44 protein-coding genes and 5 pseudogenes are annotated in these 51,392 nt (G+C 42.3%); 21 read left to right on the top strand and 28 right to left on the bottom strand.

Annotated features, from left to right (window positions below; all coding sequences use genetic code 11):
• The first annotated feature begins 132 nt into the window (after nucleotides 1–132).
• The 5 genes from recJ to AC5590_RS19970 all read left to right on the top strand — a co-directional run bounded on the left by recJ (nucleotide 133) and on the right by AC5590_RS19970 (nucleotide 6,601).
• Complete coding sequence (gene recJ / locus AC5590_RS19990; RefSeq protein ID WP_169265214.1) at nucleotides 133–2,460, top strand: single-stranded-DNA-specific exonuclease RecJ; 2,328 nt, start codon at nucleotides 133–135, stop codon at nucleotides 2,458–2,460.
• Nucleotides 2,461–2,556: 96 nt separating this feature from the next.
• A complete protein-coding gene (locus tag AC5590_RS19985; protein ID WP_169265213.1) occupies nucleotides 2,557–2,859 on the top strand; it encodes a hypothetical protein in 303 nt (100 codons plus the stop codon).
• A 452-nt stretch (nucleotides 2,860–3,311) separates the two neighbouring features.
• Nucleotides 3,312–4,352, top strand: coding sequence for a guanitoxin biosynthesis L-enduracididine beta-hydroxylase GntD (gntD, locus tag AC5590_RS19980; protein WP_169265212.1), 1,041 nt, complete (start codon nucleotides 3,312–3,314; stop codon nucleotides 4,350–4,352).
• Nucleotides 4,353–4,494: 142 nt separating this feature from the next.
• Nucleotides 4,495–5,403 (top strand): DMT family transporter, encoded by a 909-nt coding sequence (locus AC5590_RS19975; RefSeq protein WP_169265211.1) that lies wholly within the window; start codon nucleotides 4,495–4,497, stop codon nucleotides 5,401–5,403.
• A gap of 274 nt (nucleotides 5,404–5,677) precedes the next feature.
• Nucleotides 5,678–6,601: a hypothetical protein gene (locus AC5590_RS19970; protein ID WP_169265210.1), complete on the top strand. Its 924-nt coding sequence runs from the start codon at nucleotides 5,678–5,680 to the stop codon at nucleotides 6,599–6,601.
• Nucleotides 6,602–6,994: 393 nt separating this feature from the next.
• On the opposite strand, the gene AC5590_RS19965 is transcribed toward AC5590_RS19970, so the two are convergent.
• The gene (locus AC5590_RS19965) at nucleotides 6,995–7,687 is read right to left on the bottom strand and encodes a YdcF family protein (protein ID WP_169265218.1); all 693 of its coding nucleotides are present in this window, start codon (nucleotides 7,685–7,687) and stop codon (nucleotides 6,995–6,997) included.
• A 503-nt stretch (nucleotides 7,688–8,190) separates the two neighbouring features.
• Here AC5590_RS19965 and ctpB point away from each other — a divergent pair.
• The 8 genes from ctpB to AC5590_RS19925 all read left to right on the top strand — a co-directional run bounded on the left by ctpB (nucleotide 8,191) and on the right by AC5590_RS19925 (nucleotide 16,158).
• Nucleotides 8,191–9,537 carry a carboxyl-terminal processing protease CtpB gene (gene ctpB, locus AC5590_RS19960; protein WP_169265209.1) on the top strand — a complete coding sequence of 449 codons (1,347 nt, stop codon included), beginning with the start codon at nucleotides 8,191–8,193 and terminating at the stop codon, nucleotides 9,535–9,537.
• A gap of 124 nt (nucleotides 9,538–9,661) precedes the next feature.
• Nucleotides 9,662–10,627, top strand: coding sequence for a glycosyltransferase family 2 protein (locus AC5590_RS19955; protein WP_169265208.1), 966 nt, complete (start codon nucleotides 9,662–9,664; stop codon nucleotides 10,625–10,627).
• Between the two features lie 109 nt (nucleotides 10,628–10,736).
• The gene (locus tag AC5590_RS19950) at nucleotides 10,737–11,984 is read left to right on the top strand and encodes a hypothetical protein (protein WP_169265207.1); all 1,248 of its coding nucleotides are present in this window, start codon (nucleotides 10,737–10,739) and stop codon (nucleotides 11,982–11,984) included.
• A gap of 29 nt (nucleotides 11,985–12,013) precedes the next feature.
• Nucleotides 12,014–12,691 (top strand): methyltransferase domain-containing protein, encoded by a 678-nt coding sequence (locus tag AC5590_RS19945; RefSeq protein ID WP_169265206.1) that lies wholly within the window; start codon nucleotides 12,014–12,016, stop codon nucleotides 12,689–12,691.
• A gap of 307 nt (nucleotides 12,692–12,998) precedes the next feature.
• Complete coding sequence (locus AC5590_RS19940) at nucleotides 12,999–13,730, top strand: glycosyltransferase (RefSeq protein WP_169265205.1); 732 nt, start codon at nucleotides 12,999–13,001, stop codon at nucleotides 13,728–13,730.
• Complete coding sequence (locus AC5590_RS19935) at nucleotides 13,723–14,496, top strand: polysaccharide deacetylase family protein (RefSeq protein WP_169265204.1); 774 nt, start codon at nucleotides 13,723–13,725, stop codon at nucleotides 14,494–14,496. The genes AC5590_RS19940 and AC5590_RS19935 overlap by 8 nt, the downstream gene beginning before the upstream one ends.
• Nucleotides 14,477–15,217: a class I SAM-dependent methyltransferase gene (locus tag AC5590_RS19930; RefSeq protein ID WP_169265203.1), complete on the top strand. Its 741-nt coding sequence runs from the start codon at nucleotides 14,477–14,479 to the stop codon at nucleotides 15,215–15,217. The genes AC5590_RS19935 and AC5590_RS19930 overlap by 20 nt, the downstream gene beginning before the upstream one ends.
• A gap of 245 nt (nucleotides 15,218–15,462) precedes the next feature.
• Complete coding sequence (locus AC5590_RS19925) at nucleotides 15,463–16,158, top strand: response regulator transcription factor (RefSeq protein ID WP_169265202.1); 696 nt, start codon at nucleotides 15,463–15,465, stop codon at nucleotides 16,156–16,158.
• Between the two features lie 795 nt (nucleotides 16,159–16,953).
• Here the strand turns inward: AC5590_RS19925 and AC5590_RS19920 are convergent.
• Nucleotides 16,954–17,232: an Npun_R1517 family heterocyst differentiation transcriptional regulator gene (locus AC5590_RS19920; protein WP_048869887.1), complete on the bottom strand. Its 279-nt coding sequence runs from the start codon at nucleotides 17,230–17,232 to the stop codon at nucleotides 16,954–16,956.
• Between the two features lie 473 nt (nucleotides 17,233–17,705).
• Here AC5590_RS19920 and AC5590_RS19915 point away from each other — a divergent pair, with 473 nt between their 5' ends.
• Nucleotides 17,706–18,251 (top strand): LeuD/DmdB family oxidoreductase small subunit, encoded by a 546-nt coding sequence (locus AC5590_RS19915; RefSeq protein ID WP_169265201.1) that lies wholly within the window; start codon nucleotides 17,706–17,708, stop codon nucleotides 18,249–18,251.
• A gap of 52 nt (nucleotides 18,252–18,303) precedes the next feature.
• A complete protein-coding gene (locus AC5590_RS19910; protein ID WP_169265200.1) occupies nucleotides 18,304–18,678 on the top strand; it encodes an NAD(P)H-quinone oxidoreductase subunit M in 375 nt (124 codons plus the stop codon).
• A gap of 561 nt (nucleotides 18,679–19,239) precedes the next feature.
• On the opposite strand, the gene AC5590_RS19905 is transcribed toward AC5590_RS19910, so the two are convergent.
• Nucleotides 19,240–19,509: a hypothetical protein gene (locus tag AC5590_RS19905; RefSeq protein WP_169265217.1), complete on the bottom strand. Its 270-nt coding sequence runs from the start codon at nucleotides 19,507–19,509 to the stop codon at nucleotides 19,240–19,242.
• A gap of 858 nt (nucleotides 19,510–20,367) precedes the next feature.
• On the opposite strand from AC5590_RS19905, the gene AC5590_RS19900 reads away from it, so the two are divergent.
• From AC5590_RS19900 to AC5590_RS19890, 3 genes are all read left to right on the top strand, one after another.
• Entirely contained in the window at nucleotides 20,368–22,656 is a 2,289-nt protein-coding gene (locus tag AC5590_RS19900; RefSeq protein ID WP_169265199.1) for a PP2C family protein-serine/threonine phosphatase, read from the top strand.
• Between the two features lie 271 nt (nucleotides 22,657–22,927).
• Nucleotides 22,928–24,517 carry a CHAT domain-containing protein gene (locus AC5590_RS19895; protein ID WP_169265198.1) on the top strand — a complete coding sequence of 530 codons (1,590 nt, stop codon included), beginning with the start codon at nucleotides 22,928–22,930 and terminating at the stop codon, nucleotides 24,515–24,517.
• 147 nt (nucleotides 24,518–24,664) lie between these two features.
• On the top strand, nucleotides 24,665–25,312 hold the full coding sequence (locus AC5590_RS19890) for a hypothetical protein (protein WP_169265197.1): 648 nt from the start codon (nucleotides 24,665–24,667) through the stop codon (nucleotides 25,310–25,312).
• Between the two features lie 274 nt (nucleotides 25,313–25,586).
• Here AC5590_RS19890 and AC5590_RS19885 read toward each other — a convergent pair whose 3' ends face one another.
• From AC5590_RS19885 to AC5590_RS19830, 12 genes and pseudogenes are all read right to left on the bottom strand, one after another.
• Nucleotides 25,587–26,987 carry a PrsW family glutamic-type intramembrane protease gene (locus AC5590_RS19885; RefSeq protein ID WP_169265196.1) on the bottom strand — a complete coding sequence of 467 codons (1,401 nt, stop codon included), beginning with the start codon at nucleotides 26,985–26,987 and terminating at the stop codon, nucleotides 25,587–25,589.
• 435 nt (nucleotides 26,988–27,422) lie between these two features.
• Nucleotides 27,423–27,738: pseudogene (locus tag AC5590_RS19880) on the bottom strand (zinc ribbon domain-containing protein); the annotation flags it as partial.
• 63 nt (nucleotides 27,739–27,801) lie between these two features.
• Nucleotides 27,802–28,401 carry a DJ-1/PfpI family protein gene (locus tag AC5590_RS19875; RefSeq protein WP_169265195.1) on the bottom strand — a complete coding sequence of 200 codons (600 nt, stop codon included), beginning with the start codon at nucleotides 28,399–28,401 and terminating at the stop codon, nucleotides 27,802–27,804.
• A 203-nt stretch (nucleotides 28,402–28,604) separates the two neighbouring features.
• Entirely contained in the window at nucleotides 28,605–29,057 is a 453-nt protein-coding gene (locus AC5590_RS19870) for a nitrate reductase associated protein (RefSeq protein ID WP_169265194.1), read from the bottom strand.
• A 19-nt stretch (nucleotides 29,058–29,076) separates the two neighbouring features.
• On the bottom strand, nucleotides 29,077–29,532 hold the full coding sequence (locus tag AC5590_RS19865) for a phosphate-starvation-inducible PsiE family protein (protein ID WP_169265216.1): 456 nt from the start codon (nucleotides 29,530–29,532) through the stop codon (nucleotides 29,077–29,079).
• A gap of 407 nt (nucleotides 29,533–29,939) precedes the next feature.
• Nucleotides 29,940–30,630: pseudogene (locus AC5590_RS19860) on the bottom strand (molybdopterin oxidoreductase family protein); the annotation flags it as partial.
• 188 nt (nucleotides 30,631–30,818) lie between these two features.
• Nucleotides 30,819–31,733 carry a bestrophin family protein gene (locus AC5590_RS19855; protein WP_169265193.1) on the bottom strand — a complete coding sequence of 305 codons (915 nt, stop codon included), beginning with the start codon at nucleotides 31,731–31,733 and terminating at the stop codon, nucleotides 30,819–30,821.
• Between the two features lie 291 nt (nucleotides 31,734–32,024).
• Nucleotides 32,025–32,294: pseudogene (locus AC5590_RS19850) on the bottom strand (nitric oxide synthase oxygenase).
• Between the two features lie 37 nt (nucleotides 32,295–32,331).
• Nucleotides 32,332–32,778, bottom strand: a pseudogene (locus tag AC5590_RS19845) (molybdopterin dinucleotide binding domain-containing protein); the annotation flags it as partial.
• Between the two features lie 71 nt (nucleotides 32,779–32,849).
• Nucleotides 32,850–33,190, bottom strand: a pseudogene (locus AC5590_RS19840) (IS4 family transposase); the annotation flags it as partial.
• A gap of 140 nt (nucleotides 33,191–33,330) precedes the next feature.
• Nucleotides 33,331–34,965, bottom strand: a complete 1,635-nt coding sequence (locus tag AC5590_RS19835) for an alpha-D-glucose phosphate-specific phosphoglucomutase (RefSeq protein ID WP_169265192.1) — start codon at nucleotides 34,963–34,965, stop codon at nucleotides 33,331–33,333.
• 115 nt (nucleotides 34,966–35,080) lie between these two features.
• Nucleotides 35,081–36,526, bottom strand: a complete 1,446-nt coding sequence (locus tag AC5590_RS19830; protein ID WP_169265191.1) for an MATE family efflux transporter — start codon at nucleotides 36,524–36,526, stop codon at nucleotides 35,081–35,083.
• A gap of 225 nt (nucleotides 36,527–36,751) precedes the next feature.
• Between AC5590_RS19830 and AC5590_RS19825 the strand changes: the two genes are divergently transcribed.
• Entirely contained in the window at nucleotides 36,752–36,985 is a 234-nt protein-coding gene (locus tag AC5590_RS19825) for an NAD-dependent epimerase/dehydratase family protein (RefSeq protein ID WP_211178448.1), read from the top strand.
• Nucleotides 36,986–37,041: 56 nt separating this feature from the next.
• Here the strand turns inward: AC5590_RS19825 and AC5590_RS19820 are convergent, their stop codons facing one another.
• The 6 genes from AC5590_RS19820 to AC5590_RS19795 form a co-directional block, all read right to left on the bottom strand.
• Nucleotides 37,042–38,139 carry a glycosyltransferase family 4 protein gene (locus AC5590_RS19820; RefSeq protein ID WP_169265190.1) on the bottom strand — a complete coding sequence of 366 codons (1,098 nt, stop codon included), beginning with the start codon at nucleotides 38,137–38,139 and terminating at the stop codon, nucleotides 37,042–37,044.
• Entirely contained in the window at nucleotides 38,136–38,855 is a 720-nt protein-coding gene (locus AC5590_RS19815) for a PIG-L deacetylase family protein (protein WP_169265189.1), read from the bottom strand. Before AC5590_RS19815 ends, AC5590_RS19820 begins: the two co-directional genes overlap by 4 nt.
• A gap of 27 nt (nucleotides 38,856–38,882) precedes the next feature.
• On the bottom strand, nucleotides 38,883–39,707 hold the full coding sequence (locus AC5590_RS19810) for a class I SAM-dependent methyltransferase (RefSeq protein ID WP_169265188.1): 825 nt from the start codon (nucleotides 39,705–39,707) through the stop codon (nucleotides 38,883–38,885).
• Between the two features lie 22 nt (nucleotides 39,708–39,729).
• Nucleotides 39,730–40,794 carry a radical SAM protein gene (locus AC5590_RS19805; protein WP_169265187.1) on the bottom strand — a complete coding sequence of 355 codons (1,065 nt, stop codon included), beginning with the start codon at nucleotides 40,792–40,794 and terminating at the stop codon, nucleotides 39,730–39,732.
• Nucleotides 40,795–40,892: 98 nt separating this feature from the next.
• Nucleotides 40,893–42,074: a DegT/DnrJ/EryC1/StrS family aminotransferase gene (locus AC5590_RS19800; protein WP_211178447.1), complete on the bottom strand. Its 1,182-nt coding sequence runs from the start codon at nucleotides 42,072–42,074 to the stop codon at nucleotides 40,893–40,895.
• Nucleotides 42,067–42,810: a sugar phosphate nucleotidyltransferase gene (locus tag AC5590_RS19795; protein WP_211178446.1), complete on the bottom strand. Its 744-nt coding sequence runs from the start codon at nucleotides 42,808–42,810 to the stop codon at nucleotides 42,067–42,069. Before AC5590_RS19795 ends, AC5590_RS19800 begins: the two co-directional genes overlap by 8 nt.
• A 481-nt stretch (nucleotides 42,811–43,291) precedes the next feature.
• On the opposite strand from AC5590_RS19795, the gene AC5590_RS19790 reads away from it, so the two are divergent.
• The gene (locus AC5590_RS19790) at nucleotides 43,292–44,245 is read left to right on the top strand and encodes an NAD-dependent epimerase/dehydratase family protein (RefSeq protein WP_169265184.1); all 954 of its coding nucleotides are present in this window, start codon (nucleotides 43,292–43,294) and stop codon (nucleotides 44,243–44,245) included.
• Nucleotides 44,242–44,577 (top strand): site-specific integrase, encoded by a 336-nt coding sequence (locus AC5590_RS19785; protein ID WP_211178445.1) that lies wholly within the window; start codon nucleotides 44,242–44,244, stop codon nucleotides 44,575–44,577. The genes AC5590_RS19790 and AC5590_RS19785 overlap by 4 nt, the downstream gene beginning before the upstream one ends.
• Before the next feature lie 97 nt (nucleotides 44,578–44,674).
• On the opposite strand, the gene AC5590_RS19780 is transcribed toward AC5590_RS19785, so the two are convergent.
• The 7 genes from AC5590_RS19780 to AC5590_RS19750 form a co-directional block, all read right to left on the bottom strand.
• On the bottom strand, nucleotides 44,675–45,652 hold the full coding sequence (locus AC5590_RS19780; RefSeq protein WP_211178444.1) for an SDR family NAD(P)-dependent oxidoreductase: 978 nt from the start codon (nucleotides 45,650–45,652) through the stop codon (nucleotides 44,675–44,677).
• Nucleotides 45,653–45,777: 125 nt separating this feature from the next.
• Nucleotides 45,778–46,362: a D-glycero-alpha-D-manno-heptose-1,7-bisphosphate 7-phosphatase gene (locus tag AC5590_RS19775; RefSeq protein ID WP_169265183.1), complete on the bottom strand. Its 585-nt coding sequence runs from the start codon at nucleotides 46,360–46,362 to the stop codon at nucleotides 45,778–45,780.
• Between the two features lie 7 nt (nucleotides 46,363–46,369).
• Nucleotides 46,370–46,999 carry an SIS domain-containing protein gene (locus tag AC5590_RS19770; protein WP_169265182.1) on the bottom strand — a complete coding sequence of 210 codons (630 nt, stop codon included), beginning with the start codon at nucleotides 46,997–46,999 and terminating at the stop codon, nucleotides 46,370–46,372.
• Nucleotides 46,996–47,739, bottom strand: coding sequence for a sugar phosphate nucleotidyltransferase (locus AC5590_RS19765; RefSeq protein WP_169265181.1), 744 nt, complete (start codon nucleotides 47,737–47,739; stop codon nucleotides 46,996–46,998). Before AC5590_RS19765 ends, AC5590_RS19770 begins: the two co-directional genes overlap by 4 nt.
• Nucleotides 47,739–48,968 carry a 3-dehydroquinate synthase family protein gene (locus AC5590_RS19760; RefSeq protein WP_169265180.1) on the bottom strand — a complete coding sequence of 410 codons (1,230 nt, stop codon included), beginning with the start codon at nucleotides 48,966–48,968 and terminating at the stop codon, nucleotides 47,739–47,741. The genes AC5590_RS19765 and AC5590_RS19760 overlap by 1 nt, the downstream gene beginning before the upstream one ends.
• Entirely contained in the window at nucleotides 48,965–50,269 is a 1,305-nt protein-coding gene (locus AC5590_RS19755; RefSeq protein WP_169265179.1) for a DegT/DnrJ/EryC1/StrS family aminotransferase, read from the bottom strand. The genes AC5590_RS19760 and AC5590_RS19755 overlap by 4 nt, the downstream gene beginning before the upstream one ends.
• On the bottom strand, nucleotides 50,247–51,014 hold the full coding sequence (locus AC5590_RS19750) for a glycosyltransferase family A protein (RefSeq protein WP_169265178.1): 768 nt from the start codon (nucleotides 51,012–51,014) through the stop codon (nucleotides 50,247–50,249). The genes AC5590_RS19755 and AC5590_RS19750 overlap by 23 nt, the downstream gene beginning before the upstream one ends.
• Between the last annotated feature and the right edge of the window lie 378 nt (nucleotides 51,015–51,392).

Below are 51,392 nucleotides of genomic sequence, written 5' to 3'. Positions count from 1 at the left end.
GTCGGGAAACCCTCATCAAGCACTGGTCTGACCAAATCAAACCGGATTCCTATATCAGTTAAAAGTGTGGCTTTGATCCGCACAAATCAACAACAGTCTATAATCCCCGTTTCATTGGCGGGGAGAATTCAAATGCCAGAACAACAGTGGATTCTTGCGACAACTGAACAACCCCCCGAATGGTTTATCCAAGCGGTGAAGCAATATGCACCTGCATCGAGTGGACATTTTGCCGCACAGTTGTTGTGGCAACGAGGAATACGAAAGAACGCACAATTAGCAGCTTTTGTCAATTCACAAGCTTATCAAGCCGCGAGTCCATTTGAGTTTGGGCAAGAGATGCATCTGGCGGTGGAACGGTTGCAACAAGCACGACATGCTGGGGAAAAAGTTGCTATTTGGGGAGACTTTGACGCGGACGGTATCACGTCTACGGCTGTTCTGTGGGATGGTTTGGGACAATTTTTCGCTCAAAATACGCAGCTTGTTTATTACATTCCTAATCGTTTAACGGAATCTCACGGTTTGAACTGCCAAGGAATTGAGAAGCTTGCAAAAGAAGACTTTAAATTGATTGTCACTTGTGACACTGGCAGTACAAATATTAGTGAAATTATTTATGCTAAGCAGTTAGGTGTAGATGTTATAGTCACAGACCATCACACTTTACCTGTGGAACGTCCCCCTGTGACGGCAATTATTAACCCTCGCTATTTGAGCCAAACACATCAACTGTTTCATCTTTCTGGGGTGGCGGTGGCTTACAAGTTGGTGGAAGCTTTTTATCAAACTCTGCCAAATGTCGGGCAACAACCGCTAGAAGATTTGTTGGATTTAGTTGCAGTTGGACTGATTGCTGATTTGGTGCAGTTGAGTGGAGATTGTCGCTACTTGGCACAGTTGGGAATTGGGCGACTGCAAGACGATTTTAAGAAAACACCAGATAAGAGGCGGCGTCCAGGTGTCGGGCGGCTGTTGGAATTATGCCAGAAAAGTGGCGATCGCCCCACAGATATCTCCTTTGGTTTAGGTCCCCGAATTAACGCTGTCAGCCGCATTCAAGGCGATGCTTCTTTTTGCGTGGAATTATTGACAAGCCGCGATCAAAAGCGTGTGAATGAACTTGCAGAAGTCACAGAATTAGCGAACAGCCGTCGCAAGTCTTTGCAGAAAGATGTTGCTGGGCAAGTCGCGCTGAAGCTTTCCAAAATGGACTTATCAACCACCAGCGTTATTGTCTTGGAAGATCCTCAATGGGCTGTTGGCGTTTTGGGGTTAGTTGCAGGACAAGTCGCACAGGAGACAGGACGCCCGACGATTCTTTTGAGTACGGAGGTAGCCGGGGAGCAGGGGAGCAATCTTTCTCCTGTTCTTCTGGCGCGGGGTTCGGCGCGTTCTATTAATTCGGTTGATTTATACCAATTGGTAAAAGACCAAGCACATTTGTTGCATCGATTTGGCGGACATCCTTATGCAGCAGGGTTAAGTCTTCGAGTAGAGAACATACCTTTATTTACACAAGCAATTAACCAGAGGTTACGTCAATCGTTGGGAGGAACAACCCTAACACCAACTGTTCAAGCGGACTTGGCTGTAACGGTAGCAGATTTGGGGAAAGATTTATTTTTAGAACTGAAGCTGCTAGAACCTTGTGGAATGGGGAACCCAGTTCCGAAACTTTTGATTGAAAATTGCTGGTTTGAAAATGCTTGGCATCGCAATCAGCAAGATTCGCAGGGGAAAAAGGTACAGTACATAAAAGCCGAGTTTGATATTCGAGATGACTCCACGAGAAATCCTTTTCCTGGCGTGTGGTGGGGACACTATAAAGATGAATTACCTCCCGGACGATGTGACTGTATCGCGGAACTGGACTACAACACCTTTAAAAAACGCTATGAAATCCGACTGATAGCTGTTCGTTCCCGCACAAACTCAGCATTGAGTACCCAGCATGCGAAACTCATTTTAGATTTACGCAACTTACCATTAGAAAAAGAGTTAGCACTAACCACTCATCATTCAGGACTCATACTGCAAGAGTGTCCGACAAGTTGGGACGATTTACGTGCGCATTTGAGGCGATCGCTCCACAACCAAGAACCCCTCGTGCTTGCTTGGTTAAAACCAAATTCCCAACCACCAGAACAAACCTGGCTTACGCTTGTAGGAATTGCCAAATATCTGGGCCGCACAAATCAACCTGTTACCCGTATCCAGTTATTAGAAAAACTTGGTATTAACGACCAAACCTTACTTTTTGGGTTAAGAAGTTTGAGATACTTAGGTTTTAATATCTCACGTCAAGACCGTATGTTGGTTTTCACTCAGCACTCTACCATTGAAACAACTCAAGCAGAAGCTGCGGTGGAAAAATTTTTAGCTGCCGTTCGGGAAGAACAATTTCAGCGACAGTATTTTGCGGAAGTTCCGTTATCTGTAATTGAGGCGATCGCATAAGGGAGATCCATAGTGCGACTCGTTCTAGACTAAATTCAGGTAGTGATGCATAGTAATGATTTAAGCTTTTACTCTCAAATGGTGGGGTAAGCGTCGATGGTGAACCAGCGCGGTGGACGGGTTCCCCGGCATAAAGCGACTGGCGAACCCGAAGGGCAGGTTGAAGGATGGTTTAAAACTGCCAAGCATCGCTTGGGTTTACATCGTTTTGGTGAGTCAGCGCGAATGACGGCTTTCCCGACAGAGGCGACTGCGTTCGCCCTCTGGGCGTGCGCTCTGCGCATACCCGAAGGGGCAAGGGACTCTGCTTGGTATGTATCGCTGGCTCATCCTTTCTCTAACTGCTTACCTCATAACCCATTGGAGTTATCTGCATATTCAGGGAGCATCACCACCTGATTGAGGTCAGGCTGCACAAACAGCCAGAGAATTTAATTTATTCTCAAATAGTCGTGTCTCTTCTTTTACTTGACATTGAACGCCTAGCTCCCCCTTACACGTAGTTGTGTTTTTGACATTCATATTTCCAGGTGCAAGATGTGAGAAGCGGGTTTCCCTGCCTAATAACTAAGACCTTAGCTCATATCTTGCCTATATCCCTATAAAGCAGCATAATAGAATAAAGTGATTAAAGCTACATGTATTTAGTAACTTTTCTCGCTACATAAACAGTCCTGGCTTCATACCGAGTGATAATTATGCGCTATTTTTCCAGGTGCAAGATCTGAGCATTTCTATCTCAAAAGAGCATAAGTTGACTTTGCTTGCACTTAAAGAAGGAAAGAAAGCAAATAAGTCTGAATTACATAATCAGATTTTCGTCAATGCGTAAGTTTTAATAAGGAAAAAATATGATATTAACGCCCCAAAAAAGCTTAAATAGCTCTGTCTCTCAAATTCATCTAACAAAACAAGAAATTGATTCTATTCAACATCTTGTTAAAGAAATTACCTCTAAATATAGTTCAGTAGAAGATGAAAATTTTTTGATAAATGCTAGAGTTTTTGCTCATGATTTACCAAAAAGATTGTGTTATTTTATTAACGAATTCCGCTTAAAGGAAGTGAATGCAGTATGTCTAATATCCGGCAATTGCATTAATGAGAAGAGAATTTGTAAAACACCGATACATTGGAAAACATCTGAGAATAATTCTACTTTATTAGAAGAAGTGCTTTTTATCTTATATGGTTCCTTGTTAGGAGAAGTGTTTACGTGGGGTACACATCTAGAAGAGAGACAAATAATCCATAACATTCTTCCTGTTGAAGGTTATGAAAATGAACAACTAAGTTGTAGTAGTGAGACAGATCTTTTGTGGCACACTGAGGATGCTTTTCATCCCCATAGAGCTGATTATCTTGGGCTAATGTGCTTACGTAACCCAGATAAAGTAGAAACAACTTTCGCATCCATAGATATGGTTAATTTAGCTTCAGAACATATTAAAGTTTTGTTTGAGCCACGATTTTGCATACGTCCAGATAAATCTCATACAAAACCTCAAACATTTAGCGCTATTTCAGGTTCAGTTGTTTCATGGTTTGAGGACATACAAAATAATCAGAAAAAAGTACCAGTTTTGTTTGGCGACCCCAAGTCACCTTATATGTGTTTAGATCCATTATTTATGCATCCTTTAAAAGATGATGAAGAAGCCATAATTGCTTTTAATGAATTAATTAAAGCGATAGACTACAACTTGAAAAGTATAGTTTTGCAACCAGGAGACATTTGTTTGATTGATAACTATAGGTCTGTTCACGGTAGGAAAGCTTTTTACGCAAGGAATGATGGAAATGATAGATGGCTAAAAAGAATTTTTCTGACAAGTAGTTTGCGAAAATCACGACAATTTCGCGCTTCAGCTTCGTCTAGAATTCTATTTTAACGGGTCGCGCCCTAACATCCCCTCATAAGAGCGTAGCAAGTCGGGGACGCACAAATCCGCGAAATCTCCCGGATAGAAGATTCTGTCCGGGGAGCTTCGTAAAAATTAGGAGTTCTATAACTAAAGTTCGGATTAGCTTGTCATGAAAAAATCTTATTTAGCTGACCTCGTACTCCTTGGGGTAACCTTTACGTGGGGTGCTACTTTTGTTCTGATCAAAGACGCAATTAAAATCATACCCCCATTCAGTTTTGTAAGTGCCCGTTTTTTAATAGCTGCCTTGGTACTTGCTCTATTCGTGATCGCCTTTTATCCCCAAATGCTAAGACAACTATGGAAAAAAGAAATTTGGCTGCCTGGAATTTGGTTGGGCTTCTGGCTATTTGCAGGATATGCCTTTCAAACTTTCGGACTACAGTACACCACCGCATCAAAAGCAGGATTTATCACTGGACTTTCTGTCGTAATAGTGCCGTTCTTCTCACTCTGGTTGCTTCGTCATTCACTGAAAAGAAACACAATGCTTGGTGTATCCGTAGCTATGCTTGGTCTTATATTGCTTTCCCACAATCGAGAACTTAGTGCAAACATTGGAGATATTCTTGTTTTTTTCTGTGCAATTTCTTACGCTTTTCAGATAACGCTTGTAGGTCGCTATACTCAAAGATTTCCTGCTTTATTATTAGCGTTGATTCAAATATTTACTTGCGGGTGTTTCAGTTTTATATGTGCTGTTCTATTTGAAAATTACCAAATAGTTTTCTTGCCAAAAGTTTTTCTTAATGAACAGGTGTTTTCAGCACTGATTATTTGCTCGGTGATTGCGACTGCTTTTGCGTATGCTGCCCAAAATCAATTTCAGAAGTTTACCACACCTACTCGTACTGCATTAATCTTTGCTACAGAGCCTGTATTTGCAGCATTGATAGGTTATTGGTATGTAAGAGAGCATCTTTCTACAATGCAAATAAGTGGCTGTCTGCTAATGTTGGGTGGTACGTTAATTTCTGAATTCGGTGGACTACCCCTGTTAAGGGATACTAAAAAATGAACCAAGTAGCTCGACTTTATCCATTTAGGCAGCATAGCCCAAGGTATCCATTAAACACACACATTTAAATAGCTATAGAGACCTAAAGTTTTGTGGTAGTCTAAATCGGTAATAATGCATCGTAGTGTATATAGACTTCTAGATTGACCCAACATAGTTTTTCAGCTTCATTAGAAGAGATAATGTGTTTGTGATAAATATGGTAATTTTTAGAGCATAGTACTATTAAATTCTCGATGTAACAGGTTCTTCCAATATCTTTGCTAACAGCTTTATGCCCCTTACTACAAAAGTAATGTTTCAAACAGGAATCCAAGCAAGCACAAAAATTGACTTCCCCTCTGGAATTACCCTCAGCCATTCAAAAGTTATTTTTATTACTGAATTTGATAAAGATACACGTACATGGGTAGTTGTGACTGAAAATACACCATTTCATCCCGTTAACTATAAATGGTCTGATCAACCTGGTGACACTGGTACTGTTACTATAGATGGTCATAAATTCGATGTGCTCAACACATTAACCTGTGGATTTGAGTTGGCTTCTCATACATTTTATCTAGACACTCAAATACCCGTTCGTAAAGGTGAAAACGGATGGTTTTTTGTAGTCGCACATATAGTCAAATTTCCATCAGACTACTCTTCTACGTGTTTAACTGGCAAGACAGTAATTTTAGAAGTCAATGCTGAGCGCCGCGAACAACTTAGCATAGCACATTCATCGTGTCATCTTTCGGCTCTTGCGCTTAACAAGTGTACTTCAAAATTTTGGAGCAAAGAATGTCAGAAGGATTCTCTTGCTAATTATAACTTAGACCAACTCGCTATTCAAAAATCTCAGATCAAACTGGAGGAGAGTAATGACTTCTATCGTCTCGGAAAATCTCTGAAGAAGAAAGGCTTTGATACAGTAGCTTTTTTTAGTCAAATATTGGACATAGAAATTTGTATAAATAAGCAACTTGCCGAGTGGCTTAAATTAGATTCTCCGATCAAAATCGAGCCTCAGGAAGCCAAAATTGATGATCACAGAGTATGGACTTGTCAATTGCAGGATGGGTTAGCAAAAATACCTTGTGGTGGTACTCATGTCAAGCATTTAAAACAGATATTGTCCATTAACGTGAGCTTAGAGGTTATGTCTAATGAACCAGAGTTTGTAATGTATACAACGGTAAAACCAAGAAGCTGAAATTATTTAATTAAATGATATTTTATAACTCTTGAAATTCCATCCTGATGCTAATCTCAGTAATAGCGATAGCAAAGCGCTGCTGCTTTGCTACAGATTGCCATCTTTGTGATCTCAGGTCTTGCACCAAGACAACACATGTAATTTTAACACTCAATACTAAGCCAAAAACCCTTGTTTAGCGATAAAAGCCAATAAATATGATGTAATTTTCTTGCATTGCTTTTGAGTAACCCCAGGCTTATACGGATAGGTGCAAGATTTGAGGGGATTTCCAGATATATTTCCCAGATTTCAAAAACTCTTTCATAAAAAAGGGATTGCCCTGTGTTTTTTGCCCAACCAACTCGGCTAATTTTTGGGTAGGAACGCATTGAGTATCTAGAATTTATCCTAACGCAGGTTGACATCCTGCTGTCGTTCACATTGAAAACCCCTAGACCTCCAAAAGTCAATACTTACGTCTGCTAATTTCATAACATAAAAACATTTTGGTTGAATAATCCGGCTTAACCCCGCCCATAACAAGCTACGCGTGACATCTAGTCCTGTTTTTGACCAAGATTCTTGGTTACCTGGCACACCTTGTTCTGGAACAATGTCTGTTTCTACCCAAATACCGTGAACACCAAAAAGAATTTGTGCCATCCATTTTGCACGCGGGAAGTGTGTTTGAGAACTAATCAGCTTCACCTTGTGGACTCCCCAACGACGCAGGATGGGAATGGAATAGTAAAAATTACCAAACGTAGAATCCGCACACTTTTCCAACCAAACGTTTTGCAGTCTCTGGGGCGCTAGGCGTTGAAAAACAAGCAAAATACACGGATCGGGAGAACCCCGAGAAATTAAAATTGGGGTTTGTGGATATTGTTGTGCTAACTCAGCAACATAAATTTCCCGACGAATACTGCCACCCAGTACAAAAAAGGCATCTACTTGCCTAGAAGATGCAGAAATAATGGTTACAGTGTTAAAAACTACCCAGCTAAGCAATACGAGACACAATCCCAAAGCGAGTCTTCGCAAAAATTGTCGTTTTTTGTGGAACCGCTCTGAGACTGAATTAGGTTGGCTGTTTGTCACTTTAGGTTTGTGATCGGTACTCAATACAAGCTTTTTTGTATAATCTGTAACACTATTTTCAGGAGCGAAGTAGACATTTCCATAAGAAGAGTTGACTGCTCTGTTAATGGTGAGGGTACTATAGGACTCCTCCAAAGATTTTTGCGAAGCTTCGTACACCTTTATTATTACTTCATACTTAAGCGTTAAGAGTTAAGCGTTAAGCGTTCCCTATTGCCTGTTAAGCGTTAAGCGTTAAGAGTTAAGCGTTCCCCTGACCATAAGTGCTATTTTAAGCAATTTTGCCGGATTGGATCGCACTGCTGATGAAACCATCATATGGTGGCACTTAGCTGGCAGAAAAAGTAAGCTAAAGTAAAGAAGCTGTTTGAACAATATGTAGTTTTCTCAAAAAACATCAAGGAAAAGTGATGAACAAAGCATAATTAGGAAGAAAAACTTATAAATTCCTGCAAAGTCAGATTGCTACACTGTCAACAATACAATTATTCTAGTCAAGATACATGAATCGATCTGCGAAACGTTACTCGCCGCTCCAATTAGCTTTTATTAGCGGAGCAATCGCCTCAACCGCTACGTTGTCCGCTTTTGGTCCAGTTTGGTGTCGTTCTGTGCGTGCAGCTTTGCAAGATAGCCCAAAAGCAGTAGTCGATAACGTCTGGCAATTAGTGAATCGCGAATATGTTGATGGCTCATTTAATAAACAAAATTGGATAGCAGTCAGACAGACTCTGCTGAGTAAAGACTATACCAACCGTCAAGAAGCATACACTGCCATCCGTCAAGCATTAGAAAAGTTGGGTGATCCTTACACTCGATTTATGGATCCCCAACAGTATGAAGCTTTAACCAACCAAACATCTGGGGAAGTCTCTGGAATTGGCATTCGGATGGAATTGAACGAGAAAACCAAGAAGCTCACCGTTATCGAAGCCATAGAAAATTCTCCCGCACTGAAAGCAGGTATTAAAGCTGGGGACGAAATTGTGGCAATTGACGGCAAACCCACAAGTCAAATGAAAGTGGAAGATGCCTCAAAGCTCATTCGTGGCAAAGCAGGGAGTAAGTTGAGTTTGCGGCTAGCTAGAGTTGGGCAAAGTACTTTTGATGTGAATTTGACACGGGCAAGTATTGAAGTACCGACAGTACGTTACACCTTAAAGCAAGAAGGCGATCGCCGCATTGGCTATATCCGTCTGCGTGAGTTCAGTGCCCATGCCTCAACTCAGATGCGACGAGCCATCCGCGATTTAAATACCAAGCAAGTCGATGGCTTTGTCTTGGATCTACGTGGAAACCCTGGCGGTTTATTGCAAGCAAGTATTGAAATTGCCCGGATGTGGATGGACAGCGGTGCAATTGTCAAGACAGTGGATCGTGTCGGAGGCAGTGACGAAATGAAGGCAAATCGTACTGCCATCACAAAACGCCCTCTAGCGATACTCGTGGATGGCAATTCAGCCAGTGCTAGTGAAATCCTGACAGGCGCACTCAAGGATAATAACCGAGCAGTAATTGTTGGCGGTCAAACCTTTGGTAAAGCCTTAGTACAGTCAGTTCATGAACTCCCAGATGGTTCTGGTGTAGCTATTACCATAGCTCATTATTACACTCCCAAAGGGACAGATATCAACCACAAGGGAATCGCGCCAGATATCAAATTAGATCTGACAGAGGCACAACAGCGTCAACTCGCAGCAAATCCGGATTTGATCGGAACTAAGAGCGATCCTCAATACGCGCGTGCGCTAGCAGCTTTGTCTAGTAACAACTTTGCTCAACCCACACAACAAAACCGACAGTCGCAGCAACAACCAATGACTAATAGCGCGGTAGACTTGAAACTTTAGCTAAAGTTAAGTGATTTTGGATTGGAAATATTGGATAAAGGACTAGTTAGTAAGTAGTGGTGAGTGCTTAGCTGTTAATAAAATAACCCACAGTCCTCAATTCTTAATCCAAAATCTCAAAACCATGAATCATGAACCAGTTGAAACAACCACTAATACCTTCTTGCCAAAGGTATCGGTGGTTATACCTATTTATAACGGTGAGCCAGATTTACCAGAGTTGCTGTGTTGTCTATCGGCTCAAACTTACCCAAAACACCAGGTAGAGTATTTGCTGGTAGATAATAACAGTGGCGATCGCACTTTTGCCTTACTTCAACAAGGGAGTGAAAATACCCAAATCACAATTCGTCCCAAAAGCGAGAACCACATCCAAAGTTCCTACGCCGCCCGTAACGTTGGCATTCGTGCCGCAACTGGTGAGATACTTGCTTTTACCGATGCAGATTGTCGTCCAGAACCAGAATGGTTAAATGCATTAATTGCTCCTTTTGTCAACCAAGATATTGTCCTTGTCGCCGGTGAGATTTTGGCGCTACCAGGAAAAACCCTGTTAGAACAGCATGCAGAACGCCAAGAAACCCTGTCACAAAAGCACACTCTTGCTCATCCCTTCTGTCCCTACGGTCAAACAGCAAATTTAGCAATTCGACGCCAAGCTTTGCAACAAGTGGGTTTGTTTCGTCCCTACCTAACCAGTGGTGGTGATGCTGATATGTGTTGGCGAATTTTGCAACAAAAAATTGGACGTTTGGAATTTGCCCCCAATGCCATTGTGAAGCACCGCCACCGCGCGACACTTAAGGAACTAGAAAGTCAATGGCGGCGCTACGGACGCTCAAATCGCTATTTGCATGAACTTCACGGCGTAGATTTAATGCGGGATATCACACTCAGCGAATCCTTCTATCTTTTAGGACGTTGGTTGTTGAAGGAACTACCAAAAGACAGCGTGAAAGCTTTAGCAGGAAAAGGTAGCCTTGTAGATTTAGTGAGTACTCCTATTGGATTGTACACGGCTCGCGCACGTGCGGCTGGGCAAACAGAAGCGAAGTTGCCGGAGAATGCCAAGATAATTGAGCGGTTGTAGAGATTTGAGATTTTGGATTGACACCACAGGTGTCTACTGTAGAAACTATACTACCAAGCCAAATGGTAAAATCCCGAACAGCTTAGTACAACGAATCGACTAACAACAAATGAAGCTGCATGCTGGCTGGCGTCTTCAAGTTTTGATCTTTATAACTGCTTTTGCTATTCTGGTTTCCAGAAGACCAGATGCACTTTTCAATGCACAATTTTGGGCTGAAGATGGCAAGTGTTGGTATGCTGAAGCTTACAATCTCGGGATAATCCAATCCCTGGTTTTGCCTAAGGGTGGCTACTTCCAAACTATTTCCAGGCTGACGGCTGCTTTTGTGCAATTTTTCCCACTGCTATGGGCACCGTTGATTTTCAATGTAACTGCAATTGTTATTCAGATTCTGCCAGTTTATCTTATTGCTTCGGTGCGCTTCTCGCAGTTAATCCCAAACCTTCGGACTAGGTTGTTTTTGGGACTTCTGTATTTAGCTTTACCCAACTCTTTTGAAACTCATGCCAACATCACTAATTCACACTGGCACTTAGCAATACTAGCCTGCATGGTCGTGTTAGCAACACCCAGCCGCCTTCTTGTATGGCAAGTTTTTGACATCGCAGTCATCCTGTTGTCAGGATTAAGTGGACCATTTTCGGTTTTGCTGGCACCTATTGCTGCAATCATTTGGTGGTTACGTCGTCAAAGATGGTCATTTATTTTACTTTTAGGTTTAACTGCAGGTGCTGTCGTTCAGGGCATAGCTATTCTATTAACTGGACATTCTAGCCGCGTTCATACTTCTTTAGGGGCAACACCAGACCTATTTACCAAAATTCTTGCGAGTCAAGTTTTCTTAGCTGCTTTGATAGGACAAAAAGGCAGTAAATTGATCAGCTCTATTTCTTTTGGGTATAGTATCATAGCAATTTTAATCGCTGTCGCAGGAACCGCCCTATTCCTTTACTGTCTTCTGAAAGCGCCTTTAGAACTTCGACTTTTCTCTATCTTTGCTGCTGGAGTTTTCGGTATGTCGCTTTTGTCTCCAGTAGTCAGCGAAACTGTACCTCAGTGGTGGCTTTTATGGCGTCCTGGAACAGGTGTTAGGTACTGGTTTATACCCATGCTTGTATTCGTGACAATATTAACTTGGCTATTGGGTGCAACAAGACCGCGTCGGCTACAGTTAACCGCTAGAATTGCTCTGGTGATTATGCTTGCTGGTATTGTAGTAGACTGGCGTTATCCTACATTTGCTGACTTAAAATTCAAGAACTATTCAAAGCAGTTTATTGAAGCACCAACAGGAACTAAGGTAACAATTCCTATTAATCCACCCGGTTGGTTTATGGAACTTATTAAGCATTAAGGACATCACTACAAGCAAGGAATCTTGCCGTGACTGACAATATTTTGCGCACACTAGTAGCACTGTATGATCCATTGCCATTGAGCGATCGCTTTTTTGTCCGCACTCGCCTGTTTTTGAGTAATTTATATCAGTTAGAGTCTTACGTACCAAAGGAGGGTAGAATTCTTGATATAGGTTGTGGTCACGGTTTACTGAGTAACTTACTAGCCATCACCAGTCCCCAGCGACAGGTACTTGGCATTGACATTGACGCGAAAAAAATTGCCGCTGCACAAAGTACTCTTAACAACAGAAGTAACATCCAATTTAAAGTTGGTGACGCCGCTGTTTTGCCAGATACTTCTTTCCACGCTGTCACCATTGCCGATGTTATGTACCTGATTCCCCCTGACATCCAACGTGCAATTCTGACAAGTATCGCTTGTGCTTTGGAACCAAACGGTGTGCTGATTTGGAAAACCCACAGTCATCGTCCCCAGTGGAAATATACTATAACCTATGCCCAAGAATGGCTGATGACTAAGCTTGGTCCGACTAAAGGTGCTGGTATATTTTTTATGGATAGCGAAGAATCGCTCCAAGCTATTCGTAATGCTGGGTTAGATCCAACTGTCGTGCCTATGCCTTCACGCCGTCCTTACAGTGATATTCTTTTCCTTGGGTGCAAGTCGAATAAGAATTCTCCAAGCCAGTATGAATCCTGATTTGTGAGTTCTTTATGAGTCGTACATCCAAAAAAGGAGTATTTTGTAGTCGCCACGACGACATTTTTTTCTAAAATTTGATTATTTTAACCTATTAACTAACCCAAACAAGGTTGGTATGCTAGGTAGAAATAAGTATATCCCTAGTCGCATAACCATACATAGATATGGTCATGCGTTAATTAGCTGTTGATTTTTTTCCCGCTAGAATGCCCTAGTGTCAGGAATCCAACGCACAAAAAGTGTAATTTAAATGCCCGACAGCTGAGTTGGATGTATTTAATAGTGTGAGGAGTGCTTGAAAATAATGAACACAGTTTCCATAATTGTGCCCGTTTATAACGAGGCACAATGTATAGTTGCGACTTTTTCTTCAGTTCTTAAATTTGTTGTCAATAAACCTTGGTATGATTTTATTTTTGTTGACGATGGCTCAACTGATCAAACTAGAGAAATATTAGAAAGTCAAATCCAATTGTTCAATAGTAAGCAGATTTCATTACTTTCTTATAAAGCTCATCGTGGCAAAGGATATGCCGTAAAAACCGGAGCTTTATATGCAGATGGCGATTATATTTGCTTTTTAGATGGAGATTTAGCTTACTCTTTAGACTACCTTGATTTGATGGTAGCAAAACTAGCAGATTTTGATATTGTCATTGGCTGTAGAAATCTCACCCCAGAAAAAAACAACGGGTTTAATTTTCGGAGAATACTGGCTGGTCGAATATTTAATTTCATATCGAGAAGTCTTTTAAAATTAAATTTTACCGATATGCAAGCCGGAATCAAAGGATTTGACAAATATGCAGCCAAAGATCTATTTAAAACTCAAATTATCCCTGGATTTGCCTTTGATGTAGAATTGCTATACTTAGCAAAAAAGAAAAGATATACTATTGGGGAAATTGCAGTTGTCGTTTCCAAAAAACATTTATACAAAAAATCACAAGTCAAATTATTTAAGCATTCAATAGAAATGTTATTTGATTTGTTGCAAATCGTCTACCATGATTTCATACTAAAAAAATATGAATAGCATTATTTTACTCAGCTTTGATTTAGAAGAATTCGATATTCCAGAGGAATACGGTGAAAAAATTGAAGATACAGTAAAAATGGAAATTTCTTACAAAGGATTAAAAGAAATTCTTCAAGTTTTGGCAAGATTAAATATCAAAGCCACGTTTTTTGTCACAGCCAGATTTGCTATCTATTACAAACCCCTCATTCAAGAAATTTCCCAAAAACATGAAATAGCTTCTCATGGTTTCGAGCATTGCAATTTTAGATTAGAAGATTTAAAGAAGTCACGGCAAACCTTGGAAGAAATAACCAGCCAGAAAGTTCTTGGTTTCAGGATGCCGAGACTTCAAAAAGTAGATGATACAGAAATAGCAAAAGCAGGATACAAGTATAACTCGTCTATGAATCCTACTTACATCCCAGGAAGATACAATAACTTTTTCAAACCGAGAACAGCCTATTACTCAAATAACTTAGTTAATATTCCAGTTTCAGTTACACCGCTGATTAAATTTCCCTTGTTCTGGTTAAGCTTTAAGAATTTTCCCTTACCGTTAATAAAATTAGCTTCTCAACTGACTCTCAAAAACGACCATTACATAAGCCTTTATTTTCATCCGTGGGAATTTACTGATATTACCCACTTTCACCTACCTAATTATATCACTAAATACTCCGGAAAAAAAATGGTTGAGCGTCTGGAAAAATATTTAATTTGGCTGCAAACCCAAGGCGAATTTGTTTACTTTTCGGAGTTTTATGAAACCATCAGAAGATAGAAATTACAAACTGGCTGATTATTTAGCTCGTTCTAGCGATCGCTATTCTCTAACCAAGTACAAAATTTTAATGAACTGGTTACCTCAAACACAAAAAATGCGGGTATTAAATGCCGGATGTGGTTCTGGAGAAATGAACATCTTGCTATCGCAAAACTTAACTTGGCAAGTAGATGCTTTGGATATCGACATAGAAGCTATCAGGCTTTCACAAAAGTTAAAACTAGAGAATAATATAAAAAATCTCAACCTTTATCACACGACTATTGAAGACTACATAGCACCAGAAAAATACGATATTATCATTTCTAATGATGTTTTAGAACATATTGAAGATGACCAGGCAGTGATAAAAAAGTTTTCAGATATACTCAAACCAGATGGATTAATAGGTATTTCGGTACCAGCTTTACAATGGCTCTTTGGTTATCACGATGAAATGCTTGCTCATTATCGGCGCTATCATCGCAAAGAATTAATCAATAAATTATCTGTTTACTTCAATATAAGTAAATGCCGTTATTTCGGAGCCAGTCTTATTCCCATAGCCTTATTTTATAGTCGGTGGTTACGCAAACCTTACCCAGTAGCCGAACTAGAAAGCGAGTCAGTAAAGACAACAATCTTAGAAAATTTACTGGGATTTGAGTCTAAAGTTTCTTTCCCTCTTGGCATCTCATTAATAGCGTTAGGAACAGCAAAAAAGCTATGTCTAAAGTAACCATTCCACCCTAATGCTATTTGTGGGCTTTCAGCAGCGCCTTAACTACCAACCATCGCGGTATGCTATGGGCACTCTAAGCCTTTAACCAGTGCAAGAAACACCATCCCCTTCTGGCTTGCGAAGAGTTTTCTCTTCCCTGTTAAGCGTTTCCCCCCTCGCGAGCAAGTCTCGCCATCTTACCAGTAGCCCAGTGTGACTCAAGTTCGCTAAATTGGAGAAAAGTAGCGCAAAGGAAACGGTAAATGGCAGCACAATTGTTACTGGTAGATGATGAACCAGGATTGCGTGAAGCCGTAAAAGACTATTTGCAAGAGAGCGGTTTTAGCGTTCAAGTTGCCAGTAACGCCCGACAGGGCTGGGAGATGATGCAGCAAAATACACCAGACTTAGTAATTTCTGATATTATGATGCCTCAGGTAGATGGTTATCAGTTCCTCAAACAACTGCGGGACGATCCTCGCTTGCGATCGCTACCGGTGATATTTCTCACTGCTAAGGGTATGACGACTGATCGCATCCAAGGTTATCAAGCTGGTGTTGACGCCTATCTAGCCAAGCCGTTTGATCCAGATGAACTTGTGGCTATTGTGGAAAATTTACTGGAACGCCGTATAGCCAGAACTCCAACTCCAACAGAAGAAGGTGATACGCCAGATATTACCGAACTGGCTAATCAGATTGCCCAAATCAAAGCTTTGTTAACTCAAAGAAATGCAATAGCTCAATCTCCAGCACCTTTTAGTATTGATTTAACGCCTAGAGAACAAAGTGTTTTAAACTTAGTCGCTGAGGGGTTGATGAATAAAGAAATTGCTCGGCGTCTAGAAACGAGTGTCCGAAATGTAGAAAAGTATGTTAGCCGTTTGTTCAGTAAAACCGGTACTAATAGCCGTACAGAGTTAGTTCGTTTTGCTTTAGAACACGGTCTTGCAAAGTAACATTGACGCTCTGCGTTCTGAAAAGTCGCAGAGCCACCAGAAGATTTTGCTTCTTACATCCCCAATTTTTGAGTTGAGACTCCCACCGCTAAAAGCGGATGGGATTCTCGGGCTGGGCTTGCTTTTTTGGGTTTGCCCTCTGAAGTCTTACAGGTCATACTCGTCCGTTCGCGTAGCGTGCGCCTAAGCGCATAATACAGCTTTTTACACCATACCGCAATTATGGACGGCTCCCAGCGCGTTTATCCTTTTGGGAATACGTTTGGTGTGTGCCCCGTTGCGAGCGTGAGCGTAGCAATCTGTAGATTACTGAACGATCTTGACCTATGGCAACTTTAACGCCGAATTTTTTCCATTTAGAGCAAGCGAAATTAATTTTAACACGCTTGAGTTTAAGTACAACAGATTCTACTTAACTCATTGAGAAAAAGGAAAATCTCCTAACAACACTAATTTGTTGAGGTTTCGCTATTTTCCTCCATTTTTATTTTTTTAAAGTAAAATATTCAGATTTTTTCAAGCTCCTTCGATTCTTAGAGGAATAATGCGGATAGGGGAATTACACTGAAATCTAATTTTTACTAACCACAACCCTGTTATAAAAGCAAAGCATGAATACGACATTAAAGTAGGCACCCATTGTTTCCGTAGTGCTAAGGGTGAGGACTATTATAAGTCCCAGCGCTATGGTTTGTGGGGGGATGGTTAAGCAAGCCAAGTCATTATTAGAAGAATCTGTCAATAGGAAAAATTAATGCACAATCTGCCATTAGTAGGGTGACACAAACTTAAGTATTAACTAGCTTCAGCAGAGTTGCGTAAGCGCATCAATTGGCGTCTCATTTGCGGTGAAGCTTTGAACTCAGAAACTTCTTGAGCCTTGACATTTGCTTGCAAGGTTTCTAAAAAGTCGTCAGAACCCTCGGTTAAAGCGTCTAGCAGAACCTGCAAAAGTTGGTCGCGATCGCTCAACAGACTTTTTTCTTCTATCAACCGGAATTTCAGGTGAATTTCGCACTCATAAACACCTACATCGACACTATTTACTTGGCGTGGTAATGCTTCAAAGTTCATAGCTTTTAGACTTCCTTGTACTAAGAGGTAATTTGGGTGATCTGCTATTTTTCAAGCAAGAATTCTGTATACTTTTTTGACTTTCAAAGTGTCGGAATTAACAATCCTTGTTTGTCGGGAAACAATCTCATTGCATTTTACTCTCCTAATTTATCTTCCGGTTTGATTTTCACTCTCTGGTTTTTCAGTTTTCTGCAATAGCTATGGTTCAAGTAAACCATAACTATTATTCAGTTTTTAGGATTCCATGCAATAAAGTTTCTGTAAGAACTTGTTCAAGCTTTTTAAAGCTTTTTACATCAACTTTCTCTCCAAGTCAATAAGAGTTTAAGTTGTTACTGTAAAACTGGTGTTAACACGTAAGTGAATCCGCTGGTTATTTCCTATATAATGATAGCCAGACGTTGCTGTACCATAATTCCGTAAAATTACTAAATGTACAATTTATTCATTTAAAAATGCAGGAAACTGAAATGACCAAAGTAATTAGGGGTAAAATTTTCGTTTTGGACGACAACATAGACACAGACCAAATTATTCCAGCCGAATATCTTACCTTAGTTCCTTCCAAACCAGATGAATACGAAAAGCTTGGAAGTTATGCTTTAGCAGGTTTACCAGACCGTTACGGCAAATTTATCCCTCCAGGCGAAATCAAAACAACTTACCCCATCATTGTGGCAGGAGAAAACTTTGGCTGCGGTTCATCACGAGAACATGCCCCCATAGCTTTGGGTGCAAGCGGCGTCAAAGCAGTGATTGCCGAGTCTTATGCCCGTATCTTTTTCCGTAATTGTGCTGCAACAGGAGAACTTTATCCTTGGGAATCACAAGAAAGATTATGTGACAAATTTGAGACTGGTCATGAGGTATCAATAGATTTTGAAACCAATCAACTGATTAACCACACTCTTAATCAGATATACAATCTCAAACCTTTAGGAGAAATTGGACCAGTGATTGATGCAGGAGGTATTTTTGCTTATGCTCGTCAGACAGGCATGATTTCTTCTCGCTAAGAATTGCGTCTACAATGATTGAGAGCGCGATTAACCCTAAATAAAACCGCTTATGGATAACACGATGCTGCTTAAGTCCACAACCCGGCACATAAGGATTTTTGCCGGCGAAATAGATCAAGATGGAGAACTTGTTCCTAGCAGTCAGGTTTTAACCTTAGATGTAGACCCAGACAACGAATTCAACTGGAATGAAGATGCTCTGCAAAAGGTCTATCGCAAGTTTGATGAACTGGTAGAGGCATCTAGTGGGGAAGACCTGATAGATTACAATTTACGCCGTATTGGCTCCGACTTGGAGCATTTTCTGCGATCGCTCTTGCAAAAAGGCGAAGTCAGCTACAATCTTTCCGCACGCGTCACCAATTACAGCATGGGGCTACCCCAAGTTGCATCTGAGGAAAATACTGAAGGTAATGGCGTGTGATGTAAAAGTGGAAAATCAGTACTGAATGAGAACAAAGTTCGTAAATTGTAAGCTGCTCTGCAGTATACCGTTTTTCTCAATTGACGCTCGCCCTCGCGTCTTAGTACGGCTCACCATAAATCAGGTACTGAATTCGCTCCTTGGATGAACTTTGTCCAAGGTGATCAAAATTTTGATTTGCGACCCCTTTTGAGGTCGCAAATTAATGAAGATAAACTCTGTAGGTTTTTTCATGTGTTGCCAACGCGTAACCGCACCGGTGCGTGGCTCATATCTTGCATCTCTGGGTAGAAAACCGTAGAAATTAAAAAGATGCGCAAGGAAATGACGTGATTTTTATTGAGACAGACAACTCAATAAAAAACTTTTGGTTTAATACTGAGTGACTAAATTAAATTAATTTTTATTGGTACAAGATGTCACCTATTTAAGGAATTGATAACTTATAATAAAATTTATAACAATTGCAACTCAGTAAGATTCAGAAATTTTTGAGTAGAAAACGGCAGCAGAAAGCTATCACCAGAGCTAATTGCTGACTGCAAACCGTTTAATATCACTTCACCAAATTCTATTTCCTTCTTCGTCTACTCGTGCTTGGCGAATCACATCAGAGATCTCTTCTGCATCTCTCACGTGATGGAGAGCCTTTTCTTCACCATCTGGCTCTTTAACGCCAAAAAAAGCCGGAACTTGAATTTGTTCACCCGTGATATCTGGAGAATCAACCGCAAGTTGTTGTGTTTTTTCTTCGACTGTTTCTGGTTCTTCAGAAATGACGTCACCAGGGTTGACTGCACGATGAGTTTCTTTTTCTTTGTTATCTTCCATTCGGATTTCACCAATTCTTAAATATGTGGAATTTTCATTGGCAATGGTCATGTAATCAATAACCCAAAAGAGGAGTCACTGTGAAAAGCTAATAGTAACTAGCAAGACGTCCTTTAATTTTACCTGTTGGTCTTTAAAGTCAATTGATTACCACCTACATATAAATTAGAGAAAAAGCTGAGTTATCTCCTCTTTCTGATGGAATAATTTCTTTGAACCAGGATTAAAGTGTAAAATAAAGCTACTTGACACTTTATACACATTGAGATAGACAATTAAAAAAAGCAAATAAAAAAACTTGTGACTTCAAACACAGTTTTCTCTAAAGAAAATCCTGAAGAGGGGAGGTGATGAAGCTTTGACAAAGTTATGTCAGTAAAGGTATGAAATTTTGGTGAAGTAAGCTCTGGTTCCAACATCTGTTCTTTTAAGATACATCTGTAATCATGCTAGGACTGTATGACCAAGTGACATGACTTTACCCATCCCAGAGTGCTTTTGAGCGTGCTACAGTTATTCCCTTTCGTTTGTGAACAAGAATTTTCTCGCTCAGAATAACCTTAGTGGTCAGTTTTAGAGTTCACGACCAATTTGGGTGGGAATGCTGTATGTTGATAAACAAACAACACAAATCGCTTCTATGCCTTATCCTGTTTGGTGTGAGTCAGGCCAGTGGGTGGCATTGCTTACCGACTGAAAAATATCTATTATATTTATCGCAAATTTTTCCAAATTTTACTATTTGAACCTGAGTTCGCAAGTTAAAATCGTGATCCAATCCAAATCGTAATGAGCGGTCAACAGTGCCGCTGCCAATGCTGTTGAAAAAATGCCAATCCGCTGATCGGTGCGAAGACTATGGAAAATGATGCGGCAACGCTCTACTGCACAAATGAACTTTGTCAAGCTCCAAACCCCCTGACACACAAATTTTGCCTACGATGCTCCACACCCCTGCCTAAACGATTCCTCTGGGCTGTGACAGACGGGGAAATCTTGGCTAATGCCGGAGAATTATTAGCCGATCGCTATTTGGTTATCAGCAAGGCGCTTGTTTTGGATACCAAACCTGGTTTGTTGCCCCAAACGCCAAATGGAGAACATGCACAGGCAGTAAAACCTTACTTGCGGCTATTTCCCTACCGCTTGCATGTACCCCAAGTTTATGGAATCCTGCCGAGAAGTGGCGACACTTATGATAAAGAAATATTACTTTTAGAAAAACCTCCGCTTTCTGTGCTAGACAGTACAGAACCCTTGGAAGTCCAAATTGCTTACGAATTAACCACAGCTTGGCATAACGCAACATCAATACGCCAACTGAATTTGCTGTGGCAGATAGCTAATTTGTGGCAACCTCTGGCGAGTGAAGGCGTAGCCTCTAGCTTACTGAACCCAGAGTTAGTCAGAGTGGAAGGGTCTTTAGTACGCTTATTGGAATTGCGTCAAGACAATCAAACTTCGCCTGGTTTACCCCAACTCGGGGAATTTTGGCAGGAGTTGCAGCCACAAGCCAAAGGAGCGATCGCCGAATTTTTGAGTGAAATTTGTCGTTCTCTGATTGCGGGAGTTATACACTCTGGTGAGCAACTCGTTGCGATTATAGACAGGGGGTTGACACAATTAGGGCAAACCCAAACACCTCTTATCAAAATAGTCACCAAGACTGACACAGGACCTTGTCGCCAACGTAATGAAGATGCTTGTTACCCCCCAGCTGGCAGTATTGTCAGCAAACCACCATCACAAACAGGTTTAGCTATTGTCTGTGATGGCATTGGTGGACACGAGGGAGGCAATGTTGCATCACTTTTAGCCATTGAAACGATTCAACAACAACTGCATGAACTGACGAAATTGCCTTCTGAGCATATAGACTCATCTATTGTACTTGCTTCGTTAGAAGGGGCAACCGCAGCAGCCAATGACATCATCAGTGAGCGCAACGACGACGAACATCGGCAAGGGCGTCAACGCATGGGCACAACCCTAGTAATGGCATTGCCCATTGCTCATCAAATGTACATTGGTCACGTTGGTGATAGTCGTGCTTACTGGATTACACGCTCTGGTTGCTATCAAGTCACCCTAGATGACGATGTTGCTTCTCGTGAGGTACGGTTGGGCTATGCCACATACCGAGATGCAGTGCAACAGGGAGCATCAGGTTCTTTGGTGCAGGCATTGGGCATGAGTGCTAGTAATTCATTGCATCCGACTTCACAACGATTTATTCTCGACGAAGATAGCGTTTTTCTGTTGTGCTCTGACGGTTTGAGTGACTTTGACCGCGTAGATCAATACTGGGAAACAGAAATTTTACCCATTCTTACTGAAAATTATGACATAGCTAAAGTCACAGATAAATTAGTAGAAATAGCGAATATTCAAAATGGACACGATAATGTCACGATCGCGCTAGTACACTGCCAAGTTAAATACTCAGAACCAAAATCAACCCTTCACACTTCCCTTGCTAACCTCTCTACATTACCAATAGCTTCTAACACTGCGATCAAAACGCCACTAGTTGCATCACCTGTGGGTAGAAATCAAAAAACTCAAGTAATGCCAACAACTAAGCCCGCCAAAAGTCTAAAAGTACCGCTACAGGTGATTGTTGTTCCGCTGCTATTTGTTGTTATCGGTTTGTTGGCATATCTATGGGGTCCAAAGTTGCTCTCTATCAACTCCTCACCAAGAATAAGTCCGGATAGAATACCATCTATGCCGCTACCGCCGATCACAAGTGGTTCTCAGGACAGTTCGGCTAAAGACAATGTGAATGCACCAGGAGTGATTCTTCAAACTAACAGCGAAATAGAATTCACAACAACGAACTCGCCCCCAAAAGGCGCGATCGCCCCAAAAGGTAGTGTTTTGCTAATTCTCAAGCAACAGCAAACAGAGAAAAACGCGAGTATGTATCTGCGAGTCTGCTCTATTAACCGGCAAGCAAGCTCATCTAACTCACAACCAACTTCTGCCACAGCAAAAAAACCTTTACTCAAGACAGGAGATGAAGTGAAAATTTCATTCTCCAAATTCAAGTCATTAAATATCCCCAAAGCTCAACCAGAAGTGGCGAGACTATGTCAGCCCTCAAAAGACGCTTCCACAGATCCTGATGGAGAATCGAACAACTGAGTTTGTGCCACAGCAATGAAATCTCGCGGAGGGTCAACTCTTAAGAGTTGTTAACAAAAACTGATAACAGATAACAGATAACTGGTTAAAGTAGGTGACACCTGTTAGCCGAAGAGCAGCACTTCGTCAAAAACTCGATAAACTGGTAGAAGCCCGAAATAGTATAGATGATATAACTTTAAATCAAAAACTGAAAAGGTAGAAATTTTGCCTTTGAAAATTGTTATTTGAAATTATTTGATTCTATAGATTAACCAAGACTAACGAATCCATGCCATCCCTTAACTTGGCGATCGCCCGTCTCATCAATACCGGCAATGACAGTTTCGCCATTTGGGTGGTGAATGCTCCTTATCCTAGTGGCTATGTTCTACATGATTGTCTATGGCCTCAACATCTTACTCAAGCATGGCTTGAGTGGCAGCAAATGTTTGCTGGTCACAGTCGCTTAGATATTTCCCCAGGAGCAACACCCAAACAGACAAATCCTCTTCCTCTGGATTTTGCTGCCCCAACTTCAGCTCAACCCACCAGTTACACTGCTCGTTTGATGCAATATTTAGGAATTAGCTTGTGGGGTTGGGTATTTGACGGATCAATTCTCAATAGCTTTGAACGCAGTCGTGGCATTGCTATGGGGCAGCATACGCGTTTGCGCGTGCGACTGGAAGTTCGTGATCCGAATCTAATTGCCCTGCCTTGGGAAATTATGCAGCGCGAACCAGGTCAATCTGCCATTTCTCTGTCGCAACACATACTATTTAGTCGTACCACCAGTGAAGTCGAACCTCTACCGTATTTACGCTCAGAACAGGGGTTAAATATACTGCTGGTTTTGGGCGAGGATGAAAAGCATCTAGAACTTCATGAAGAAGCCAATATACTAGAACAAACTCTTTCCAATAGTTCTATTGTAGCAAACTATAACAGTGGTTATGCACCTTGTATGGTGAAGACACTGCTGCAACCAACTCCTATTGAGTTAATTCAACAGCTAGAAACTAAGGCATACAACGTCTTGTTTTACGCAGGTCACGGTCTGCAAGGACCAGACGGAGGTTTGTTATTTTTGCGACCGGGTATGACCCTCAATGGGATGGAATTAGCCCAAGTATTGACTCGTACAGGTGTAAAACTAGCAGTTTTCAATGCTTGTTGGGGAGCACAACCAGCAGCTGCTAATCACCAGGCTGTGCCTCACAGCAGTTTAGCAGAAGTGCTGATACGTCAAGGTTTGCCTGCAGTATTGGCGATGCGTGATGAAATAGCATCTCAAGAAAGCCAGACTTTTATTCAAGCTTTTACTGCTGGTTTGCGAAAGCGACTGCCAATTGATGAAGCCGTGACAGAAGCAAGGCAACAACTATTAATAGTTTACAGGTTCAATCAACCCGCTTGGACATTGCCGATTCTTTACCTGCATCCAGATTATGATGGAGAACTGATAAAAAATTTTGATGAGGGGATCACAGAACTCCCAGAAACTTCTATTCCGGGAATCGCTTCTTTGGTTTCCAATGCTTGTTTGCGATCGCTCTCCCCAGGAGGGAAAACTTCGTTATTGCGACCTGGGATCACCCGGATCGGGCGCACCGGAGATAATGATATTGTCATTCCAGAGCCTTCGGTTTCAAAACGCCATGCTGAGATATTATGTCGAAATAGTCTCACAGGGGCAAAAGCCGTGCGAACCTATTACTTGCAAGATTTGTCCACCTACGGTACAACCTGGGTTTGTCAATCTGATGGTTGGCAACAAATCCATCGTCAGGAAGTCCCGTTACAATCTGGCATGCAGTTAAAGTTTGGCAGTACCAGAAGTCAACCTTGGGAGTTCATCGTTGATAATTCCCCACCATAAGGGTTGGGAACACTGATTTTCTACCATTGAAATATAGCTAAATAAACCAGTACTTTTTGGTAGAACGGCATTCTTTTTGCGGAAATGACACTTTGGCAGTTGTAGCTGTGTATGTACATTAAATAATTAACAAAGGATCGAGCGACAATGGTTAAGAAAATCAACAAATCAAAAACTTCTCATTCCCTACGGTCTCAAGTTGATCTCCAGCTTTTAGAAGCACTGCTTGAACCCGAGGATGCTACATATCCTTGGAATCCCGCTGATGAACAATCAGAAAACTATTTTGCACAACTAGAACAACAGTTCCAGTTTGAGGACGTTCTTGATGAGGAACTGACTGAACGTTCCCAAGCTTTCTATAATTGCTTGGATACACTTTGGCACAATAATTTGAATTCCCGGCAGTACAAAGTTACTACAAAATCTTCTATCTTAGTGAATCTTCAAAAAAATTTACAAGCAGGCTTCGCCGCTAGTGTCCCTCAAGATTGGATCACGGAAATTGCGCACAAAGCTGCTGAAATTTTTCATTCAGGGCAATCTAAGGGTGAACAACTGGTAAGTTGTGTAAAATCTGTATTACCTAATTGGGAAACAGATGATCTTTTAGTTATGGCTCGTCCTTTCGCTTACGCAATGAGGAGCGGTGAACACAAAAATGTAAACTCAGTTGTAGATCACGTCGGCGATCGCGAGTGGACAAATCTATCTGAAGTTGAGAAAGCAAAGGTAAGTTTGGCAATTGCTTACCATGCGCTTGATGAACTCAAGAATATTGAAGAAGAAGTCTAAGATTTGTGCCCTATTTCCTGCTTTTATCCAACGGGCGAGGAAAACTTATCTTGCCAGAAGAGCGATAATTTTGTTGTTTATGTAAAAATGCAGGGTTTTTCTGATTGAGACACAAAATGTCTGACTTAATATGTTGGTAGTGAGTTCCCAATCAAGCCAATGTATATAAAAGTACAAAGTATTAGATGGGTGCAGCAACAGTAGTCGATAATAGACACAAGAGTCAACTATCAATCAATCATCCGCCATCTCCGTGATCATCTTGTTGCACTCATTACTTACGTCCAAGAAAACGGGTAGCGAAGTTTTGCGATCGCGTTGGTGAAAGCACCCTAGCTTTGAGAATAGCTGCCATTAAAAAGGCGTAAGACAAAACCCCAACAATCACCAACAGCAAACCGTTAAAAATTCCCGTTGTATTCCACAAAGCGTGTAATCCCGCTGCTGTCAGATAACCAACTGGCAAAATTTGCCAACTTTTAGAGGGTTTGAGTACAGCCAAACCGAAAAAATAGCCAAAATATCCACTGTAAGCCATATGCCCGGCAACAGAACCGAGAATTCGTGGAATCACCAGTTGCAAACCTGCCAAATTACCAGCTCCTGCTCCATACTGTGCTGAGACACTTTGAGTTATATTAGGCACATACTGTCCTAAAGTTTCCAATAGGGTAAAACCCACAGCAGAAGCTGTTCCCAGTAGAATACCATCAAGAGGTTCCGTGATACCGATGCGTTCCCTCCACGGTGACGGGACTACCTTAGCAATCATAAACGCTATCAGCAAAGGTATTGCCTTGAGTAATTCCTCCATTAAGCCAGCGCCAAAAAACATTCGCACCAGCAACTCTGTTAAAGTAATGGACTCCTGTTCTGAGGGCAAACTACCAGGCAACAGACCGCGAAACACAAAGATAAACAAATCCAAAACGGGAGTCAGTAAAATCACTGCCGTCGTCAATGCCGATGCACACAGCACCCACCAAGGCTTTGGTTTACCACACAACTGATAAATAAAGTAGTAAGCTGCTGAGGCTATATAAATTGCGACTATGACTTGGTTGGCTTGTGGTTGACCTACGGTGGCAAACATAAGTACCACGAAGATAACTGTGAGAACTCCCGGTATCAGGTAAGCTTTACGAGTTAAATCTTTGCCAGTAGAAATAATCGGAAACAGCTGAGTGAAGCTAAGCGCATCTGGTGTTTTTGAGGGAGGTCGATAATGCGCCGAGGTTGGTGTTGGATAACTATTTGCTGGAGTAAGTGGTATTGCTGCTGGTGGGGCGATCGCAGTGGCTTGTTCGTGGTTTTGTTCGTACTCAAAAACAAATTCTGGACCATCATGACCCAGAGTAATGCTATCTCCGTTCATCAATTGCTGACAACCCTGCAATCGTTGTCCATTTAAGTACGTGCCATTGGCACTAGCCAAATCACAGATTAACCAACTAGCTTGAGCATCTGCAGATGAAGTCAGAGGACGAACAGCTGCATGGCGACGAGATACCATGCGATATGACATGGCCTCTAACACAACTTGGCAGCTGGGATCACGTCCAATAACTACCTCTTGACTGGGAAGCAGCGAGTAACAAGTTTCCGATCCAAAAGAAGTTCCAATACCAGACACTTGCCGCAGAATTGCATTCTGTCTTGCATTTTTACCTGTCATTGAGTTGCAGGGTGTTTCTAAAGTATTTCTTAAAATAATTGGGCAATAGGACTTAACCCTAGCCACAACAGCAAAATTGCTAAATCCACTATAGCTTCAGTCACTGCTTATCAATGAGAAATTAAAAAAATCAAAATAAACATAGATTTTGACACAACATTGGTCATTTTTACCGTTGACAATTGACATATTTATAGTTTTTACCACTATACCTCCGAAAAAACACAGGGAACAAGCAACGCCTAGAGGATCAGCCGAACGGGAACTCTAAACGCTTGACTGTTAACACCTTAGAAGGGGCTTCGGTGCAATCTGTCGCATGTGGCGTTTTCAAGGGCAGCCAGGCGACTGACGTATGCGCAAAGTGCACGCCCAGAGATCTTAAGCGAAGCGGAACTGGAGGTTCTCCCCGGAGGATTAAGAGCGCTACGTGAACTACCCAACACCGACCCTGTCGGATACGGTGTGGGCTTCTGTACTCATAGGCGAATGCCTCAAATGAGACTTTCGTCCCATTTTTGGTCTTACTTCCCCTCCTACAGCACCAGACGGCTGAACCTTCCGCCTTTAGCATTCTGATTCCTTGTGTTCTAATATTGATAGCTGCGTTTCCATCCCGGTCATGGTGAATACCACAATGAGGGCAAGTCCAATCCCTCACGTCTAACGGCATATCACCAACTTGATAGAAACAATTAGAGCAGAGCTTAGAACAGGGAAACCATCTATCTATCTCAACCAACCTTATACCTTATAGTGCGGGACTTACGACGAAGAAGTTAAAGGCTCATACCTAAATGGCTTTAAGTGCTAGCTAAACAGCAGCCATTTCCAGATGCTCAATCCTAGTACCCAGTATTTTGAGAAATTCTGCTAACCAACGGGGATGAGCAGGCCAAGCTGGTGCTGTGACTAAATTACCATCAATGACAACCTCATTAGCTGGAACATCCACGTAAGTACCACCAGCACGCCACACCTCCGTGCTACAAGCAGGGTAAGCAGTGCAGTTTTTGCCTTGTAGGACATCAGCAGCAGCCAACAACTGCAAGCCGTGACAAATGGCAGCAATGGGCTTGTTTGCTTGGGCAAAATGGCGCGTAATTTCTAGTACCATGCGATTGAGGCGGATATATTCAGGTGCACGTCCTCCAGGAATAACCAATGCATCATAGTTTTCAGCTTTTACTTCTGCAAAAGAAGCATTAAGAGTAAAATTGTGACCGGGTTTTTCACTGTAAGTTTGGTCACCTTCAAAATCGTGGACAGCAGTCCTAACTTTTTCTCCAGCTTTTTTGTCTGGACAACCAGCATGAACGGTATGTCCCACCATCTGCAAAGCTTGGAAGGGAACCATTACCTCGTAGTCTTCGACATAGTCTCCTAGGAGCATCAAAATTTTTTTAGTAGTCATTTGATTTTTTACTGATTAATCATTAATTTATGAGTTAATATTAATTGATTTTTGCTTTTTTGAGTGCTGCTAGATTAGATTTTTTTCAAAGATATAATTCTTTTTACCTTCATGTCCAACTGAAACAGTTTAACTTTAAAAATTTTAACATATTTTAAAAAATTCTGAATTCCTCAGATGCGTTACTAATGAATAATGACTCTTCAAACTAAATGAAACTCCTTCAAAGCTTTGGGAAAATTTGGATTTTCATGTCCAGGACGGCTAAGTTTAATCAAAGCAAAACGTTGTAATGAAGTTAATTCTGCCCACTGTTGAGGAGAAAGCGTGACGCCACATTCTCTCGCTTTCTCTTGGAGGTTTGTTGGTACACTTTTAGCATCTAACCATGCGGGATGTGGTTCTATTGGTAACTCCGCAACTGGTGTGCCAATACGTTCTAAAATCAGGCTCTGGAGATATTCCTTATATGTTTTAATTTCAGGTTCTGTAGAGCAAGGTAATTCAACCAAAGCTTCACGATCAGCTTTCGTCAAATGACTCCAATCAGATAACTTTAACTTGATGCCACAAATATCAAGTTTTTGACGCACCTGCATAGGAATACAACGCAGTGAATCAACAAAATCTGCTTCAAACTCAAAAAACTCTGACATAATAATATTTAGCTCTGCTTTAATTATTTTGTTTGTTACTGAATCGAATAATTAAATAACTGATTGATAAAGCAAGAATAGCAATACCTAAACCGATAATATCAATACCTGTTACTTTCCTTAAGTCAAGAATAATAATTTTACGAGCAATAGCAATTAAGGAAGTCACAATAACTAATTCTACTTGCAAGACGTGCTTCTTTAGATAACCCGTGATATTTTCTAAGATTTCTAAAGCAATTAATATATTAAGGAATAAACCAAATATTGCAAATAATATTGTGTTAAACTTTCCGTGAGGTGTCGTAAATAGTTCTTGTACCAAAAAAATTCCTAGATCAATAATTGCTGCTACAATCACTATCACCATAAAAAGAGATAGCAACTTAGATACTACCACCTCTATATTTTCAATAGAGTGCATAAACCTATGATCTTTGAGATTTTCTGCAATTTGCTTGAATAGCTTTCGCATCTGCAGCGCTCCCCTAGAAAGTAAAAAGTCAATAGTAAAAAGAAAAAAGAAAAACCACCAAGATAAATCTATAGGATGGAAAAAGGATGGTTTGTCGATTTGTCCTTTGTGTTGAAATGGCACTTTTTTCTTTTGCATAGCTAAAGCTAAGAGACCATCAAGAAACAATAGTCAAGAATTTTAAACACTATTAACTATTGACGAATTGTTTTTATCGCTAAACATACTGTGGTGTATGTATAGCAGCTTAGCATTCTTAGGGTGACAGTTGATAACGATTCTTTCAATGCATAATACTAATATCTTGTACCTATACGTGTAAACCATGCTTTACTAAAAAAGCACAAAAAAAGATACATTGGATGATGCGGATATTTTTAGTAAATCAGGTATTTCAGGCTTAATACTTAGTGCTTAAAAAATATTAAATTGTTCAGATGCAAGATGTGAGAGTCCGACTGACCAAGCCTAAGCCCCTTTGAGAGCTGCTTCCCTACACCCTTACACCCCTGTGTTTGTTGAAAGTTACCCAATTCGATATCAACATGAATCGCCACTAGCTCTACTGCACAAGCTTTTAATTCTGGTTGGAGTGAATCGGGGCAAGATTCAGGGTGGGTGAGAGCGTTAGCTTCAGCATTATCTGCCCAAACTGCACCCCAATGCATAGGGACAAAAACTCTTCAGGGGCGATCGCCTTCGTAACTTTTGCCCCAAACCTAGCTTTCCCCCGACGCGATCGCACTCCCACCCATTGGTTATCTATAATCCCCAACCGTGCAGCATCACGGGGATGAATCTCAACAAACGGTTCGGGCGATCGCCAGTGAGTTTGACAAATTCAGCATAAACTTCAGCACAATTAGCAAAGCCTAACTCCTTGTGGTAACCCAACCTGCGACCAACTCCTGCCAAAATTTCCCAATCTGCTTTTGCTTCACTAGGCGGTCGGCAGAATGCTGCACACAGCGTGACCATGCGTTCAGAATTGGTCATCACGCCAGTTTTCTCACTCCACTGTGCAGCTCGAAAGAGGACGTGAACGTAAGCAGCGGTTTCTGTTGGATAGTAAGCGTCTTGGTAGATGGTGAAGGCTGACCAGTGAGCGAAAACATTATGGACACAGAGTTTTAGTAGATTCAGTCACGCAAACTCCGAACTAATTTCAACCAATTTTTTCAGAACTCATATTATTTTAAGGTTCTCCCTTAAGCAGAATTTTTCTAGCGTAAAAAAGGACCAAAGCTGCCTATTTCTTACAGTAGCGTTTCTACTCCTGTGAACGGTTACGCTTCCATGCTGTCTTGGTTTGTTTGAGAAGCTATGAATTCTTCAAGATTATTCTGAATGCTTTGACAAATTTTATCTAGTGGTAAATCGTTATAATCGTAACCGAAGGGATTTTCTATTTCCACTCCAATTTCCTCAATCCCAAACAAAGCAAAACTGACTATTCCTACAAATAGACCTGTCCACCAACCTAAATCTTTGACAAACTGAAAAGGCAGAATTAAGCAGTAGATGAGTACCAGTTGATTCAGATGAATGACGTAGGCTGTGGGGATTGGTGTTTTCAAAATGCGTTCGCAGCCGCCTAGATTATCCATCAAGTCATTCATTAAAGTGTGAATAGTAGCCAATTGATAATTAGTTAAAACACCTCGCTTGTATTCCTGCTGCAAGTAATCTCCTAACCAACGAGTGATTTCTAACGGCATATTTTGAATATTTTGCAAAACCTTGTATTGAGAGGGCGAAACCCAAGGTTTTAACTCCTCACTAGCTGGTTCATAACGAAGAAATCGCTTTTTTGAAATCGCAAACGCCGACAATAAACGTAATGTGTTAATTTTACGCTCTCGATCTCCAGGTTCAACTTCGTCAACTGCAACCCAAATTTGCCAAGCTAAATTGCGGATAGTGTTAACTGTACTACCCCAAAGTTTTCTTCCTTCCCAAAATCGCTCATAAGCTGTATTAGTACGAAATACTAGCAATAAAGCTAAAACAATACTGGGAATTACACTGCCTAAAATGGGTTGAAAAACAGGCAATTTATTGAAGTAAAGAAAGGAAATTATAATGCCAAATGCAGCACAGAAAAGACAACGTTGTAAAATCCCTGGAATAACAGAACCTTGATATCTAAATATTTCTCTAAGCCATAATTTTCTGGCAGTAGTTTTTGATATTTTTCCCATCAACGGATCTATCCTCAAGCTGCTATTTAGCGATAACCATGTCTCAAACGCTATTATCCCACACCTAATACTTAATATCCCAAATAACAGAACCTCTGAAACTCAGGACTAATTTAAACCAATTCTTGTCATAGCTCATAACGAACGCACCCACACACAAAATATTTAGGACTTACGCATGAAAACTTAGGGGCGAGGGGTGCTTATACCGTTTCACTTTAAAGTTAGAACATAGCGGGTAAGTGGGGGAGTAGGGGGAGTCAAATGTATCAGGATTTTTGTGAAAGGGTATTAAGCCTGATGACGAAATGGACACTTAGTAGCAGCAGATTCTGTTTGCCAGGGATCACGTTGATAGAAATAATTTGGTTTGAGAAGACGATTTTCAAACTCTACGGTATACACCGGAGTCGTGGAAGCTGATATTGGTGGAATCAGCCAAATGCGATCGCCATAAACATGACGACCACACTATTGTTCATTATCTACAAACAGCATAAAGGAAGCGGTTAAGGCGTGGTGATCGAGTATCCTGACACCATATTTTTTGTATGAGTGAATGTATACTTAGTAAGCTTTTTGCGCGAAGTGGCACGAACTATGCACCGATCTCGGCTCGAACTCTAGTGGTCTTATCGGTAACAACCGATTCAGCAGCCACAGGCACTAGCTGTACCGCACAAGCTTTTAATTCTGGTTGTAGTGAATCGGGACAAGATTCTGGATGAGTCAGGGCGTTAGCTTCAGCATTCTCTGCCCAAAGCGCACCCCAATGCATAGGGACAAACACTGTACCAGGGGCGATCGCCTTCGTAACTTTTGCCGGAAACCTAGCTTTTCCCCGACGCGATCGCACTTCCACCCACTGACTATCTGTAATCCCCAACTTTGCAGCATCACGGGGATGAATCTCAACAAACGGTTCAGGATGCATTTGGCAAATCTTTTCAATCCGACCAGTACGAGTTTGGGTATGCCAATGACCATAAAGTCGCCCAGTTGTCAAGACAAAAGGATAATTCGGATCTGGTGGTTCTGCCAGTCCCCAAGCTAAATCTGTCCCCTTTTTTTGCACCCACTTGACAAATGTGCAATTTTCTTAACTTGTCACGGGTGAATCATTAGTAGATTTTTTCTTTTCCAATTCGTTCTATCGATTTCGTTCTATCGATTGCTAAATATATTCGCTGATTTCCGAAAAAAGTTTGAGCTAACCATTTTTCAATTATGGGAAACCACAATTCTTCTATATTCAATATTGCTAATGATAGGAACCTTTGTAATTTCTTCCGTCTTGACTAGCATTGAATGAATAATGGTAACGACTCTGATATTTTCTCTAGTTTCACAGCTTTGATGTTTTGTACTACTTTAATCACCAGCGTCAGAAATATTAATTCGGACTGTGAAAGTAAACTTTGTAGATGCTTCTGGTATAATTTAGGTAACGGTTTCAATAGATATATCTTATTGACAATATTGGTCGATCTTTTTTACCATAATTCGCTCAACTTAATACAGTACACAGGCTTTGGGTTGCTTGTCTCCCCTTCAGCGTGTACACATAAGTCGAAAGCAATTGGACAATGTGCCGAAATCAGATAATCAGCGTGGGTTTTTCCATCCCTGTGAGTATACTAAGTTGGGCAATTTCATTAGCAATAGCAAGCAGGCTAGCAAGTGCTTGCTGTGGCTGCTGATTCTGTTTAGCAACCTTGGGTTCGTAAGTTTCTAAAAAAATCCTTATGGTTGCCGCATATGTCGCTGTACCAGAAAGGCGAAACACAATTCTAGATTCATCATCGAAAATAATTCGGATACCTTTATGCGTACTGACGCTACCATCTACTGGATCAGTATAGCTGAAATCATCACAGTATATTACTTCATGGGGACCGAATCGTTTTCCTTTTAAACTTGCCATTGAAGTTTGCAACTTGTTCATGAGTGTTGCGGCTCGTTCCGGATCTACTCCTTCATAGTCATACCGTAAGTGATAATTCCGACCATACAGTTGCCAGTATTCTTGAACAATTTGCTCAACGGATTGTTGCCGCACTGCTAAAATATTTAGCCAAAACAGCACTGCCCAGATCCCGTCTTTTTCTCGGATGTGGTTAGAGCCAGTACTGAAGCTCTCTTCGCCGCAGAGTGTGACTAGACCTGCGTCAAGGAGATTGCTAAAGAATTTCCAACCTGTGGGGGTTTCATAACAATCAATTCCCAACTTTGCTGCTACTTTATCTACAGCAGTGCTAGTAGCTACTGATCGTGCTATTCCTGCTAATCCTGACTTATAACCGTAAACCAGCTTTGCATTAGCTGCTAATACCGCTAAACTATCGCTGGGGCTGACAAAAAAATTGCGACCTAGGATCATGTTGCGATCTCCATCCCCATCAGAAGCCGCCCCAAAATCAGGAGCGTCTTTGCCGTAAAGAATCTCCACCAAGTCACGTGCGTAGACGAGATTCGGATCGGGATGCCCACCACCAAAATCCTCCAAAGGCGTACCATTACGCACTGTTCCCATAGATGCTCCTAAACGGTGCTCAAAAATGGAATGGGCATAAGGACCTGTAACAGCGTGTAGGGCATCAAAACACATCCGAAACCCAGATTTAGTTAGAAGTTGATGAATACAATCAAAATCAAACAAAGTTTCCATTAATTTTTCGTAATCATATACGGGATCAATGACTTCAACTACCGTATTTCCCAAACGAGACTCTCCCAAAGTGTCTAAATCGATATCTGGTGCATCTAGGATCTTGTAGTAGTTAATTGTTTTGCTGTAGGCGTAGATTGCTTGTGTTACTTTTTCGGGTGCTGGTCCACCATTGCTGACGTTGTATTTCACTCCGAAATCACCAAGGAACCCGCCTGGATTATGACTGGCAGACAAAATAATGCCAGCCAAGGCGTTATACTTGCGAATGATGCAGGAGGTTGCAGGAGTAGACAAGATACCGCGATGACCGACTTTAATTCGCCCAAATTTATTGGCCGCAGCCATTTTCAGGACGATTTGTGTGGCTTGACGATTGTAATAGCGACCATCGCCACCCAGTACTAGGGTCTGCCCCTGGCAATCTTTGATACTCTCGAAGATTGATTGAATAAAATTCTCTAAGTAATTGGGTTGCTGAAATACAGCAGTAGATTTGCGTAATCCAGAAGTACCAGGTTTTTGATCGGCAAAAGGGCTTGTGGAAACGGTACGAATATTCATGTAAAAAAAATAATTAGTTTGGAATTGACATTTGATGCTGAAAATAAAACAAGTAAGCTTACCTATCAGTGGTTCTAAAGATAAAGAGCCACTCAAATGAGTTCGTTGATCATTCTCAACTAATAGACGCTTGAATGTCGTCTAAAGGTTGACTACTAATGACGTGATCGCGGTCCTCATTACTACAGTTGGCAAGTTTTTGAGAAATTACAGAATAAAAACGCCAAACTAAAATTACTGCGGAGATTGCGGGACCTAGAATTAAACCCCACCATAGACCGATACCTCCCCAAACCAAATTGAGTCCCATAAAATAGCCTCCACCCAAGCCAATACCCCAAAAAGTCAAAAGGTTTATCAACATAGGTATCCTAGTATCCTGTAACCCTAGCAACGCCCCAACAGCGATCATTTGAATACCATAAGCAATTTGGTAGAGCGCTGCCAATTTGAGAAAAGATATTGCAATCTTAATGGCTTCAGTATTGTCTACGTTATTGATGTCCAAATAAATTGCCACAAGGTGGTCAGGAAAAAGCCAACAAATTAGTGCAACAACGAACGAAAACACCGCACCAAAAGTAATACCGATAGATGCCGCTCTTTTTACACCAAACAAATCTTTCTCACCCAGCCTTTGTCCTACTCTCGCTGTAGTAGCACTGGTAATGGCTGCTGGAATCGCCATAAAGATTTCTACTGTCTGGATCGCAATTTGATGAGCCGTTAACACTTCCGTTCCAAGATACCCCATGAGCCAAACTGTAACATTTAATAGTGCTATTTCCGCTCCAAAGTGAATCCCCATAGACCATCCAGTTTGGAAGATTGTTACGAAAATAGACTTGTCAAATTGATACAAATGATCAAAAAACTTGTAATCCTTAAAATTCGGGTGGAAAGAAAACAAAGCAAATGCTATCGAGAAGTTTACCCAAAAAACGATGCTACTTGCCCAGCCAATCCCAGCTAAACCAAGGTGAGGAAAACCGAATTTACCAAACATCATTACATAGTTAAGTGGTATATTTAAAAACATCCCAAATATTGTTATAGCTGCGATAAATCGGGGGTGATTGACAGCAGAAGCAACGTCTTTTAGTATGAGAACACCAATGGCAGCAGGAAAACCCCAAACCAGCGCTCGTGAATAGGTTTGTGCTAGCAGAACATTGCTGCGTTCTTGACCCGATAAGAGCAACAGCGAGTCGCAATGCCAAATTAAGAGCATCACAGGTATAGATATTGCACCTGCTAGCCATAGTCCATGACAAGTGACGCGATCTATTTGGTCTGTCTTGCTCGCACCAAAAGCCTTAGCTGCCATTGCTCCTACTCCAGAGCAAATTCCATACACAACATATACTGAGGTAGAAAAAGCAATTGCGCCTAGAGCACCACCTGCCAAACTTTGAGCACCAAGTAAGCCCATCATTACTACATCAATGGCATTGATGGCAGTATCAGATATTTGAGTAATTACTAAGGGAACTATCAGTCGTAGACTTTTTAGAGCTTCTGATAAAAGCTCTGACTTAAATTGAGTTGAAGCTATCTGCATTTCAGTAACAGAAGTATTTTCCTTCAAAAAAAGTTTAAAAAAGTTTGGAATTTGGTAAAGTACTACATCTAGAGCATCGGTTAAATAATCGCAACTCTCATTTAGGGCAACTGTTGGAATTGAGATAAAAATTTTATTGTAAACTATTTTAATTTTAATTATTTATTGTAAACTATTTTAATTTTAATTAAGTTTGTAACAATTCAGTAGAAGAGTTACTAAGTAGTGTTATTATTAGTCACGAGCAAGATAGTTGCAAATAAGCTAGCTGAATTTTATTTCTGTAGCGATAGTTCACCTGCCGTAACCCTCCGCCCATTCAACACCTATGGACCTCGTCAATCTGCCCGTGCTACCATTCCAACGGTGTTGACTCAGGCGATCGCCAAAGTTGAAAAAATTACTCTCGGAAATCTAGAACCAAAGTGTGATCTGACCTTTGTTTCATATGCTGTGTAGGTGTTATTGCTAGCATCTGAGACATTAAAGAGGGTTAATGTGGTACTCTACACCAGTTAAACTTGTCTAAATAAGACCTGTTGATAAAATTGAATGAGTTCTTCTGCCCGTAGTCTGGAATGCCAGCAACGCTCATAAGCAGCACGAGCCAGTCTCCCACTGCTACACGCCTGTGTTGGATTTCCCATCCGCCGCTCAATAGCTTCTGCTAGTGCTCTTGAATCTCCTACAGGCACTAAATCAGCCCAGTCTTCACCATCAACCAGTTCTGGGATACCTCCCACATTTGTAGCAATGAAAGGTCGTCCCGAAGCAATAATTTCAATTAAAGACAGAGGCAACCCTTCGACTAAAGAAGGAAGAACAAAAAGTGCACAGCTTTTTATAGCTACATATATGTCCTCGACATATCCGTGCAGCACAACCGCATCATTTAAATCGAAAGCCCGAATTAGAGATTCAACTCGATAACGCTCTTGTCCCTCACCAAATATGTGCAGCGTTATTTTCCTAGCTTTTCTATCAATCATAGTCATAGCAGCTAGAAGAAATTCTAGCCCCTTCTCTTCAGACAGTCGGCTGACGCAACCAATATTATTGAGGGCAGTATCCGTTATTTCCATCAAAGGTGGATCCCACATATTATCTATAGGAGGCAAGGACGGTGGTATGACTTGTAAAAGTTGCTCTGTTTTCCTATAGCGCTGAATGTTCGCCGCAGCTTGATGGGACATAGCGATTACTCCATCGGCTGCTTTAAAAGCATAGTGCTCGCGATCGCCAATCCACCAAACGGAAGGGGAAGCGTTAGTCGTTTCTGTGACTACCACAGGAATTGTTCGAACCGTTTCCGTTGCTATCCACTCACAAGCTAAGGATTCGAGGGGAATAAAGTGGACCAGAGTGGGTTGCTGTTGTCGCAGCAGCTGTGTTAGAGCAGCAACTTTATCTGTTATATTATTATAGACCGCTAAAGAAACTAGCTTCACTCCTTGTTGATCTAATTGACGCTCAAATTTGGGATGAATCGTCCCTTCGGCAACGATGACCTGTACCTGATGTCCCAGGAGTGCTAGAGACAAAGCAGTCGCTACTGTTAGGACTTCAGAACCTCCCATATGTGTTAACCACTGAGTTGCGATCGCGACTTTCATTCTCCTAACCTTTTTTTGCGCCACACACGTTCCACTGCCAAACCCGGTACGATGCGTCGGGCATGCAGTTTTACCAACTCGATGTCATCTTGGCTAACCTGGGAAGCATAAATTTCCAAATTTTTCAGTTTTTCCTCGAACTGTTCGCTGATATCGATAATTTCTGCTTCTGCCGAGCCAATGACTTGCTGTACCCAGGTTTCAATACTGTCTAGCTCCTCAAAGCCCGCATAGGGAATATCTTCATAAAAAATCACTTCCAGTTCGGGTTTTGCCTTCCATCCAAGAACCGCCTTCAGTAGCAATACATGATCGATATGATTGCAGATCGCCAAAGGTACCCAGAGGTGCGTCATTTCTGTTTGCTCATTTAAGAATGACTGGATTGTCTCGATACTCTCCACTGCACCTGGGTCTTGGCGGTAATCTGTCACTGTGAAAATGGAGTCCAAATCTGGGTATCCCCGCAGAGTAACATCCCCTAACCCCAACCCCTTGTGCTTGAGGCCAACTTTGGCGGCGTAGGCAAGATCCTCAGTATTCCGAATGGCACTGGCTTCCTCTACCGAAGCTTCTGGTCGAGCGTAGGGGACATATAAACCGCGCTGAAACACGGTGATTAAAGTAGCTGTAGTTTGACTGATATATCCCTTTAGCAAGGCACCGCCAAGGGAATAGGCAATATCATCGGCATGGGCGGAAAGGAGTAAATTCATTGTTTCACTGAATCCTTTTAACCATCGTTACACCCGATAAAATTCCACAGACATTCCCTCTTCGTAGCTAGCCTCGTTCAATGGGTTAAGACGTTGGTGTGCTAATCCTAACTTCAAACCCACATCCTCCGCAGCAGCAGCGAGTTGTTCTAAACGATGCAATCGCTGGCGTAGAGTGCGGTAGATTGTTTTCTCAACAGTGCCATCAGGCAAGATCCATTCAAAAATCTGAGTGCTAGTCAGGATGCGCTTATTTTCGTCATAGCTTTCTACAGAGCGCATAGCAGCTGATCTCTTTCCAAATGGCGTTGGCACTTGGTGAACAATACCGAAGAAATGCATGGGTTTGGGAAAAGGTTGGGTGGCTGTTGCTATGCGTTGTTGACTCCTTCCTCGTAAGTCCGTCAGGAAACGACCGCCCGGTTTAAGACTATAGCAAATATTTTTGAGAGTGGAAAGCAAACTTGAATCATCCAAAAAATGCGTAAGAAAATCGTCTACTGCTATAGCAACATCAAGGCTGCCATCATAAAATTGCGACTGAATATTTAGATGATGCAGATGGATGCGGCACTGGAGTTCACTGTCAAGGTGAGCAAGCTTCTCCTGAAAAAAAGAGACCATATCACTGGAACTATCTATGGCATATACTTCGTGGCCCTGAGCTGCTAGCGGAATAGCTAACCGACCTGTTCCACAACCAACATCAAGTACCCGGATTTCTCCTTGTTTAAGAATTGAACAGTAATACTTTACGGTTTCACCGCTATCAGCATCGCCGGAAGCAGAATCGAGCAGCGCTGGCTCATAAAAGAGCTGCTCCCAGGGGCAACACAGTTCTTCACTGACCATTGTATTTTTCTTTGCTCGTTCTTCAAAGTTGCACGCGATAGGCTGACCAACCCGGTTCTACCCAGTCTTCCAAATCCATGTAGCGTTGGTCATAACACCAATTGCAATCGCCACAAATTGAGATCTGCTGCTTTTGGTGGAAGCGCTCCAAGTGTTCCTGTCGCAGTCTCACCATTTGTTCTCCATTCCAGAAGGTATCGAAATCAACCTCGCCCCAGCGAGCAAAAGTAAATTCCTCTACACCATTGAGGTGGTCGCAAAATCCCATCCGACCCCTGGCATTGACATAAAGATATTGCCAAGGATGGATGCACAGCTTTCGCGTCGCCATTACGTGTACATCCCCCTCAATCATTGATGCCGAAAGTTCGATACGTGCCCCTGTTTCCCTAGCGAGTTCGCGCAGTGTTTCCATTTCCTCTCGCACCTCCAGGGTGAAATTCTTGAGGTGAACAGGGTCTTGATCAGAGGTTTTGATGGGTTCTAACTTGAAACGGTCAATACCCAAATCGAGTCCTATGCGAACGATATTTTTAATATCGAAAATATTTGAACCACTGGCAGTAATACAAAAGTATACTTGTTGTTTAGGGTCATATCCTGCCGCTTCAGCTGCTTGCACTAACTGCTGCACGTTTGCAAGAGTTTTCTCTAACTTGCCACCAACGCGTAGCTGTTCATACAACTCTTTGTCTGCTGCATCAATAGATACACCGACTACGACGCCATTTTCACCAAGTCGTTGCCAAACAGATGGCTTATTTACGGTGGCATTAGTAATCAGCTTTTTCTTTAGAGGAAATTTGAGGGAATAGTCGAGATAGTCATCAAAGGTAGGCAACATTGTACTTTCGCCCCACCCTCGGAGATCTACGAATACTGCATGAGGAAATAAGGTGTCTGCAATTTCCTTGAAGGTTTCTAGTGGTAGCACATCGCCTGCTACGGCAGATTGGCGGCACATAGGACATAAAAGATTGCAGCGATCAGTCAACTCTATGTAAAGAGCTTTGGGATACTCGCTACAGTAGGGGGAATAGAAGGTTTGTTGCTCCGGCTTGGGTTTGATAGTATGGACACTTGGCATGTACATTTCCTTTAGAGGTAGCTATGAAAACTATAGTACGTCTTGTCTACTTATCCCCGATATTTTGGGAATTATTAAAAAGTTACTCCTAAATAGTTTTAATGGAGGTCATCTTTTAGCTTCGTAAGACTGCTAAATTCATAAATATGGGAGCAAACCTGTTCAACTTGGTCTGTGGTCATAGTTGGAAACAGTGGTAGTGTTATAACACTTTGGGCAAACAAGCGGCTTTGTTCTAAGTCATGACTTGTCAAATGTCTAAACGCTGTAAAGTCTGCTAAGCAGGGGTAGTGAAAGCTTGTTTGAATGCCTGCTTGCTTTAAAGCTTTGACTACATGAGTGCGAGTTTCCCTATCTGGTGCTACAAGTGCCATTAAGTGATGAGCGGAGTCACCAAGATAGTCCCAAAAGGGAACAGTCCAACCTGATAGCGGGGTCAGATGCTTTTGATAAGCTAATACAATTTGCTGGCGTCGGGAGTTATTGCGCTTCAGTTTTCTAAGCTGAACTCTACCCAATGCAGCTCGCAACTCATCAAGTCGATAGTTATACCCGTGTAGGATTACATCATAAGAGCTTGCATGACCTTTGTGACGCTCCCAAGAGAGAGTCGTCATTCCATGGGAGCGAAGCAGACGCAGACGTTCAGCTAAATTATCCCGATTGGTAGTGACTAAACCGCCTTCTCCAGTTGCTAAGTTTTTATTGCTAAAGAATGAAAAGCAGGCAATATCACCCAGCGTGCCTACCATGTTCCCATGGGGCTCTCTTGCTTGGGAGTCAAGGTAACGTGCTCCTACAGCATGACAGGCATCTTCAATCAATACCAAACCATATTGCTGACAAATTGTTTGAATTTCTGCCATGCGACAAGGGTAACCACCATAGTGCATAACTACAACAGCTTTTGTACGAGGCGAGATGCAACGTTCAATATCTGCTGGATCTATTGTAGGTTCATTCAGACCAATAATATCGGCAAACACTGGTTTCACGCCTATTGCTACAGCCATGTTGGCTGCTGCTACAAAATTAATTGCGGGTTGAATAATCTCATCCCCAGGCTCTAACCCCAGTGCCAGATAGGACAAGTGCAAAGCTGCTGTTCCATTAGCTACAGCGATCGCATGCTTTACTCCCAAAAATTCTGCAAACTCCTGTTCAAAAGCCTGAACTTCTGGCCCCATAGAAAGCCACTTACTTTGCAGCACTCTTTGAACAGCCATGGTTTCTTCAGAACCATAATCCAAATCGCTAAGAGGAATGTGCCAATTAGACAAGGTCAAACTCCTCCCTTTTTTCGGAAAAGATTTCCTGGGCTTTGGCGTAGTCATCCGGTCTACCAATATCTAACCAGAGGCAATCGGTCGGATACGCACAAATTCGCTCCCCTTTTGCCAAAAGTCGCAATACCAGATCGGGCAGATCAAGATATTTGCCGTACTCAATGTGTTTAAGTACGCTCGGTTCATAGACATAGATCCCCATGCTGACTTGATACTTTGTTTCTGGCTTCTCCAAGTAATCAACGACTTGATAGGTATCGTCCAATTTTAGAACACCTAGGTCTATTTTGACTGTGCGAGTATGGGTTGCGATTGTGAGCAATGCTTTCTGTTCTCGGTGGAACTGCACCAGATCATGAAAATTTAGATTAGTTAACAAATCTCCATTCATTACCAAAAATGTATCATCAAGATTGGGAACAAATGATAGTGAACCCGCTGTTCCCGTTGGTTCTTCTTCTTCGATAAAATGGAGTGTAATGTGTTCAACTAGCTTCTGCCGATGGTCAAAGTATGCTTTAACCAACTCAGCTAGATGCCCTAAGGCAAGAGTAATATCAGTAATACCATAGTGGATAAGGCGACGGATTAAGACTTCCAGTACAGGTGTATCGCCTAAGGGTACAAGAGGCTTAGGAAAGTTGACGGTAAAAGGTCTCAGTCTGGTTCCCTTACCCCCAGCCAAAATGACAGTTCTTAACCCGGCTGCACTGCTATTACATTTATTCATTAGAGATTCTGTACTCATGCGACATAATCTCTATAATGATATTGCTTAGAGTAGCTCCACACATAATCAGCTACTCGAGACAATTCCTTATCTAGAGAGATTGTCAGTCTCCACCCCAATATCCGTGGTGCCTTAGATGCATCACACAAGAGTAGTTCAACTTGACTATCTTGGGGTCGTTGTCGTTCAATCACACTCACTACAATTTTTGCCCAACTTAGTATACTCAGGGGGATGGAAAAACCTACGCTTATTACCTGATTTCGGCACATTGTTAAATTGGCTAAGGTATTGCAATAATACAGCTAACAGAGGCAACGTCAGGTGTGGCAGGTTAATACGAGGAGCGTACCTGATCTCAATCCCAAAACTTTTCGGTCTACTGACGACTTTATGAAAGAATAAATACGTTGAAGTCACTATCAATGCCGATTGCCGTTTGTAGATGTGAAGCCACAATAGTACAAATTCTGGAGAATCTATGTTTTACAAGAATAAAAAGGTTTTAGTAACTGGAGGAGCAGGGTTAATTGGCACTCATTTGATCGAGGAATTGTTAAATCGCGGGGCAGTGGTGCGAGCAACACTTCATAAAAAGCCATCCCTCGTTCAGGACGAGCGTATCGAATATGTCCAGTGTGACTTGACCCAACGGGATGACTGTTATGAAGTGGTGAAAGGCATGAACTATGTTTTTCTCTGTGCTGCCAATACTTCAGGTGCTGCCGTTATGGCTAGAAACCCAGTGGCTCACGTCACAATTAATCTCCTACTCAATTCCCAGATGTTTGAAGCTGCCTGTCTGTCAAAGGTCAATCGTCTACTGTTTATCAGTAGCACCACTATCTATCCCCCAGCAGATTACCCGGTTAAAGAAACTGAAGCCTTTGTGGGTGACCCATACCCCAGCTACATGGGGGTGGGCTGGATGAAGCGTTACATTGAAAAATTGGCGCAGTTTTACTACCAACGCTATGGCTTCAAAGTCGCTGTCGTGCGTCCCACAAATGTCTACGGACCTTACGACAAATTTGACTTTGAAACTTCCCAGGTATTGCCTGCACTAATTCGTAGATCTCTGGAGAAGCAGAATCCGTTTGAGGTCTGGGGAGATGGTTCGACAGTGCGAGATTTTGTCTACGCAACCGATCTTGTGACAGGAATCCTAGCAGCAATGGAACACTGTGCTAACTGTGATCCCATCAACATCGGCTCCGGTCAACCCGTGACTATTAAGGAAGCGGTAGAATTGATTCTCAAACTAACTGGGCATACCGTTCCTCCGACCTACGATCCATCCAAGCCAACGACTATTCCCATTCGCCTAGTTGATTTGACCAAAGCTCAGAAGCTACTGAATTACCAGCCCAAAGTAGATTTTGAGACTGGACTGAAGCAGACAATTAACTGGTATCGCCAGGTTACCGGACTTTGACACTGCCCAGAGTCGAGGAGCAAATAGACTGGAATAGTGGCACAATTTACGTAAAGCAAGTTAAAAAAGGTACTCCGTCTATTTATCGTCTTTACTCTGAGGAAATTCGCGCTCTCCGCAAGCTGCAAAGAGATTATCCTGCTAGTCCCTATGTTTTCCAGTCTTCTCGACACGGATCATTAGCACAAGAACTATCGCTGGAATTGTTGAACGGGCTGGTGAGAAGGCTTGTCTACCTTTTCCTGTTCATGCCCATATGCTACGGCATGGAACAACTTATATTCCAAAGACCTCTTGACAAAAATGCAATTACCTTAACCTCTCACGGATGAATACTGTTTTTTGGAAAATGTTTAAAGGATGATTGCAAGGGATCAATTATCAACTTACCGCACTGTTGTTACATTTATTCATAAAAGGATTGTATACTCATACGACATAATCTCTATGGCGATATTGCTCAGAGTAGCTTCGCACATAATCAGCTACTCGAGACAATCCCTCATCTAGTGAGATTATTGGTTTCCACCCCAACATGCGTTGTGCCTTAGACGCATCACACAAGAGTAGTTGAACTTCGCTATGTTGGGGTCGTTGTCGTTCAGTCACGCTCACAATTTCCGCCTTGCTACCAACCACACTCAAACATCGTTGAGCAATCTCCGCTACACTCACTGCTGTACCTTGCCCAAAGTGAATGGTTTCTCCTTCAATCCCTGGTGTTTGAGCTGCTAACAAGAACGCCTGCACAGTATCTGAAACAAAGGTCAGGTCACGCTTTGGTTCTAGATTTCCGAGAGTGATTTTTTCAACTTTGGCGATAGCCTGAGTCAACACCGTTGGAATGATAGCACGGGCAGATTGACGAGGCCCATAGGTGTTGAATGGGCGGAAGGTTACGACAGGTAGATCATAGCTACAGAAATAAGATTCAGCTAGCTTATCTGCGGCTATTTTGCTTGCAGCGTATGGAGATTGCGCTTGTAATGGATGAGCTTCATTTATGGGAGTGTAACGAGCTGTACCATAAACCTCACTTGTAGAAGTTACAATTAGCCGACGTACACTTGCTTGACGACAGGCCTGCAGAACATTTAGAGTTCCACACACATTCGTAGCCACATAGGAAGCTGGGGCTTGGTAGGAATAGGGAATACCAATTAAGGCAGCAAGGTGGAATACAACCTCGCACCCTGCAACCAGACTGGTGACCAAATAAGTATCTGTGATGTCCCCCAGACACACCTCTAGTTTGCTTTGCAATTCAGGTCGTAACTCTCGGAGATGCCCCCAGTTATTTTGGCTATTGTAATGTACTAAAGCCCGAACTTTGTATCCCTGGCTTAACAAGGCTTCAGTGAGATGGCTGCCAATAAAACCACCTGCACCTGTAACCAACACTGTCATTATAACTCTCCTGGTTTAAGATTTGTGATTAGGGTTAAAGGTGTAGGATAACTCCAAAAAGCGAAAGAAATTTGAATGCTTGTTGACACAACTAGAAAAGCTGGTTACGCAAGAAGGGTAATAGCCTATATACAAATGCTATGTTGTTTCAGAATTATCTGAACTGCATCCAATATATCCGAGGCGAGAAACGAGATTTGGTTGTCATCTTGCCATTCAAGAGAATACAGCCCTGTTTTCAGGAGACAACTACCTTTGCAACCAGCGTTTACACCAGCCAGCACATCACTGATGGAGTCGCCAATCATCCAGCTATCTGCTACAGAGAGTCCTAATTCCTGGGCTGCTAAGAGCAGCATACCAGGACCCGGCTTTCTATCAAAATACTCAACTTTGCGTAAGTCTGAAGTACGAGGAACGTGAGTGGAAAAGTAAATACCCTCCACACTTGCTCCCTGCATAGAAAGGAGCTGCTCCATCTTATCGTGAATAGCTTTTAGTCCCTCGAAAGTCAGCATTCCCCGTCCAACTACTGACTGATTGGTTACCACTACGCAGGCAAACCCTGCGCTTTGCAAGAGACAGAGAGCCTCGGCTGCTCCTTGCTCAAGTACTACCTGCTCTGGGGAGCAAAGATGATGCACATGTTTGATGAGAGTGCCATCACGGTCTAAAAAGACTGCTGGTCTAACATGGGAGTTTCTCTGCATGACAGTTTCAGCCTACTAAAGATTTTTTAAGCATTCCGCTAATAGTTTGGCTGAGCATATGACCCACAGCTAGTTGAGTATCCTCGATAATACCATAGTTATCAGAGGGAATAGTAATGTTGAAGTCGGCCATCTGGGCAACCTTCCCCCCATCGAAGCCAGTAATTGATACAGTACACATATCCAACTTTTGAGCTGTCTTGCAGGCGGCAAGAATGTTCGGGGAATTACCTGAAGCTGTGAGCATGATGAGTAAATCGCCAGGTCTGCCATTTTCTTGAACCTGGTAGCTGAAGATTTCAGTAAAATCAAAATCGTTTCCCAGAGCAGTAAGCATCGCAGGAGACTCAGCTAAGTTAAGCACTTGGAACCGAAGTTGGTGATAGCGGAAAGTGCTCAAGAAATCGCAACGATAATGAGCTGCGTTGTTGGCGCTGCCACCATTACCCACTAGCAACACTTGGGCTTGTCGGTTTACAGTATTAAAGATGATGTGAGCTATCTTTTCTATCGCTACAAAATCAAGAAGGGAGAGCACATCTCGCAACACCTTTATATAGTGTTGGGGTTCAGTAATCATACGCCGAGATTGATGATTTTCTGGTTCGAGAGCCATAGGATTTTGTAAATTATTCATAGTAAGCCTGAACCCACGCGAAAATTTGATAGGTCGAAAAATTTCGTAACATCTTGCCGGAACACATCCAATCGATCTGGCGTTCCAATGTCATAAAAGCGCTGCTCGCTCACGAAAGCTCGTATCATTCCTGAAGCTACCAAACGGGGGAAAATGTCCTCCTCTAAACTGGAAGGAAGATGCTGGGGAAAAGCGGCTACATGATGGCGGTGCAACAGCAGTACACCCGCATCGACATAATCAAATTTTAGCTCTGGTTTATCTTTGAGATACTGCTGAACGTAACCCTCAGAATCAACTTGCACATTGTTAGGAACGGGCAATTCTCCTCGGTTGGGATAGACGGTCATGAAAGCGGTAGGTGCGTGTTCAGTAGCACACTTAAACATGAGTGCATAATCACAAGGCAGAAAAGAGTCACCATAAATCACAACAAAGGAGTCTCTAAGCTGAGGATAGGCGTGAGACAAACATCCGGCAGTACCGTAAGGTGTTAATTCTTGGCTATATTTAATATCCACTCCCCATTTGCTACCGTCCCCGAAGTAGTCCCAAATCTGTTTCCAGCGATAGCCGACCAAAAGAAGAATAGAGGTAATTCCTTGACGGAGCAGATACATGATCTGATATTCTAGGAAAGGATGACCATGCACGGGTGCCATGACCTTGGGTAAGGTGTCGGTCAAAGGAGCTAGACGAGTTCCTCGTCCACCTGCAAGGATAACAGCCTGGTCAAACATCAACCAACTCCTGCGTTCCATATATTCGCTTGCGCACAGTTTATCCTGTGAAAATACTCCCATGCATCACTTTGAGCCTGTTTTATAGCGGTGATAATCTCATCCTCGCTAACACCAACTAGGGGTTTGCCCTCAGTCATCTCAACCCTTCCTATTGACCGCAACAAAACAAAAGGATGCGGATCTTGGCAGAGAGTGAGATAGCCGTGTTTGTTATCCCTACGGATAATATTGATAGTAGTATCCAAGTCGAGATTTTGCGGAAATTGTAGGTTGCCATTGACACTGTTAATCAGTTCGTAGTGCAGCCAATACTCCTGTTCACTTAACCACCCCCGCTTGAAGGAAATGGCAGATGCCACAAGCATTCCCAATGCAACAGCAATCCCGTGGGACAGACCATAGCCCTGATACTCTAAAGCATGTCCAACGGTGTGTCCGTATTCCAGAGAAATGCCGATGTTCTTTTCATTCGGATCTTGCAGTAGTAATTTCTGTTTAGCTTCAATCCCCAGAATTAAAAGCTGTGTTAGGGTGGAACAAGTTTGAGGCTGATTGATAAGCGAGAGCAAGATTTCAATACGCTCAGCGTCAAACACCAAACAATTCTTGATCAACTCATTGATTCCAGCGACGAGTTCCACCTGAGGCAAGGTTCGCAGAAAGTTCACAGATACAAAGCTGGCAGTCGGTAAATAATACATACCAAAAAGATTTTTGCCTGTACTGCCGTTAACCGCTTGTTTGAGAGAAAGGATAGAATCTGACATGGCTAGAAAGGATGTGGGCAGATGCACTAGGGAAATACCTCGATAGAGCAGTCCAGCTACCATACCTGCAATATTCCCCGTTAGTCCGCCACCCAGAGCCATGATGATGCTGCGACGAGTTACACCAGCAGCCATAGCCGCCTCTAGCAGGCGGTTGACCAGATCTAGAGTTTTACACTGCTCATTTGGTTCCACCAGAACAGTTTCGATAGGAAAATGAGACCCGTAGTAAGAGATGATTTCTTCGCCGTGCAGATCCCAGACATGAGAATCTGCTATGAAAAAGAGCCGATCCGGATTTCTCTGGGCACAAAACTCGATACATGACGAACCTACGTCTTGTCCGATGAAGATGGGCATTGACCGCTCAGCAAAGAAAAAGTTAATTTTGATTAGCTGCTCCTCTACTTGAGAATGCTGTTTATTATACGGTGTTGCTATCGTATCAGGGCGCATCATTTCCCGACCTCATGAACTTTTTTCATTGCCGCAGCAATCAGCTCCATATCCTTGTGTTCTGCTAGGAGAATAGAGTGATGCAGGAGTAGGGTTTTTCCATAAACTTCTTCTGCGTAGGGAAGCGTAAATTGATCTTTGCGCACTGCCTCGCGGGCCTCGGTACATTGCTTTACCCAGTGTTTCTCCTCTGGAACATAAAGAGGATGACGATTTAGTGGCACATAGGGCTGATGAACCCAGATGCCAAGTTCAGCGGACAAAGCCTCACTAACCCAGCCAATAGAGCGCCCCTGCAAAAACTCTTCATTTAAGAAAAAAGCGAAGTGATAGTAAGTTTCTTCGTCCTCCGGATCGTGAAAATTGGGAATAGACACTCCTGGTAATTGTATCAACAGTTCTGTGAGATAAGCAGCATTTTCCCGACGACGGGCGTTTTGATCCTGCAAGTCCTTGAGTTGGGCTGTAAGGATTGCCAATTGAATATCAGAAAGGCAGTGGTTACGCCCAGCTACCCCACCGTGTTCCCACAATTGCATCTTTCCCAACGCTTGTACATTCGGTAAAAAACTTCTGCCATCGGTGCGTAGACGATAGATCAGATCCGCCAGTTCATCATCATCAGTGACACAACATCCTCCCTCTCCAGAAGTCATAGGTTTTCCCTGTTGCATACTGAACGCTCCCACCTTGCCTATGGTTCCCACACTTCTTCCGCGCCACCGGGCTCCATGGGCTTGGGCACAGTCTTCTATCAGAACCAGATTGTGTTCTTTTGCTATGAGGTTTAGGGCGGTCATGTCGGCGATACGACAGTATAAATGAACTACCAGTACAGCCTTGGTTTTAGGCGTGATCAGCTGCTGCACTGATTCAGCGGCAATACACATGGTATGGGGATCTACATCCGCCAACACTGGAACCGCCTGATTTGTCAGCACTGCATAGGGACAGGCAACCCAGGTAAGTCCGGGTACAATCACTTCATCTCCTGGTCCTACACTGCACGCGGCTAAAGCTAGTTCTAGAGCTGAGGTACCGTGATCGGTGGGTATGCAGTGCTTCACTCCTAGAAAATCGGCAAAAGCTGCCGCAAATATCTGCTCTTGAGTAGATTTCCCATTAGTAAAACCGCTAATTGTCCAGCGACCGCTACGCAAAACATCAATGACCGCTTTTTCCGTTGCCGGGTTGGATTGAGGCCAAGTGGGCCAGGTCTTTTGACAAATAGGGGTTCCCCCATTGATTGCTAGTTTGCTGGATTCTTTGGTTAGCTTTGATTCACTTGATGTTGGGTATAGCATTGGAAACACCTCCCAGGTAATAACGGACAGTTGCGTTCTGGGTACACTCAAAACGAAAATCGTTCTGGAGAATTTTTTCTAGCAATTTGTCGTCTTCACCGACTTGATTTGCCAGTTCCTGCTGAGAAAATTCCGGGTTGAACCCGAGATGGCGTATGGAATCTGTGCGAAACAACCACTCATTCATATCTACAGTGGCTACGTTACGTGGATCATCTGAATTTCGGGGACCATCGTAGACAATCGAGTCTCCAGGACGGAGTAGCCCATTTTCCAAACACCACTGGTATAATGACTCCGCAATTTCCTGGCTTGGGTTCCATGGGTAGTAATCCCCCGTGAACGGAGAACCATCAGGGTAAACCAATACCCTCCAGGAATAGGCAGCATCTAGTTGCTGGACTTCTATGACATTAAACAAACTGCTCAAATGATTCGGTAGAATTTCATTATCATCGTCCAGGAAACAGACATACGGCTCTTGTATCATCTCCAAGGCCGCCTGACGTAGCTTGGCCATGCGAGGAGAAGAGTGTTCTGCATGATAGGGATTGCTAATGGAAACCCAATGAACAAGCTTCTCCACCTTTGCTACCTCGGAAACGTTTTTAAGAGCTTCAACGCGCTCAGAAAACACGTAATGGACAAAGGGTGGTGCATCCTGCTGAGCCTGAACACTCTTTATACAGCGTACCAGTTCCAATTCCCGGTCAAAGCAGAAGGTGATAACAGCAATTTTGTGCATACCATTTGCTTATTAAATAACTCTCCAAAGCATTAATAGCATGAACAGTACTGTAGAGCAAACCTGACGGGGCGACAAAATAGTTTTAAACGCTTGTGATCAAAAAAATGTGCAGCAATTTATGATAAAAAAAGATAGATCTAGTTTTGTCAATAAGACCTATCTGTTGATAATGTTACCTTTATTCTACCAAACACACTTAATGGGACTTTTTTAGTAAGCTTTTTGGGTGAAGTGGCATGAACTACGCACCGATCTCGGCTCGGGTCCTAGTGGTCTTATCGGTAACAACCGATTCAGCAGCCACAGGCACGAGCTGTACGGCACAAGCTTTTAATTCTGGTTGTAGTGAATCGGGACAAGATTCTGGATGAGTCA

It is taken from the genome of Brasilonema octagenarum UFV-OR1 (genome assembly GCF_963888615.1).
Lineage (GTDB): Bacteria > Cyanobacteriota > Cyanobacteriia > Cyanobacteriales > Nostocaceae > Brasilonema > Brasilonema sennae.
The sequence above is the reverse complement of the archived record's forward strand: the minus strand, read 5'-3'. Positions and strand labels throughout refer to the sequence as shown.

Excerpts from the sequence above, each read along its gene's own strand:
- recJ (WP_169265214.1), top strand. The coding sequence starts at position 133 with ATGCCAGAACAACAGTGGATTCTTGCGACAACTGAACAACCCCCCGAA.
- AC5590_RS19985 (WP_169265213.1), top strand. The coding sequence starts at position 2,557 with ATGGTGAACCAGCGCGGTGGACGGGTTCCCCGGCATAAAGCGACTGGC.
- gntD (WP_169265212.1), top strand. The coding sequence starts at position 3,312 with ATGATATTAACGCCCCAAAAAAGCTTAAATAGCTCTGTCTCTCAAATT.
- AC5590_RS19975 (WP_169265211.1), top strand. The coding sequence starts at position 4,495 with ATGAAAAAATCTTATTTAGCTGACCTCGTACTCCTTGGGGTAACCTTT.
- AC5590_RS19970 (WP_169265210.1), top strand. The coding sequence starts at position 5,678 with ATGCCCCTTACTACAAAAGTAATGTTTCAAACAGGAATCCAAGCAAGC.
- ctpB (WP_169265209.1), top strand. The coding sequence starts at position 8,191 with ATGAATCGATCTGCGAAACGTTACTCGCCGCTCCAATTAGCTTTTATT.
- AC5590_RS19955 (WP_169265208.1), top strand. The coding sequence starts at position 9,662 with ATGAATCATGAACCAGTTGAAACAACCACTAATACCTTCTTGCCAAAG.
- AC5590_RS19950 (WP_169265207.1), top strand. The coding sequence starts at position 10,737 with ATGAAGCTGCATGCTGGCTGGCGTCTTCAAGTTTTGATCTTTATAACT.
- AC5590_RS19940 (WP_169265205.1), top strand. The coding sequence starts at position 12,999 with ATGAACACAGTTTCCATAATTGTGCCCGTTTATAACGAGGCACAATGT.
- AC5590_RS19935 (WP_169265204.1), top strand. The coding sequence starts at position 13,723 with ATGAATAGCATTATTTTACTCAGCTTTGATTTAGAAGAATTCGATATT.
- AC5590_RS19930 (WP_169265203.1), top strand. The coding sequence starts at position 14,477 with ATGAAACCATCAGAAGATAGAAATTACAAACTGGCTGATTATTTAGCT.
- AC5590_RS19925 (WP_169265202.1), top strand. The coding sequence starts at position 15,463 with ATGGCAGCACAATTGTTACTGGTAGATGATGAACCAGGATTGCGTGAA.
- AC5590_RS19920 (WP_048869887.1), bottom strand. The coding sequence starts at position 17,232 with ATGAACTTTGAAGCATTACCACGCCAAGTAAATAGTGTCGATGTAGGT.
- AC5590_RS19915 (WP_169265201.1), top strand. The coding sequence starts at position 17,706 with ATGACCAAAGTAATTAGGGGTAAAATTTTCGTTTTGGACGACAACATA.
- AC5590_RS19910 (WP_169265200.1), top strand. The coding sequence starts at position 18,304 with ATGGATAACACGATGCTGCTTAAGTCCACAACCCGGCACATAAGGATT.
- AC5590_RS19905 (WP_169265217.1), bottom strand. The coding sequence starts at position 19,509 with ATGGAAGATAACAAAGAAAAAGAAACTCATCGTGCAGTCAACCCTGGT.
- AC5590_RS19900 (WP_169265199.1), top strand. The coding sequence starts at position 20,368 with ATGGAAAATGATGCGGCAACGCTCTACTGCACAAATGAACTTTGTCAA.
- AC5590_RS19895 (WP_169265198.1), top strand. The coding sequence starts at position 22,928 with ATGCCATCCCTTAACTTGGCGATCGCCCGTCTCATCAATACCGGCAAT.
- AC5590_RS19890 (WP_169265197.1), top strand. The coding sequence starts at position 24,665 with ATGGTTAAGAAAATCAACAAATCAAAAACTTCTCATTCCCTACGGTCT.
- AC5590_RS19885 (WP_169265196.1), bottom strand. The coding sequence starts at position 26,987 with ATGACAGGTAAAAATGCAAGACAGAATGCAATTCTGCGGCAAGTGTCT.
- AC5590_RS19875 (WP_169265195.1), bottom strand. The coding sequence starts at position 28,401 with ATGACTACTAAAAAAATTTTGATGCTCCTAGGAGACTATGTCGAAGAC.
- AC5590_RS19870 (WP_169265194.1), bottom strand. The coding sequence starts at position 29,057 with ATGTCAGAGTTTTTTGAGTTTGAAGCAGATTTTGTTGATTCACTGCGT.
- AC5590_RS19865 (WP_169265216.1), bottom strand. The coding sequence starts at position 29,532 with ATGCGAAAGCTATTCAAGCAAATTGCAGAAAATCTCAAAGATCATAGG.
- AC5590_RS19855 (WP_169265193.1), bottom strand. The coding sequence starts at position 31,733 with ATGGGAAAAATATCAAAAACTACTGCCAGAAAATTATGGCTTAGAGAA.
- AC5590_RS19835 (WP_169265192.1), bottom strand. The coding sequence starts at position 34,965 with ATGAATATTCGTACCGTTTCCACAAGCCCTTTTGCCGATCAAAAACCT.
- AC5590_RS19830 (WP_169265191.1), bottom strand. The coding sequence starts at position 36,526 with ATGCAGATAGCTTCAACTCAATTTAAGTCAGAGCTTTTATCAGAAGCT.
- AC5590_RS19820 (WP_169265190.1), bottom strand. The coding sequence starts at position 38,139 with ATGAAAGTCGCGATCGCAACTCAGTGGTTAACACATATGGGAGGTTCT.
- AC5590_RS19815 (WP_169265189.1), bottom strand. The coding sequence starts at position 38,855 with ATGAATTTACTCCTTTCCGCCCATGCCGATGATATTGCCTATTCCCTT.
- AC5590_RS19810 (WP_169265188.1), bottom strand. The coding sequence starts at position 39,707 with ATGGTCAGTGAAGAACTGTGTTGCCCCTGGGAGCAGCTCTTTTATGAG.
- AC5590_RS19805 (WP_169265187.1), bottom strand. The coding sequence starts at position 40,794 with ATGCCAAGTGTCCATACTATCAAACCCAAGCCGGAGCAACAAACCTTC.
- AC5590_RS19795 (WP_211178446.1), bottom strand. The coding sequence starts at position 42,810 with ATGAATAAATGTAATAGCAGTGCAGCCGGGTTAAGAACTGTCATTTTG.
- AC5590_RS19790 (WP_169265184.1), top strand. The coding sequence starts at position 43,292 with ATGTTTTACAAGAATAAAAAGGTTTTAGTAACTGGAGGAGCAGGGTTA.
- AC5590_RS19780 (WP_211178444.1), bottom strand. The coding sequence starts at position 45,652 with ATGACAGTGTTGGTTACAGGTGCAGGTGGTTTTATTGGCAGCCATCTC.
- AC5590_RS19775 (WP_169265183.1), bottom strand. The coding sequence starts at position 46,362 with ATGCAGAGAAACTCCCATGTTAGACCAGCAGTCTTTTTAGACCGTGAT.
- AC5590_RS19770 (WP_169265182.1), bottom strand. The coding sequence starts at position 46,999 with ATGAATAATTTACAAAATCCTATGGCTCTCGAACCAGAAAATCATCAA.
- AC5590_RS19765 (WP_169265181.1), bottom strand. The coding sequence starts at position 47,739 with ATGTTTGACCAGGCTGTTATCCTTGCAGGTGGACGAGGAACTCGTCTA.
- AC5590_RS19760 (WP_169265180.1), bottom strand. The coding sequence starts at position 48,968 with ATGATGCGCCCTGATACGATAGCAACACCGTATAATAAACAGCATTCT.
- AC5590_RS19755 (WP_169265179.1), bottom strand. The coding sequence starts at position 50,269 with ATGCTATACCCAACATCAAGTGAATCAAAGCTAACCAAAGAATCCAGC.
- AC5590_RS19750 (WP_169265178.1), bottom strand. The coding sequence starts at position 51,014 with ATGCACAAAATTGCTGTTATCACCTTCTGCTTTGACCGGGAATTGGAA.